At 70.0% G+C, this 54992-nt stretch carries 59 protein-coding genes and 1 tRNA gene (1 of these 60 running past the window's edge); 32 read left to right on the forward strand and 28 right to left on the reverse strand.

Features of this window, described 5'->3' with window-relative positions:
• Positions 1 to 194 precede the first annotated feature (194 nt).
• The 5 genes from FVE89_RS07280 to FVE89_RS07300 all read left to right on the forward strand — a co-directional run bounded on the left by FVE89_RS07280 (position 195) and on the right by FVE89_RS07300 (position 3561).
• Positions 195 to 644, forward strand: coding sequence for a DUF2948 family protein (locus FVE89_RS07280; RefSeq protein ID WP_160533379.1), 450 nt, complete (start codon positions 195 to 197; stop codon positions 642 to 644).
• Between the two features lie 19 nt (positions 645 to 663).
• Positions 664 to 1959 (forward strand): histidinol dehydrogenase, encoded by a 1296-nt coding sequence (hisD, locus tag FVE89_RS07285; protein WP_160533380.1) that lies wholly within the window; start codon positions 664 to 666, stop codon positions 1957 to 1959.
• Positions 1960 to 1969: 10 nt separating this feature from the next.
• Positions 1970 to 2452 carry a UPF0262 family protein gene (locus FVE89_RS07290; protein WP_160533381.1) on the forward strand — a complete coding sequence of 161 codons (483 nt, stop codon included), beginning with the start codon at positions 1970 to 1972 and terminating at the stop codon, positions 2450 to 2452.
• A gap of 23 nt (positions 2453 to 2475) precedes the next feature.
• Complete coding sequence (locus FVE89_RS07295; RefSeq protein WP_160533382.1) at positions 2476 to 2970, forward strand: low molecular weight phosphatase family protein; 495 nt, start codon at positions 2476 to 2478, stop codon at positions 2968 to 2970.
• A gap of 246 nt (positions 2971 to 3216) precedes the next feature.
• Positions 3217 to 3561 carry a hypothetical protein gene (locus FVE89_RS07300; RefSeq protein ID WP_160533383.1) on the forward strand — a complete coding sequence of 115 codons (345 nt, stop codon included), beginning with the start codon at positions 3217 to 3219 and terminating at the stop codon, positions 3559 to 3561.
• Between the two features lie 166 nt (positions 3562 to 3727).
• Here FVE89_RS07300 and FVE89_RS07305 read toward each other — a convergent pair whose 3' ends face one another.
• The 10 genes from FVE89_RS07305 to FVE89_RS07350 all read right to left on the reverse strand — a co-directional run bounded on the left by FVE89_RS07305 (position 3728) and on the right by FVE89_RS07350 (position 13444).
• Positions 3728 to 4054, reverse strand: coding sequence for a hypothetical protein (locus tag FVE89_RS07305; protein ID WP_160533384.1), 327 nt, complete (start codon positions 4052 to 4054; stop codon positions 3728 to 3730).
• Positions 4055 to 4196: 142 nt separating this feature from the next.
• Positions 4197 to 4829 (reverse strand): transglutaminase-like cysteine peptidase, encoded by a 633-nt coding sequence (locus tag FVE89_RS07310; protein ID WP_160533385.1) that lies wholly within the window; start codon positions 4827 to 4829, stop codon positions 4197 to 4199.
• Positions 4830 to 5016: 187 nt separating this feature from the next.
• Positions 5017 to 5253: a hypothetical protein gene (locus FVE89_RS07315; protein WP_160533386.1), complete on the reverse strand. Its 237-nt coding sequence runs from the start codon at positions 5251 to 5253 to the stop codon at positions 5017 to 5019.
• Positions 5254 to 5326: 73 nt separating this feature from the next.
• Entirely contained in the window at positions 5327 to 7060 is a 1734-nt protein-coding gene (locus tag FVE89_RS07320) for an AMP-binding protein (RefSeq protein ID WP_160533387.1), read from the reverse strand.
• 44 nt (positions 7061 to 7104) lie between these two features.
• Positions 7105 to 7542, reverse strand: coding sequence for a hypothetical protein (locus FVE89_RS07325; RefSeq protein WP_160533388.1), 438 nt, complete (start codon positions 7540 to 7542; stop codon positions 7105 to 7107).
• A 14-nt stretch (positions 7543 to 7556) separates the two neighbouring features.
• Positions 7557 to 8336, reverse strand: a complete 780-nt coding sequence (locus FVE89_RS07330) for an enoyl-CoA hydratase (protein ID WP_160533389.1) — start codon at positions 8334 to 8336, stop codon at positions 7557 to 7559.
• Positions 8333 to 9226 (reverse strand): 3-hydroxyisobutyrate dehydrogenase, encoded by an 894-nt coding sequence (gene mmsB / locus FVE89_RS07335; protein WP_160533390.1) that lies wholly within the window; start codon positions 9224 to 9226, stop codon positions 8333 to 8335. The genes FVE89_RS07330 and mmsB overlap by 4 nt, the downstream gene beginning before the upstream one ends.
• 302 nt (positions 9227 to 9528) lie before the next feature.
• Positions 9529 to 10590: an enoyl-CoA hydratase/isomerase family protein gene (locus FVE89_RS07340; RefSeq protein WP_160533391.1), complete on the reverse strand. Its 1062-nt coding sequence runs from the start codon at positions 10588 to 10590 to the stop codon at positions 9529 to 9531.
• A complete protein-coding gene (locus FVE89_RS07345; RefSeq protein ID WP_160533392.1) occupies positions 10587 to 11732 on the reverse strand; it encodes an isobutyryl-CoA dehydrogenase in 1146 nt (381 codons plus the stop codon). The genes FVE89_RS07340 and FVE89_RS07345 overlap by 4 nt, the downstream gene beginning before the upstream one ends.
• A 215-nt stretch (positions 11733 to 11947) precedes the next feature.
• On the reverse strand, positions 11948 to 13444 hold the full coding sequence (locus FVE89_RS07350; RefSeq protein ID WP_160533393.1) for a CoA-acylating methylmalonate-semialdehyde dehydrogenase: 1497 nt from the start codon (positions 13442 to 13444) through the stop codon (positions 11948 to 11950).
• A gap of 111 nt (positions 13445 to 13555) precedes the next feature.
• Between FVE89_RS07350 and FVE89_RS07355 the strand changes: the two genes are divergently transcribed.
• Positions 13556 to 14500, forward strand: a complete 945-nt coding sequence (locus FVE89_RS07355; protein WP_246730533.1) for a LysR family transcriptional regulator — start codon at positions 13556 to 13558, stop codon at positions 14498 to 14500.
• 52 nt (positions 14501 to 14552) lie between these two features.
• On the forward strand, positions 14553 to 15716 hold the full coding sequence (locus tag FVE89_RS07360) for an iron-containing alcohol dehydrogenase (RefSeq protein ID WP_160533395.1): 1164 nt from the start codon (positions 14553 to 14555) through the stop codon (positions 15714 to 15716).
• A 116-nt stretch (positions 15717 to 15832) separates the two neighbouring features.
• On the opposite strand, the gene FVE89_RS07365 is transcribed toward FVE89_RS07360, so the two are convergent.
• Positions 15833 to 17017, reverse strand: coding sequence for an ABC transporter substrate-binding protein (locus tag FVE89_RS07365; RefSeq protein WP_246730536.1), 1185 nt, complete (start codon positions 17015 to 17017; stop codon positions 15833 to 15835).
• A gap of 316 nt (positions 17018 to 17333) precedes the next feature.
• Between FVE89_RS07365 and cpaB the strand changes: the two genes are divergently transcribed.
• From cpaB to FVE89_RS07400, 7 genes are all read left to right on the forward strand, one after another.
• Positions 17334 to 18143 (forward strand): Flp pilus assembly protein CpaB, encoded by an 810-nt coding sequence (gene cpaB, locus FVE89_RS07370; RefSeq protein WP_160533397.1) that lies wholly within the window; start codon positions 17334 to 17336, stop codon positions 18141 to 18143.
• A gap of 35 nt (positions 18144 to 18178) precedes the next feature.
• Positions 18179 to 19693, forward strand: coding sequence for a type II and III secretion system protein family protein (locus FVE89_RS07375; protein WP_246730537.1), 1515 nt, complete (start codon positions 18179 to 18181; stop codon positions 19691 to 19693).
• A 43-nt stretch (positions 19694 to 19736) separates the two neighbouring features.
• Positions 19737 to 20669, forward strand: a complete 933-nt coding sequence (locus tag FVE89_RS07380) for a CpaD family pilus assembly protein (RefSeq protein WP_160533398.1) — start codon at positions 19737 to 19739, stop codon at positions 20667 to 20669.
• 67 nt (positions 20670 to 20736) lie between these two features.
• Positions 20737 to 22029 carry an AAA family ATPase gene (locus FVE89_RS07385; protein WP_160533399.1) on the forward strand — a complete coding sequence of 431 codons (1293 nt, stop codon included), beginning with the start codon at positions 20737 to 20739 and terminating at the stop codon, positions 22027 to 22029.
• Between the two features lie 30 nt (positions 22030 to 22059).
• A complete protein-coding gene (locus FVE89_RS07390) occupies positions 22060 to 23502 on the forward strand; it encodes a CpaF family protein (RefSeq protein WP_160533400.1) in 1443 nt (480 codons plus the stop codon).
• A gap of 3 nt (positions 23503 to 23505) precedes the next feature.
• On the forward strand, positions 23506 to 24498 hold the full coding sequence (locus tag FVE89_RS07395) for a type II secretion system F family protein (RefSeq protein WP_160533401.1): 993 nt from the start codon (positions 23506 to 23508) through the stop codon (positions 24496 to 24498).
• A 46-nt stretch (positions 24499 to 24544) separates the two neighbouring features.
• Positions 24545 to 25522, forward strand: a complete 978-nt coding sequence (locus FVE89_RS07400; RefSeq protein ID WP_160533402.1) for a type II secretion system F family protein — start codon at positions 24545 to 24547, stop codon at positions 25520 to 25522.
• A gap of 21 nt (positions 25523 to 25543) precedes the next feature.
• On the opposite strand, the gene FVE89_RS07405 is transcribed toward FVE89_RS07400, so the two are convergent.
• A complete protein-coding gene (locus tag FVE89_RS07405) occupies positions 25544 to 25777 on the reverse strand; it encodes a GcrA family cell cycle regulator (protein WP_160533403.1) in 234 nt (77 codons plus the stop codon).
• A 397-nt stretch (positions 25778 to 26174) separates the two neighbouring features.
• Between FVE89_RS07405 and sseA the strand changes: the two genes are divergently transcribed.
• Positions 26175 to 27023 (forward strand): 3-mercaptopyruvate sulfurtransferase, encoded by an 849-nt coding sequence (gene sseA, locus FVE89_RS07410; protein WP_160533404.1) that lies wholly within the window; start codon positions 26175 to 26177, stop codon positions 27021 to 27023.
• 64 nt (positions 27024 to 27087) lie between these two features.
• On the forward strand, positions 27088 to 27564 hold the full coding sequence (locus FVE89_RS07415; protein ID WP_160533405.1) for a hypothetical protein: 477 nt from the start codon (positions 27088 to 27090) through the stop codon (positions 27562 to 27564).
• A gap of 97 nt (positions 27565 to 27661) precedes the next feature.
• On the opposite strand, the gene FVE89_RS07420 is transcribed toward FVE89_RS07415, so the two are convergent.
• Genes FVE89_RS07420 through FVE89_RS07435 form a run of 4 tightly spaced genes read right to left on the reverse strand, consistent with a single transcriptional unit; the run spans position 27662 to position 30887 of the window.
• The gene (locus FVE89_RS07420; protein WP_160533406.1) at positions 27662 to 28486 is read right to left on the reverse strand and encodes an FTR1 family protein; all 825 of its coding nucleotides are present in this window, start codon (positions 28484 to 28486) and stop codon (positions 27662 to 27664) included.
• 49 nt (positions 28487 to 28535) lie between these two features.
• Positions 28536 to 29969, reverse strand: a complete 1434-nt coding sequence (locus FVE89_RS07425) for a 4Fe-4S binding protein (RefSeq protein ID WP_160533407.1) — start codon at positions 29967 to 29969, stop codon at positions 28536 to 28538.
• Positions 29966 to 30307, reverse strand: a complete 342-nt coding sequence (locus FVE89_RS07430) for a cupredoxin domain-containing protein (RefSeq protein WP_160533408.1) — start codon at positions 30305 to 30307, stop codon at positions 29966 to 29968. The genes FVE89_RS07425 and FVE89_RS07430 overlap by 4 nt, the downstream gene beginning before the upstream one ends.
• 16 nt (positions 30308 to 30323) lie before the next feature.
• Positions 30324 to 30887: an iron transporter gene (locus FVE89_RS07435; RefSeq protein WP_246730534.1), complete on the reverse strand. Its 564-nt coding sequence runs from the start codon at positions 30885 to 30887 to the stop codon at positions 30324 to 30326.
• A 442-nt stretch (positions 30888 to 31329) separates the two neighbouring features.
• Here FVE89_RS07435 and FVE89_RS07440 point away from each other — a divergent pair, with 442 nt between their 5' ends.
• Complete coding sequence (locus tag FVE89_RS07440; protein WP_202130663.1) at positions 31330 to 33408, forward strand: carbohydrate porin; 2079 nt, start codon at positions 31330 to 31332, stop codon at positions 33406 to 33408.
• 80 nt (positions 33409 to 33488) lie between these two features.
• On the opposite strand, the gene FVE89_RS07445 is transcribed toward FVE89_RS07440, so the two are convergent.
• Genes FVE89_RS07445 through lipB form a run of 3 tightly spaced genes read right to left on the reverse strand, consistent with a single transcriptional unit; the run spans position 33489 to position 35076 of the window.
• Entirely contained in the window at positions 33489 to 33827 is a 339-nt protein-coding gene (locus tag FVE89_RS07445; protein ID WP_160533411.1) for a DUF6883 domain-containing protein, read from the reverse strand.
• Complete coding sequence (locus FVE89_RS07450; RefSeq protein ID WP_160533412.1) at positions 33824 to 34279, reverse strand: hypothetical protein; 456 nt, start codon at positions 34277 to 34279, stop codon at positions 33824 to 33826. The genes FVE89_RS07445 and FVE89_RS07450 overlap by 4 nt, the downstream gene beginning before the upstream one ends.
• A gap of 53 nt (positions 34280 to 34332) precedes the next feature.
• Positions 34333 to 35076, reverse strand: a complete 744-nt coding sequence (gene lipB / locus FVE89_RS07455; RefSeq protein ID WP_160533413.1) for a lipoyl(octanoyl) transferase LipB — start codon at positions 35074 to 35076, stop codon at positions 34333 to 34335.
• 89 nt (positions 35077 to 35165) lie between these two features.
• Here lipB and FVE89_RS07460 point away from each other — a divergent pair, with 89 nt between their 5' ends.
• Complete coding sequence (locus FVE89_RS07460) at positions 35166 to 35471, forward strand: FliM/FliN family flagellar motor switch protein (RefSeq protein WP_160533414.1); 306 nt, start codon at positions 35166 to 35168, stop codon at positions 35469 to 35471.
• A 19-nt stretch (positions 35472 to 35490) separates the two neighbouring features.
• Here the strand turns inward: FVE89_RS07460 and FVE89_RS07465 are convergent, their stop codons facing one another.
• A complete protein-coding gene (locus FVE89_RS07465) occupies positions 35491 to 36207 on the reverse strand; it encodes a GDSL-type esterase/lipase family protein (RefSeq protein WP_160533415.1) in 717 nt (238 codons plus the stop codon).
• Here FVE89_RS07465 and FVE89_RS07470 point away from each other — a divergent pair.
• Both FVE89_RS07470 and FVE89_RS07475 read left to right on the forward strand, forming a co-directional pair.
• Positions 36206 to 36982: a TetR/AcrR family transcriptional regulator gene (locus FVE89_RS07470; protein ID WP_160533416.1), complete on the forward strand. Its 777-nt coding sequence runs from the start codon at positions 36206 to 36208 to the stop codon at positions 36980 to 36982. The two genes, FVE89_RS07465 and FVE89_RS07470, sit on opposite strands and share 2 nt — an antisense overlap.
• Before the next feature lie 123 nt (positions 36983 to 37105).
• Positions 37106 to 37190: transfer RNA gene (locus tag FVE89_RS07475), tRNA-Leu, on the forward strand.
• A gap of 212 nt (positions 37191 to 37402) precedes the next feature.
• Here the strand turns inward: FVE89_RS07475 and FVE89_RS07480 are convergent.
• Both FVE89_RS07480 and FVE89_RS07485 read right to left on the reverse strand, forming a co-directional pair.
• Positions 37403 to 37675 (reverse strand): hypothetical protein, encoded by a 273-nt coding sequence (locus tag FVE89_RS07480; protein ID WP_160533417.1) that lies wholly within the window; start codon positions 37673 to 37675, stop codon positions 37403 to 37405.
• A 98-nt stretch (positions 37676 to 37773) separates the two neighbouring features.
• The gene (locus tag FVE89_RS07485; protein ID WP_246730535.1) at positions 37774 to 38391 is read right to left on the reverse strand and encodes a helix-hairpin-helix domain-containing protein; all 618 of its coding nucleotides are present in this window, start codon (positions 38389 to 38391) and stop codon (positions 37774 to 37776) included.
• Between the two features lie 448 nt (positions 38392 to 38839).
• Between FVE89_RS07485 and FVE89_RS07490 the strand changes: the two genes are divergently transcribed.
• From FVE89_RS07490 to FVE89_RS07510, 6 genes are all read left to right on the forward strand, one after another.
• On the forward strand, positions 38840 to 40366 hold the full coding sequence (locus FVE89_RS07490) for a DEAD/DEAH box helicase (protein WP_160533418.1): 1527 nt from the start codon (positions 38840 to 38842) through the stop codon (positions 40364 to 40366).
• A gap of 176 nt (positions 40367 to 40542) precedes the next feature.
• Positions 40543 to 41016 carry an SRPBCC family protein gene (locus tag FVE89_RS07495; protein ID WP_160533419.1) on the forward strand — a complete coding sequence of 158 codons (474 nt, stop codon included), beginning with the start codon at positions 40543 to 40545 and terminating at the stop codon, positions 41014 to 41016.
• Positions 41017 to 41149: 133 nt separating this feature from the next.
• Positions 41150 to 41335, forward strand: coding sequence for a DUF1508 domain-containing protein (locus tag FVE89_RS07500; RefSeq protein WP_160533420.1), 186 nt, complete (start codon positions 41150 to 41152; stop codon positions 41333 to 41335).
• 165 nt (positions 41336 to 41500) lie between these two features.
• Positions 41501 to 41770, forward strand: a complete 270-nt coding sequence (locus FVE89_RS07505; RefSeq protein ID WP_160533421.1) for a hypothetical protein — start codon at positions 41501 to 41503, stop codon at positions 41768 to 41770.
• Positions 41771 to 41916: 146 nt separating this feature from the next.
• Complete coding sequence (locus FVE89_RS30465; RefSeq protein WP_202130655.1) at positions 41917 to 42054, forward strand: hypothetical protein; 138 nt, start codon at positions 41917 to 41919, stop codon at positions 42052 to 42054.
• Between the two features lie 27 nt (positions 42055 to 42081).
• A complete protein-coding gene (locus FVE89_RS07510) occupies positions 42082 to 42534 on the forward strand; it encodes an acyl-CoA thioesterase (protein ID WP_202130656.1) in 453 nt (150 codons plus the stop codon).
• Here the strand turns inward: FVE89_RS07510 and FVE89_RS07515 are convergent.
• Positions 42527 to 43066 (reverse strand): superoxide dismutase family protein, encoded by a 540-nt coding sequence (locus FVE89_RS07515; RefSeq protein WP_160533422.1) that lies wholly within the window; start codon positions 43064 to 43066, stop codon positions 42527 to 42529. The two genes, FVE89_RS07510 and FVE89_RS07515, sit on opposite strands and share 8 nt — an antisense overlap.
• Before the next feature lie 109 nt (positions 43067 to 43175).
• On the opposite strand from FVE89_RS07515, the gene FVE89_RS07520 reads away from it, so the two are divergent.
• The 5 genes from FVE89_RS07520 to FVE89_RS07540 all read left to right on the forward strand — a co-directional run bounded on the left by FVE89_RS07520 (position 43176) and on the right by FVE89_RS07540 (position 48556).
• Positions 43176 to 43940 (forward strand): TlyA family RNA methyltransferase, encoded by a 765-nt coding sequence (locus FVE89_RS07520; RefSeq protein WP_160533423.1) that lies wholly within the window; start codon positions 43176 to 43178, stop codon positions 43938 to 43940.
• A complete protein-coding gene (locus FVE89_RS07525) occupies positions 43937 to 45184 on the forward strand; it encodes a methyltransferase (RefSeq protein ID WP_160533424.1) in 1248 nt (415 codons plus the stop codon). The genes FVE89_RS07520 and FVE89_RS07525 overlap by 4 nt, the downstream gene beginning before the upstream one ends.
• 53 nt (positions 45185 to 45237) lie before the next feature.
• A complete protein-coding gene (locus tag FVE89_RS07530) occupies positions 45238 to 45510 on the forward strand; it encodes a hypothetical protein (RefSeq protein ID WP_160533425.1) in 273 nt (90 codons plus the stop codon).
• Between the two features lie 261 nt (positions 45511 to 45771).
• The gene (locus FVE89_RS07535; protein ID WP_160533426.1) at positions 45772 to 46776 is read left to right on the forward strand and encodes a magnesium transporter CorA family protein; all 1005 of its coding nucleotides are present in this window, start codon (positions 45772 to 45774) and stop codon (positions 46774 to 46776) included.
• Positions 46777 to 46870: 94 nt separating this feature from the next.
• Complete coding sequence (locus tag FVE89_RS07540; RefSeq protein ID WP_160533427.1) at positions 46871 to 48556, forward strand: methyl-accepting chemotaxis protein; 1686 nt, start codon at positions 46871 to 46873, stop codon at positions 48554 to 48556.
• 3 nt (positions 48557 to 48559) lie between these two features.
• Here FVE89_RS07540 and FVE89_RS07545 read toward each other — a convergent pair whose 3' ends face one another.
• From FVE89_RS07545 to FVE89_RS07565, 5 genes are all read right to left on the reverse strand, one after another.
• Positions 48560 to 48880: a multidrug efflux SMR transporter gene (locus FVE89_RS07545; protein WP_160533428.1), complete on the reverse strand. Its 321-nt coding sequence runs from the start codon at positions 48878 to 48880 to the stop codon at positions 48560 to 48562.
• Positions 48881 to 49067: 187 nt separating this feature from the next.
• Entirely contained in the window at positions 49068 to 50756 is a 1689-nt protein-coding gene (locus tag FVE89_RS07550) for a B12-binding domain-containing radical SAM protein (protein ID WP_160533429.1), read from the reverse strand.
• Between the two features lie 242 nt (positions 50757 to 50998).
• Entirely contained in the window at positions 50999 to 51841 is an 843-nt protein-coding gene (locus FVE89_RS07555; protein ID WP_342389683.1) for an SDR family NAD(P)-dependent oxidoreductase, read from the reverse strand.
• A complete protein-coding gene (locus tag FVE89_RS07560; RefSeq protein WP_160533430.1) occupies positions 51838 to 52602 on the reverse strand; it encodes an enoyl-CoA hydratase-related protein in 765 nt (254 codons plus the stop codon). The genes FVE89_RS07555 and FVE89_RS07560 overlap by 4 nt, the downstream gene beginning before the upstream one ends.
• A gap of 10 nt (positions 52603 to 52612) precedes the next feature.
• Positions 52613 to 54352, reverse strand: coding sequence for an acyl-CoA dehydrogenase (locus FVE89_RS07565; RefSeq protein ID WP_160533431.1), 1740 nt, complete (start codon positions 54350 to 54352; stop codon positions 52613 to 52615).
• Positions 54353 to 54486: 134 nt separating this feature from the next.
• On the opposite strand from FVE89_RS07565, the gene FVE89_RS07570 reads away from it, so the two are divergent.
• Positions 54487 to 54992, forward strand: partial view of an L-threonylcarbamoyladenylate synthase gene (locus FVE89_RS07570; protein ID WP_160533432.1) — the 5' portion only. Its footprint extends 493 nt past the window's final position; only the first 506 of its 999 coding nucleotides appear in the window; the start codon lies at positions 54487 to 54489; the stop codon falls past the right edge of the window.

Here is a 54992-nt window from a genome sequence, read left to right on the forward strand (position 1 = left end):
GAGGCAAGCCGCCGCCTGAATCACAAAACGCCCCGACCGCGAACCTAAACCTCCTCACGCTGAAGCGATTGCCCTGGTGATCGGGCCGGCGGCCGTTGCCCGGAAGGGGCGGTGCCGCTACCTACCCCTGCCGCGCGCCCCGTCGTGCACATCTCCGCCGCCCGCGCACCCCGTGTTTCCCGAGGACCCCGTACATGGAGCTGCTCAGGCTCGCCGCCCTCGACGCCGAGGACCTGACCGTGATCTCCGCGCATCTCCAGGACGCGATCCTGCGGCCGGAGGACCTGACCTATCTCGCGGACGAGCAGCGGTTCCTGATGGTGGCGCGGCGCTTCGACTGGACGCCCGACGCCCCGCCCCGGCGGCGGCTGGCCGGGCTGCACATCGAGCGCGTGCTCGCGGTGAAGACGCGGGGGCTCCGGCGCGACGACGGGGTGCCCATGAGCCTGCTCGCCCTGACCTTCACGCCGACGGACGCGCCCTCGGGCCTCATCGATCTCGTCTTCTCCGGGGGCGCGGGCGTGCGCCTCGAGGTCGAGTGCATCGAGGTCCGGATGAAGGATCTCGGCCCGGTCTGGGAGGCGGCCACGCGGCCCGGCCACGACATCGACCGGCCGGACGCGGCCCCCGGCACGGCGGCCTGAGAGGGAACGGAGACGCACAATGGTCCGGCTCGACAGCAGCGATCCGACTTTCGCCGCCGATTTCGCGCGGCTGCTCACGGTCAAGCGCGAGATCGCCGAGGACGTGGATGAGGCCGTGCGCGGCATCATCGGTGACGTCGTCGCCCGGGGCGACGACGCCGTGGTGGACTATACGCGCCGCTTCGACCGGCTCGGCGCGGACTTCTCCGCCGGAAGCCTTCAAATCACCGAGGCGGAGATCGCCGCGGCGGTCGCGGCCTGCCCGCCCGAGGCGCTGGAGGCCCTGCGCCTCGCCGCCCAGCGGATCGAGGATTTCCACCGCGCCCAGCGGCCGACGGATCACCGGGCCACCGACGCGCTCGGCGTCACCGCCGGCTGGCGCTGGACGGCGCTGGAATCGGTCGGCCTCTACGTCCCGGGCGGGACGGCGAGCTACCCCTCCTCGGTGCTGATGAACGCGCTGCCGGCCCGGGTCGCCGGGGTGCCGCGCGTCGTCATGGTGGTGCCCACGCCGGACGGTCAGATGAACCCGCTGGTGCTCGCCGCCGCGCAGCTCTCCGGCGTCCACGAGGTCTACCGGGTCGGCGGCGCCCAGGCGGTGGCGGCGCTCGCCTACGGCACCGCCACCATCGCGCCGGTCGCCAAGATCGTCGGCCCCGGCAATGCCTGGGTGGCGGCGGCCAAGCGCCGGGTGTTCGGACAGGTCGGCATCGACATGATCGCCGGCCCCTCCGAGGTGCTGATCCTGGCCGACGGCCACGCCAACCCGGACTGGATCGCCGCCGACCTCCTGGCCCAGGCCGAGCACGACGTCGCCGCCCAGGCGATCCTGATCACCGACAGCGCCGAACTCGCCGGAGCGGTCGAGAAGGCCGTCGAGCGCGCGCTGACCACCCTGCCCCGCCAGGAGATCGCCCGGGCCAGCTGGCGCGATTACGGCGCCATCATCCGGGTGCGCGATTTCGAAGACGCGGTCCCCCTCGTCGACCGGCTCGCCCCCGAGCATCTGGAGATCGAGACGGAAGGCGCAGAAGCACTGGCCGCCAAGGTCCGCAATGCGGGGGCGATCTTCCTCGGCTCGCACACGCCCGAGGCGATCGGCGATTACGTCGGCGGCCCCAACCATGTTCTGCCCACTGCCCGCTCGGCCCGGTTCTCCTCCGGGCTCGGGGTGCTGGATTTCATGAAGCGGACCACGATTCTCGCCTGCACCCCGGAGAGCTTGCGGGCGCTCGGCCCGGCGGCGATAAACCTCGGCCGGTCGGAGGGCCTGGAGGGGCATGCCCGCTCCGTCGCGATCCGGCTGAACCTGTGAGGGAGTGGGGATGGCGGAGAAGCAGCGCGGGCCGAACCGCCTCGCGAAGGTGAGTCTCGACGAGGCCTCCATCGCCCGCGGCAATCCGGATCAGGAGCATGAGCGGGCGATCGCGCTGTTCGATATCCTGGAGGACAATTCCTTCACCATCCCCGGCCGCGAGGGCCCCTACGCGCTGACGCTCGGCCTCGTGGAGAACAAGCTCTCGTTCGCGATCAGCACCGTGGACGGCGAGCCGGTGATGACGCACCTCCTGTCGCTGACGCCGTTCCGGCGGGTGATCCGCGACTACGAGATGATCTGCGAGAGCTACTACAACGCGATCCGCACCGCCTCGCCCTCGCAGATCGAGGCGATCGACATGGGCCGGCGCGGCCTGCACAACGAGGCGTCGGAGACCTTGAAGCAGCGCCTCGAGGGCAAGGTCGATCTCGACCACGACACGGCGCGCCGCCTCTTCACCCTGATCTTCGCCCTGCACTGGAAGGGCTAGGGCGCCTTCCGCGCCGACCGGCGATGACGGAGCCCCTCCCCGAGACCAATCCCGCGAGCCCTCCCGAGACCTCTCCGAAGAAGCGGCGGGTGCAGTCCGTCCTGTTCATGTGCAACTACAACGCCGTGCGCTCGGCGGCCGCGGAGGCGATCGCGCGCGCCTATTTCGGCAAATCCACCTATGTGCAGTCGGCCGGGGTGCGCTCGGGCGAGCCCACCGATCCCTTCATGATCGCGGCGCTCGACGAGATCGGGATCGACGCGAGTCGGCACCGCCCGCGCACCATCGAGGAATTGGAGGATTGGGAGGGGCTGAACTTCGACCTGATCATCACCCTGTCGCCGGAGGCCCATCACCGGGCCCTCGATCTGACCCACACCCTCGCGGCGGATGTCGAGTACTGGCCGACCCCCGACCCGACGCTGGTGCAGGAAGCCTCCCGCGAGCAGCGCCTCGATGCCTATCGGGATGTCCGCGACGGGCTCACGCAGCGGATCAAGGCCCGGCTGAAGAGCTAAAGCTGCGTGGGCCGCCGTTCCACGGCTGCGATCGTACCGGTGCCCCGGCGCCGCGCATGCGCCGGGCGGCGCCAGTATCTCTTGTCAAGAAAGTACGATTGCGCATTATCGCCGCACATCAGCGCGAGTCGAGGCCACGTATCCGTCATGATGATTCTGCGTTGTCTCACCGCAGCGTGCATCACGTACGCAGCCCTCAGCGGACCATCCCTTGCGCAGTGGAGCCCCTTCGGAGAGGTCCTCGACGTGACAGTGACGAACAACTGTTCGATGACCGTGGGAGAAATTGCCCTGGTCGTATCGGATGGCATATTTTATTGTCCATCACGCGCCAAGCTTGCGGACGATCAAATTTCTGATGCGAGTCATTTCTACCTTGTTCAGGCCTACGGGCAATTGGCGATCCATAAGCGATCCATGAAGCTGGCCGATTGCTGGGCGGCCCACCAACTGGCCGCGACGCCGAATGGCCGACACTACGTGCGGCAGTGGATCCGGCACTGGCAGGCGTACGGCACTTGGAAGGCGGGTTACGGTTCGCCCGAGCAGCGGATTGCCAACGTTCGGAGCTGTTGCGCCTGCGGGGTGTGAGCGCGCGGTGCGTTTTCCGCCTGCCTGAGAGCGCCCTGCAGGACCCGCGCGCTCCCAGCCGGATGACCTACCGATTCGGCTGGGAGCGCGCGTCAAAAGTCGGGCTTGGAGCCGCCTCCGGCCGCAACACGATCGGAAGTGGCCCTGCGCGGAATTTCCCGTCGTCTCAACCGGGATTGCTGATCAGCCAAGCGCGGATGCGGCCGGCCAGCAGCGGCTTGGCACGGGCGATGTCTTCGCCGTCGAGGAGCGGAGAGGCCATCAGTGCGGCGAGATAGGCCTCCTCGGGAGCGCGGCAGGCCTGAAAGGCGGCGTCCGCGGCCAGATCCCGCGCCGTCAGCGCGGCCTGGACCTTGAAGTTGCGGGTGAGGCAATCGCGCCAGATCGCGTGACGCGTCGCGGCCCCGGCATCCGCCCGCGCCGGGCAGGCGATCGCGATGAGCACCACGGCCGTCAGGAGCGGCACCGGCGATACGAAGCGGGCTTGCGGCATCGATCAGGCACTCCGTCCCGGGACAGAGTGGCGGCGACGAGGTTAGCGCACCGTTAACGCCATCCTTGTCTCACAGCAGAACTTTCGAAGGCCTGTCGTCGGCATTGGTGCGCCGCCGCTTGCTCCCCGACAGCCTCCGCGGTCAGCGGTTCGCGGTGGTGACGGGGGATGTGACGCCGCCGAGGGAGACCCAGGCGACCGCGTCCTGGCTCTCGCGCTTGATGAACACGTAGCCGGTCTTGTGCCAGGGCAGGATTGCGTTGGTCTTGTTGTCGAGCACGAGGTCGCCCCGGTCGGTGATCAGGCTCAGCACGGCGTGGCCCTCGCCCTTCTCGTCGATCACGACCGTCATGCGCATGGCCCGGCGCGGCAGGCCGGCCTCGGCCAGCAGGTGGCGCTTGAGCAGCTGGAAATCCTCGCAATCGCCGATGCCATCCTCGGCCAGATCCCAGCGGTCGGCCACGTGCAGGTGCTCCTGATCGGTCATCGGCTCGATCGCCTTGTTGACCCGGCGGTTGACCGACACGATCGTGGCCCAGGTGGCGGGCGTGAGGCTGATGCGGGCCGGCTCGGTGCGATCGACCGCGCACTCGGCCGCGTAGCTCTGGCAGAACGTCACCCACGCCGCGATCGGCTTCGCATCGCCGAGGGTCGTGGCGCCGGCCTCCGTGGGCAGGCTGGCGAGCGTCTGCGCCTCGGCCGTGGCGGCGAGACCGAGCAGCGCCGCCGCTCCCGCCAGCGCCCCCCGAACCGTCCTGAGAAACCCCGCGCCCATCGAACCCGTCCCCGTTGTCGAGGCCAGGATTGCGCCGCAGAGCCTCCGCGGCGCTGAAGGCGATGCGCGCAATTTTATCGATTCGCCGCCGAGCCCCCGGTCAAGCGCGACAGCGTCGACGGGTGGCTTGGGAAGCTCGGCAAATCCGCAGCTTCGCCTTCGGAAACCGGCAACCTTAAGGGTTCGTTCAAGGGCCCAGGAGCTTCACGAAGGCGGCACCGGCTCCAAAGAACGCCGCGCCCGCCGCCATGCCGGCCAGGGCGACCTGCCATAGGGCCAGGGCGCGGTCCCGTTCCAGCTTCGCCGCCTCGGCCATGAGCTTCTTCTGCTCGGCCACGAACTTCTGCGACTCTTCCATCGCGCGCAGGACCCGTGTGACCTGCTCCGCAAAATCGAGCGACTTGTGAGCGGCCGCCTCCGCCATCGACCGTGATCCCCAAAGGATTCGACCGCCGTAATGTCAGCGCTCGGCAGCATGACGGCAAGGGCAGAGTTCCTCACCCCGCCGTCTGATCGAGCTTGCGTTCCACCTCGCCCTTCAGCTCCGGGAAGTCGGCCTGCGTGTAGGCCCGGCCCCGGTGCGGATCCTCGGTGACGCCCTCGTGCTCCAGGCGGCGCAGCTGCACCCGGCGGATCTTGCCCGAGATCGTTTTGGGAAGCTCGGTGACGAATTCGAGCCCGCGCAGGCGCTTGAAGGTCGCGAGCCGGGCGTTGGTGAAGCGGAAGATGTCGAGGGCGGTCTCGGGTCCGGCGGAGGCGCCGGCCACCAGCGACACGTAGGCCTTCGGGATCGTGTGGCGCATCGGGTCCGGCACCGGCACCACAGCGGCTTCCGCCACCGCCGGGTGCTCGATCAGCACGCTTTCCAGCTCGAACGGGCTGATCCGGTAGCCGGAGGATTTGAACACGTCGTCGGCCCGGCCCACGAAGGTGTAGCAGCCCTGATCGTCCACGAACGCCACGTCGCCGGTGTGGTAGAGGTCACCCTCCGCCCCCGACAGGCGGCCCTGGCCGTCATCATAGCCCTGCATCAGGCCGGCGGGGCGATGCGCGCCGAGTTCCAGGCAGACCTCGCCCTCGGAGGCCGGCTGGCCGTCGGCGTCGAGCACGCGCACCCGGTAGCCCGGCATGGGCCGGCCGAGTGCCCCGGGGACGACCGGCTGGCCGGGCGTGTTGGCCATGAGCGCCGTGGTCTCGGTCTGGCCGTAGCCGTCGCGGATCGTGAGGCCCCAGGCGCTCTTCACCCGCTCAATCACCTCCGGATTTAGGGGCTCGCCCGCCGCGCAGACCTCGCGCAGGGCGAGGTTCCGGCCGGTCAGATCCTCCTGGATGATCATGCGCCAGACGGTCGGCGGCGCGCAGAGCGTGGTGGCGCCGGTGCGCTCCAGCTGCGTCAGCAGGGCGGCGGCGTTGAACGGCGCCTGGTTGATCACCAGGATGGTCGCCCCGGCATTCCAGGGCGCGAAGAACGACGACCATGCGTGCTTCGCCCAGCCCGGAGACGAGACGTTGCAGTGGATGTCCCCCGGCTGGAGCCCGAGCCAGTACATGGTCGAGAGCGCGCCCACCGGATACGAGCGGTGGCTGTGGCGTACGAGCTTCGGCTTCGCGGTGGTGCCGGAGGTGAAGTACAGGAGCAGCGGGTCGTCGGCGCCGGTGGGTGCGTCGGGCGCGAAGGTCTCGGACGCCCCGAACGCGTCGTCGTAGGCCGCCCATTCCCCCGTCGCAGCCCCGGTGACGAGGCGGATGGCGCCGCCCGTGTCGAGGCCGGCGAAGCGTGCGATCTGCTCCGGCCCGGCCACGATCGCCCGGGGGCGCCCGCGGGCGAGGCGGTCGGCGAGTTCATCGGCGGTGAGCAGCGTGGTCGCCGGGATGACCACGGCGCCGAGCTTCATCGCCGCCAGCATGGTCTCCCACAGGGCCGGGACGTTGCCGAGGAGCAGGAGCAGGTGGTCACCGCGCTTCAGACCAAGCTGCCGCAGATGGTTGGCGACCTGATTGGAGCGCCGGGCGAGGTCGCCGAAGGACAAGCTCTGCTCGGCGCCGCTGGCGGCCTCGACGATCCGCAAAGCCGCGCGGCCGCGGCTCTCCGGGCCGGCCAGCACGGCGTCGAACCAGTCGAGCGCCCAGTTGAACGGCACCGGCTCGGGCCACGCGAAGGCCGAGACGGCGGCGGCGTAATCGGTGCGATGGGCCAGCAGCAGATCGCGGGCCTCCCGGAAGCTCGGCATGGTCGTTCCCCCTGGTTGTCGTTACCCCTCCTGTCCCGGCTTCTTCAGGCCGGGATCAGGTCTTCGCCGGCCTCGCCGCGCCCGAGGCGCTGGACCATGGCGGCGTGGAAGTCACGGATCTCCCCGGCAATGGCCCCGACGCTGCGGCCGCTGCGGGCGAAATCATCGGCGTTCAGCGCGATCAGGCCGGCCGTGTAGCCGGCTTCATTGTGTTCGAACGGGTCGGCATAGAGCCACGTCCACCAGTCCCGCGCCGGGATCAGGCTCGCGCCCGGCTTGACCCGCAAGGCTGCCAGGAAGCGGAACTGACGCGCCAGCTCCTTCCGCCAGACCGCCCGCGTCTCCGGTGCCACGTCGAAGGCCAGCAGCTTCACGAGGTGCTCGTTGATGGTCTCCTCGCGGCCCCGCGCCTTCTGGGCGACGATCGCGCGGGGGAAGGCCATCTCGAACCGGTGTTCCGAATCGTGGTCCAGGACATCCATGGCCTTCTGCCCGTTCAGGTGTTCTCGAACCGGGGCGGCCGCTTCTCCACGAAGGCGGCCATGCCCTCCTTCTGATCCTTGGTGGCGAACATGGCATGGAAAACCCGCCGCTCGAAGCGGATGCCCTCGGCGAGCGTGGTCTCGTAGGAGCGGTTGACCGCCTCCTTGGTCATCATGGCGATCGGCAGCGACATCGACGCGATGGTCTCGGCCGCCTTCATGGCCTCGTCGAGGAGCTGGTCGGCGGCGATCACGCGGGACACGAGGCCGGAGCGCTCGGCCTCGGGGGCGTCCATCATCCGGCCGGTCAGGCACATCTCCATCGCCTTAGCCTTGCCGACGAAGCGGGTCAGCCGCTGGCTGCCGCCGATCCCCGGCATCACGCCGAGCTTGATCTCGGGCTGGCCGAACTGCGCCGTGTCGGCCGCCAGGATGATGTCGCACATCATGGCGAGCTCGCAGCCGCCACCCAGCGCGTAGCCTGCCACCGCCGCGATGATCGGCTTGCGCACCGCCGTGAACCGCTCCCAGTCGCCGAACCTGTCGCCCGCATACATCTCGGCGTAGGTGGCGTGCTGCATCTCCTTGATGTCGGCGCCGGCCGCGAAGGCCTTGGCCGAGCCGGTGAGGACGATGCAGCCGATCTCCGGATCGGCATCCGCCTCGGTCGCTGCCCGGATCACCTCCAGGGTGAGCTGGAGGTTGATGGCGTTGAGCGCCTTCGGCCGGTTGAGCGTGATCAGCCGGACGCGGCCGCGCGTCTCGGTCAGGATCGTCTCGTAGGTCTCGCTCACGACTCGCCTCCCTGCCCACGGAGCATACGGATGATCGCGGAAAAGTCCTCCCCCCCGTGGCCGGCGCCCGCGAACAGGCCGTAGATCTGCGCGGCCTCGGCGCCCAGCGGCGTCGCGGCGCCGGAGGCGAGCGCGGCGGCCTGGGCGAGCCGGAGATCCTTGAGCATCAGCGCGGCGGCGAAGCCCGGTTTGTAGCCGTTATTGGCCGGCGAGGTCGGCACCGGCCCCGGCACCGGGCAGTAGGTGGTCAGCGACCAGCACTGGCCCGAGGAGACCGAGGCGACGTCGTAGAGCGCCTGATGCGACAGGCCGAGCTTCTCGCCCAGCGCGAAGGCCTCGCAGACGCCGATCATCGAGATGCCGAGGATCATATTGTTGCAGATCTTGGCCGCCTGACCGGCCCCGGCATCGCCGCAATGGAACACGTTCTTGCCCATGGCCTTCAGCAGGGGCTCGGCCTTGGCGAAGGCAGCCTCTGCGCCTCCGGCCATGAAGGTCAGCGTCCCGGCCTTGGCGCCGCCGGTCCCGCCCGAGACCGGCGCGTCCACCGACAGGCAGCCCCGGCCCTCCGCCAGGGCGTGAGCCTTGCGGGCGCTCTCGACGTCCACCGTGGAGGAATCGATCAGCAGGGTGCCGGCGGGCAGCGCGTCGGCGAGTTGCGTCCAGACCTCGATCACGTGCCGCCCGGCGGGCAGCATGGTGATGACGACATCCGCGCCCTCGGCGGCCTCCAGAGCCGAGCCCGCAACCGCGATGCCCTCGGCGCGGGCACTCTCCAACGAGGCCGGCACGAGATCGAACCCACGCACGGTGTGGCCCGCCTTCACGAGGTTGGCCGCCATGGGGCCGCCCATGTTGCCGAGACCGATGAACCCGATGGTCTGCGTCATCCAACCCTCCCTTGATTGTTGTTGCTCGCGCCTCCCACCCGCGCCCTCATCCTGAGGGCAGACCAGCTCCCCCATGCGCTCTCCCTTCCCCCTCTGCGGGGGAGGGTGGCCCCTGCGTCAGCAGGGGTCGGGAGAGGGGAACCCGGGTTCAGAAATGGGCGCAGCAGATTTGAAGGCCGCAGCCTTCTTTTGCACCGTCGCTCCCCCCTTGCGGGACTTCGTCCCGACCCGACCCCCTTCGGGGGCCACCCTCCCCCGCGGAGGGGGGAGGGAACGCGCGGATGGGAGAAGGCGATGCGTCATCACACCGGCCCTGTGCGTGCGCCCGAAAAAACCGGATCCGCGCGCCACTCGAGCCAGCGGGCGATCCGCGCCGGATCGACAGCGTCCAGACTCGCGGGATTCCAGCGCGGGTTCTTGTCCTTGTCGATCACCGCGGCGCGGATCCCCTCGCGCAGGTCGCCTTCGGCGAGGATGGCCAGGGAGGCGTGGAACTCGCGCTCCAGGCAGGATTCCAGGTTCGGCGCGCCCCGGCCGAGGCGCAGCAGGCAGAGGGTCAGGACGAGACTGGTCGGCGCCTTGGTCAGCAGGGTTTTGCGCGTCTTCGCCGCGAACGCCGAGCCGCCGGCGGCGAGGGCCGACAGGATCTCGTCCACCATGTCGAAGGCGAAGCACCGGTCGATCACCTCCCGATGCGCGGCCAACGGCGCCGGGCCGGGATCCTGCGCGAGTCGCGCGATCACGTCCCGCACGCCCGCATCCCCGGCCTCCGGCGGGAGCGCAGCGAGGGCGTCGATCAGGTCGGGCAGCGCCGCGGAGGGCACAAGCGCGTCGGCAAAGTTGCAAAAGATCGCGTCTGCGGCGCCCATCGGCTCGCCGGTGAGGCCGAGATAGGTGCCGATTTCGCCCGGCGCCCGCGGCAGCAGCCACGTGCCGCCGACATCCGGAAAGTAGCCGATCCCGGTCTCCGGCATGGCGATGCGGGAGCGCTCGGTGGCGATCCGGTGGGCCGCGTGGCCGGCGAGCCCGACGCCGCCGCCCATGGTGATGCCGTCCATCACCGCCACGAACGGCTTCTCGTACTGGGCGATGCGCGCATCCAGCCGGTACTCGTCCCGCCAGAATTTTTTCGCCGCCACCAGATCGGTGCTGTCGTACAGGGTGCGCAGGTCGCCGCCGGCGCAGAGGCCGCGCTCGCCCTCGCCGGTGAGCAGCACCGCGGCGATGCCGGGATCGGCGGAGAACTGGTCCAGGGCCCGATCGATCAGCCCGACCATGCCGTGGGTCAGGGCGTTCAGCGCCTTCGGCCGGTTGAGCCGCAGGCGCCCGAGGGCGCCGACCCGCTCGACGATCACATCGGTCACCGGCGCCCCCCGGTCAGCCCGCGGGCGATGATCACCCGCATGATCTCGTTCGTACCTTCGAGGATCTGATGCACGCGCAGGTCCCGCACGATTTTTTCCACGCCGTACTCGGCGAGGTAGCCGTAGCCGCCGTGGAGCTGGAGCGCTTGGTTCGCCACCTCGAAGGCCGCGTCGGTGACGTGGCGCTTGGCCATGGCGCAGAGCTGCGTGGCGGCCGGGTCCTTGGCGTCGAGGGCCGAGGCCGCGTGGCGCAGGAAGGTGCGCGACACCTCCAGGCTGGTCGCCATGTCGGCGAGGCGGAACTGGAGTGCCTGGAAGTCGGTGAGCTTCGCCCCGAAGGCGCGCCGGTCGGCCATATAGGCCAGCGCCTTGTCGTGGGCCGCCTGGGCGCCGCCGAGCGCGCAGGCCGCGATGTTGAGCCGGCCGCCGTCGAGCCCGCTCATGGCGATCTTGAAGCCCTGGCCCTCCGCGCCGAGGCGGTTGCCCACCGGCACCCGGCAGCCGTCGAAGCGCACCGCGCGGGTCGGCTGGGCGTTCCAGCCCATCTTGCGCTCATCGGCGCCGAAGGAGAGGCCGGGCGTGCCCTTCTCGACCACGAGTGCGGAAATACCCGCCGGGCCGGCCCCGCCGGTGCGGACCATGCAGACGTAGAGGTCGCTGGCGCCGGCGCCCGAGATGAACTGCTTCTCGCCGGTGAGCACGTAATGGTCGCCGTCCCGCTCGGCGCGGGTCCGGAGCGCCGCAGCGTCGGAGCCCGAGCCCGGCTCGGTGAGGCAGTAGCTGGCGATCCGCTCCATGCCCATGAGCGACGGAAGCCAGCGCTGGCGCTGGTCGGCGTCGCCGTAGGCGTCGATCATCCAGGCGCACATGTTGTGGATCGAGAGGAACGCCGCCACGGTCGGGCAGCCGGTGCTCAAAGCCTCGAAGATCAGGGTGGCGTCGAGGCGCGACAGGCCTGAGCCGCCGACATCCTCGCGGACATAGATCCCCGCCATCCCGAGGGCGGCCGCCGCCCGCAGGGTCTCCACGGGAAACGTCTTGTCGCGGTCCCAGTCGAGGGCGTGCGGGGCGATGTGCTCGGCCGCGAAGCCGAGGGCCATCTCGCGGATCGCGGTGCGGTCCTCATCGAGCCCGAAACGCATGGGCGTGGCTCCAGTAGATCAGACGGGCAGTGCTCCCTCCCCCCTCGGCGGGGGAGGGTGGCCCCTGCGTCAGCAGGGGTCGGGAGAGGGGACGCGGGTTCAGAAAAGGGCGGAGCAGGTTTGAAGGCCAGCGACCCATCCGGCACCGTCGCTCCCCTCTCCCGACCCCCTGCGGGGGCCACCCTCCCCCGCAAAGGGGGGAGGGAGATGCGGTGTCAGCGCATCGTCGGGATGGAGAACTCCGCCCCGCTCTTGATGCCGCTCGGCCAGCGCTGCGTCACGGTCTTGGTCTTGGTGTAGAAGCGGATCGAGTCCGGCCCGTGCTGGTTCAGGTCGCCGAAGCCCGAGCGCTTCCAGCCGCCGAAGGTGTGGTAGGCGATCGGGACCGGGATCGGCACGTTCACGCCGACCATGCCGACATTGACCCGGGCCGTGAAGTCGCGTGCCGCGTCGCCGTCCTGGGTGAAGATCGCGACGCCGTTGCCGTACTGGTGGGTCGAGGGCAGCGCCAAAGCCTCCTCGTAATCCTTGGCCCGCACCACCGAGAGCACGGGGCCGAAGATTTCCTCCTTGTAGATCGTCATGTCGGGGGTCACGCGGTCGAACAGCGAGCCGCCCATGTAGAAGCCGTTCTCGTAGCCCTGGAGCTTGAAGCCGCGTCCGTCGACGGCGAGCTCGGCACCCTCGGCCACGCCCTTGTCGATGTAGCTTTTTACGCGCTCCACCGCCTCGGCGGTGACCAGCGGCCCGTAATCGGCCGAGCCGTCATGCGATGGGCCGATCTTGAGCGATTCCACCCGCGGGACCAGCCGCTCCATCAGCCGGTCGGCGGTCTTCTCGCCGACCGGGACCGCCACCGAGATCGCCATGCAGCGCTCGCCGGCCGAGCCGTAGCCGGCGCCGATCAGCGCATCGACCGCCTGGCCCATATCGGCGTCCGGCATGATGATCATGTGGTTCTTGGCGCCGCCGAAGCACTGGGCGCGCTTCCCCGTCTCGGCGGCGCGCACGTAGATGTACTCGGCGATGTGCGAGGAGCCGACGAAGCCCACCGCCTTGATGTCCGCGTCGTCGAGGATGGCGTCCACGGCTTCCTTGTCGCCGTTGACGACGTTCAGGATCCCGGGCGGGAGGCCAGCTTCCAAAAAGATCTCGGCGATGCGGATCGGCACGCTCGGGTCGCGCTCGGACGGCTTCAGGATGAAGGCGTTGCCGCAGGCGATCGCCGGGGCGCATTTCCACAGCGGGATCATCGCCGGGAAGTTGAACGGCGTGATGCCGGCGACGACGCCCAGCGGCTGGCGCAGGGAATAGACGTCGATCCCCGGGCCGGCGCCCTCCGTGTACTCGCCCTTGAGCAGGTGCGGGATGCCGCAGGCGAACTCCACCACCTCGACGCCGCGCTGGATGTCGCCCTTGGCGTCCGGCACGGTCTTGCCGTGCTCGGAGGCCAGCAGCTCGGCCAGCGAATCGTTCTCGGCGCGGATGAGTTCGAGGAAGCGCATCATCACGCGGGCGCGCTTCTGCGGGTTGGTGGCCGCCCAGGCCGGCTGAGCCGCCTTGGCGTTCTTGACGGCGGCGCGCAGTTCCGCCTTGCTGGCGAGCGCCACCTTGGCCTGGACCTCGCCGGTCGAGGGGTGGAACACGTCGGCGAACCGCCCGCTCTCCCCGCCGACGTTCCGGCCGCCGATATAGTGCCCGATCGTGCGCATGTGCGCCTCCCTATGCGGTTTGATTTTGGCGCAGACTAACAGGATCGCTTGAACGATAAAGCCGGATGCGCTTACAGCCGCTGTGCATCGATGCACAGCGGGAGTGCGGCCATGGCCAGGATGGGGCCCGACTGGGACGATCTCCGCTTCTTCCTCGCGGTGGCGCGCACCGGCACCCTGAGCGCCGCTGCGACGCGCACCGGCACCGAGCACACGACGGTCGGCCGGCGGATCCGAACCCTGGAGGAAGGCCTCGGCGCCCGCCTGTTCCACCGCAGCAACCTCGGCTACGCCCTCACCGAGGCCGGGGCGAACCTGCTCGGCGTCGCCGAGGCGATGGAGAGCGCCTTCCTCTCGGCAAGCGCCGCCACGGGGGCCACCCAGACGGTCTCCGGCACGGTGCGGATCGGCGCGCCGGACGGGTTCGGCAGCGTCTTCCTGGCGCCCCGGATGCACCGGCTCACCGCCCGCCATCCGGGACTGGAGGTCGAGATCATGGCGACCGCCCGGATCTTCAGCCTGTCGAAGCGCGAGGCCGACATCGTCATCAGCCTGTCCGGCCCGCAGCAGGCCCGTGTGGTGGCGCGCCGGCTCACCGATTACCGGCTGTTCGTCTACGCGGCCGAGTCCTACTGCGCCGCCGCGGCGCCGATCGCCGACGCTGCGGACCTCTCCGCCCATCCGTTCGTCGGCTATATCGAGGACATGCTGTTCACGCGCGAGCTGAACTACCTGGGGGCTCTGGGACCTCCGCTCAGCGCCCGCCTGCGCTCGACCAATCTTTTGGCGCAGGTCCACGCGACGCGCGCCGGGGCGGGCCTGTGCGTCCTGCCGGCCTTCATCGCGGCGGCCCATCCCGGGCTGGTTCCGGTGCTGCCCGACCGGGTCTCGCTGACGCGCGCGTTCCACATGCACATCCACGAAGACCACCGGAAGGCGGCCCATATCCGCGCCGTGGCGAGCTTCATCGCCGCGGAGGTCGAGGCGGCCGGCGCGCTGTTCGCCGGGCCGGCACTGTCAGCGCCGACGGTTTCGCAGAATGGGGCGGTACCGTAAGATCGTGTGAACCCGGCCGATCGGAACAGGCGCCGGGTGGGAGGATCAAACCATGGTCGCCTCGATCGCCCTGCCCCGGCTGATGCGCGTCGGCGCCGGCGCCTCGCGGCTCCTGCCGGAGGTGCTCGGCCAGCTCGGCCTGTCGCGCCCCTTCGTGGTGACCGACCCCTATCTCGCCGGCAGCGGCCGGGTGGAGGCGCTCACCGAACGGCTCTCCGGCGCGGGCACGCGCGCGACCGTGTTCGCCGACACGGTGCCCGACCCGACCGTGGCCTCGGTGGAGGCGGCGCTCGCCGCGCTCAAGGCGGGCGATTTCGACTGCGTGGTCGGCTTCGGCGGCGGCAGCCCGATGGACACCGCCAAGGCGGTGGCGGTTCTGGCCCGCCATGGCGGCCACATGCGCGACTACAAGGCGCCCCGCCAGCAGGACGCGCCCGGCCTGCCGATCGTGGCGATCCCCACCACCGCGGGCACGGGCTCGGAGGCGACGCGCTTCACCATCGTCACCGACGAGGCCTCCGACGAGAAGATGCTCTGCATCGGGCTGGCCTACCTGCCGGTGGCGGCTCTGGTCGATTACGAGCTGACGCTCACCAAGCCCAAGCGGCTCACCGCCGATACCGGCATCGACGCGCTGACCCACGCCATCGAGGCCTACGTGTCGCGCAAGTCGAACCTGTTCTCGGACGGGCTGGCGCTCCAGGCGATGGGGCTGATCGCCCCGAACCTGCGCCGGGTCTGGACCGACCCCGGCGACCGGGCGGCCCGCGAGGCGATGATGCTCGGCGCGACCCAGGCCGGCATCGCGTTCTCGAACTCGTCGGTGGCGCTCGTCCACGGCATGAGCCGGCCGATCGGCGCCCACTTCCACGTGGCGCACGGGCTGTCGAACGCGATGCTGCTGCCGGCGGTCACGTCCTTCTCGGCGCCCGCCGCCATCGACCGCTACGCCGCCTGCGCCCGGGCCATCGGGGTCGCCAAGCCGGAGGCCGACGACCGGTCCGCCACCGCCGCCCTGGTGGCGGAGCTGGAAGCGCTCAACGACGACCTCGATGTGCCCGGCCCTAAGGAATACGGGATCGACCCGGCCCGCTGGGAGGCGCTCCTCCCCACCATGGCAGCGCAGGCGCTCGCCTCCGGGTCGCCGGCCAACAACCCGGTCGAGCCCAGCGCCGAGGAGATCGTGGCGCTGTATCGGCGCGTCTGGGCCGGGTGAGCATGTCGGAGTGGAGTCGCGCGGCTTCCCCTCCCCCCTCTGCGGGGGAGGGAGACTGCGGGGTGGCTCGGACCCAAATCGGGCCCAGGTCAAGCGCCGTCCAGTTCGATACCCCCCTACTTCGCCGCCGCGGTCAGCGGGCATCCGCTCTCGGCCGGCGCGGCGTAGGCCTCCTTGCCCGGGATGGTCGAGATCAGCCGGTAGAGATCCCACTCGCCCTTCGACTCGGCGGGCTTCTTCACCTCGAACAGGTACATGTCGTGCACCATGCGGCCGTTCGGCTGCACGACCCCGCCATGGGCGAACACGTCGTCCACCGGCAGCGCCTTCAGCTTGGCGTTGACCGCGTCGGTCTCGTCGGTGCCGGCCGCCTTCACGGCCTTCAGGTAGGTCAAGACCGCCGAGTAGGTGCCGGCCTGGATCATGTTGGGCATCCGGCCGGTGCGCTTCATGTAGCGCTGGCCGAAGGCGCGGGTCTCGTCGTTGGCGTCCCAGTACCAGCCCTCGGTGAGCGTCAGGCCCTGCGCCACCTTGAGGCCGAGCCCGTGCACCTCCGAGAGGGTGAAGAGCAGCGCCGCGAGCTTCTGGCCACCCTCGACGATGCCGTACTCGGCCGCCTGCTTGATCGTGTTCGAGGTGTCGAGCCCGGCATTGGCGAGCCCGATCACCTTGGCCTTCGAGCCCTGCGCCTGGAGCAGGAACGAGGAGAAATCCTGGTTCGACAGCGGGTGCCGGACGCTGCCCAGCACCTTGCCGCCGTTGGCGATCACCACCTTGCCGGTGTCGGCTTCCAGGGCCGAGCCGAAGGCGTAGTCGGCCGTCAGGAAGAACCACGTGTTGCCGCCCGCCCGGGTCAGCGCGCCGCCGGTGCCCACCGCCAGCGCCCGCGTGTCGTAGGCCCAGTGGTAGCCGTAGGGCGTGCAGGCCTTGCCGGTGAGGTCGCTCGACGCCGCACCGGTGGTGATGGTGATCTTCTTCTTCTCCTTGGACAGGCCCTGGACCGCCAGCGCCACCGAGGAGGTGGTCAGCTCCATGATCGCGTCGACGCCGTCGCGGTCGTACCATTGCCGGGCGATCGCGGAGGCGATGTCGGGCTTGTTCTGGTGGTCGGCGGTGAGGATCTCGATCGGAACAGCGCCGATCTTGCCGCCCATATCCTCCACCGCCATGCGGGCGGCTTCGACCGAGCCCTGGCCGCCGAACTCGGCGTAGAGGCCGGACTGGTCGTTGAGGATGCCGATGCGCACCGCGTTGCCGGAGAACGCCTGCGCACCGCCCTGGGCCGCGGCCACGCCGGTCATCGCCCCGAGGGCCGTCCCCGCCAGCGCCGCCAGCACCGCACCGCCGAACGTCCTGATCATGTCTCCTCCCGATGCACCCGGGCGCCCGCTTCTGAGGCGGTTCCGGATGCAAGATAGATCACGCAGCCGTGACAGGCCACGGCCGAGCTGAATCGGAAGCTGAAGGATCGCGCCGATTGTGACGGGCTGCCGGGAATGTCCGTTTCCGGACGCACGAGATGCGGGGGTTATTAAACCTTAACCATAATTACACGAATCCCCGCGCAGGTTCCGGTCATGGACGGCAATTCGGCCGTTTCCGGCGCGTGGCCATGCGATGAAACCAGCCCGTCTCGCCGTCCTCGGCATCGCCCTCGCGGCGGGCAGCGGGGCGGCCTTCCTGATGAGCGGCGGCGATCCGGCCCCGCCGCCGACGCCGATGAAGGCCGAGGCGCCGCCGGTGCCGATGACCGACGTGCTGGTGGCCGCCACCGACATGCCCATGGGTCAGGTGCTGCGCCCCGCGGATCTGCGCTGGCAGCCCTGGCCCGACAACGCCCTCAATTCCGGCTTCCTGACCCGAAAGGCGAACCCCAAGGCTCTGGAGGAGACCGCGGGCGCCTCGGCCCGCTCGGGCTTCCTGGCGGGCGAGCCGATCCGCGCGCAGAAGCTCGTGCGCCCGGAGAGCGGCTTCATGGCGGCGATCCTGCCGCCGGGCCAGCGCGCGGTCGCGATCACGACCGACAGCCGCGGCACCAATTCGGCCGGCGGCTTCATCCTGCCGAACGACCACGTCGACGTGATCCGCACCTTCCACAAGATCAGCCGGACGAACGGCGAGAACCGCGATGTCCAGATCTCGCAGACGATCCTGACCGACATCCGCGTCCTGGCGATCGGCCAGCTGATCCAGGAAAAGAACGGCACCAACGTCGTCACCGGCGAGACCGCGACGCTGGCGGTCACGCCCGCCCAGGCCGAAACCCTGACCCTGGCCGGGAAGGACGGCGCGCTGTCGCTGTCGCTGCGCAGCCTCGCCGATGCCGGCCAGCCCACCGAAATCACCTCCTCCGACACGCTCCAGGCGCAGACCGATCCCGCACTGACCGTCGTGCGCTTCGGAGTCGCGCGGCAGCAGACGCCGTGACCGCCATGACCGCTCAGCTGCCCCTCGCCCGCCCGATGCGCCGCCCGGCCTGCCTGCTCGCCCTCCTGGCGGTGCTGGCCAGCCCGGCCGCCGCGCAGGAGCGCTCGATCCACGGCCCGGCGCCGGTCCTGACGGTCGGCGCCGCCGAGGCCGCCTCGACGCGCCGCGTCGAGCTGACCGCCGGACGGTCCGTGATCGTGGACCTGCCGCGGGACGCCAAGGAGGTGTTCGTCGCCAACCCGGCGGTGGCCAATGCCGTGGTCCGCTCGACCCGCAAGGTCTTCGTGATCGGCATGGCCGACGGCGCGACCTCGATCTTCATCATGGACGCCGAGGGCCGCCAGATCGCCGCCCTCGACGTGACGGTGGCCCGCGACCTCAACCTCGGCACCTTACGCGAGCTGCTGAACCAGAGCATTCCGGGCGGCCGGTTCGACGTGCGCTCCTCCGGGGCCTCGGTGCTGCTGTCGGGCTCGGTCAATTCCTCGGCCGACGCCCAGCAGGCGATCGACATCGCCAACGCCTTCGTGGGGCTGGGGGGCGGGGGCGGCGCCTCCGGCGCGCCGAGCGGCGGCGTCGTGGCCGGCGCCCGGGGGGCGGTGATCAACAACCTCTCCATCCGCAACAAGGATCAGGTGATGCTGCGCGTCACCGTGGTGGAGGTGTCGCGCAACGTCCTGAAGCAGTTCGGCATCAACCTGAACGGCAACTGGTCGGCGCTGAACCCCCTCGGCAACGCGACGACCTCCCCCGCGCTGGTCAACAACCTGCCCTTCCCGATCACCGGCGGAACGACGCCCACCGGCAACCAGCTGCAGGCCTCCGTGCGGGCCGGCGGCTTCTCGCTTCAGGCAACCCTGAAGGCCTTCGAGCAGGCCGGGGTCTCGCGCGTCCTCGCGGAGCCGACGCTGACGGCGATCTCCGGCGAGGCCGCCAAGTTCCTGGCCGGCGGCGAGTTCCCGGTGCCGGCAGCCGCGTCGAACTGCGTCGGCAACCTCTGCTCTCCGCCCGGGATCACCTTCAAGCCCTACGGCGTCGCCCTGAGCTTCACGCCGGTGGTGCTGGCCGACAACCGCATCTCGATCCGCGTCGCGACCGACGTGACCGAGATCGATCCGACGACCAGCTTCAGCTACACGAACAGCGGCGTCACGACCGCCATCCCGGGCACGCGGGTCCGCCGCTCGGAGACCACGGTCGAATTGCCCTCCGGCGGCGTGATGATGACCGCCGGCCTGATCCAGCAGGTGAACAAGCAGGCGATCTCCGGCCTGCCCGGCCTGATCAACCTGCCGATCCTCGGCGCCCTGTTCCGCTCCCGGGACTACCAGCGCATGGAGACCGAGCTGATGATCATGTGCACCCCCTACATCGCCCGGGTGATGGAGCCGAAGCAGGTCAGCCGGCCCGACGACAACTTCGTCGATTCCACCGACGGCCAGGCGGTGCTGCTCGGCCAGATCAACCGCCTGTACGGCAAGGTCGCCCCCACCGCCGCGGCCCCGCTCGGGCAGACCTATCGCGGCCGCGTCGGCTTCATCGTCGAGTGAAAGCGATGACGCCGATCCAAGGTCGTAGCGCAGGATCGCAACCATGACCCATGGTCCACGACACAGCGATGCCGTGTTCGCCGGAGGAGGCGCGGGTCCCCGCTCCCGTGCGGGCGACGACCTTCGTACCTCCGGGTTCGCGCGCATCGTCGGTCACAAGACGATTCGGATCGATAGGGGCCGCACCATCCCTCCCCCCGCAGAGGGGAGAGGGAAAGATGCGGAGCCGGCCATACAGGCGCGGGGGCGCGTCGCGCCCGGAAGAATCGCCTCCCTGCTCGCCGCCTGTGCGCTCGGCGCCCTCGCGGCCGGCTGCAACAGCCAGCCGGTCGCCACGACCGGGGCGATCGAGGTCGCGGATTACCGGGTCCGGCACCCGATCGTCCTGACAGACGGCACCCGCAGCCTCGACGTGTTCCCGACGGGTGTCGGCCAACTCGATCCCCGCCAGACCGCCGATGTCGATGCCTTCATGCTGGAATTCCGCCGCTACGGGCGCGGGCTCCTGCTGATGGAGGTGCCCCGAGGCGGGCCGCCGGCCCAGGCCGCTTCCGCCGAACGGACCGCGACGGTCCTGACCCGACTGGCCGCACAGGACCGGATCAGCGCCCGCGAGGTCGCCGTCACCGCCTACGCCGTGGCGGCCCCGAGCCTGGCCGCCCCGATCCGGCTGAGCTTCCAGCGCATGCAGGCCAAGGTGTCCGATGCCTGCGGGCTCTGGCCCCAGGATACGGGCGCCAGCGGCTTCGCGTTCGATTACAGCAACCGGCCGATGTGGAATCTCGGCTGCGCCACGCAATCGACCGTGGCCGCGCAGGTCGCCGACCCCCTCGACCTCGTGCGCGGACGGCCCGAGGGCCGGATCGACACGGTCAAGCGGGTCCGGGACATCGGCCAGTTGCGCGAAGGCAAGGATCCATCAACCACATGGCATCAAGATGGGCAGACCGACGTGAAATCGCAGGTCGGCCAATAGGCTGGCCGGCACGCCCGCCTCATCTAACCCGACGCCGCATCCCGAACGCGAACCTGAAAGTGCCGTCATGGCAGACCTGTCCGAGACAGCCGAGCGCACGATCGCCCCGGTGCCCCGGATCACCATCCAGGCGTTCTGCGAGACCAGCGAGACCGCCGCGATGATCGAGGGCGCGGCCCTCGACCGGCGCATGCAGAAGGCGCAGGTCAAGGTCCGCATGGGCGGCGGCGCCGCCGCCATCGAGGCCTACCGGCACGCGCCGACCCCCAACGTCATCCTGATCGAGACGCAGGGGCCGCGCTCGAAGCCGCTCGAATGCCTCGACGCCCTGGCCGAGGTCTGCGACGAGGGCACCCGCGTCCTCGTGATCGGCCATCTCAACGACGTGATCCTCTACCGTCAGCTGATCCAGCGCGGGGTGTCCGACTACCTGATGGCGCCGGTGGATCCGCTGACCCTGATCGCGGCGATCTCCGACCTGTTCACGGCTCCCGGCGTCAAGCCGGTGGGCCGCACGGTGGCGGTCTACGGCGTGAAGGGCGGGATCGGCGCCTCCACGGTGGCGCACAATTTCGCGTGGTCGGTAGCCCGCAGCCAGGGCGTGCAGACGGTGATCGCCGATCTCGACATCGCCTTCGGCACCGCCTCGCTCAACTTCAACCAGGACCCGCCCCAGGGCATCGCCGAGGCGGTGTTCGCCCCCGAACGGCTGGATTCCGCCCTGGTCGAGCGGCTGCTGTCGAAATGCAGCGACACGCTGAGCCTGCTCTCGGCCCCCGCGAGCCTCGACCGCACGATCGACCTGTCCGAGCCCGCCTTCGACGCCCTGATCGAGTATCTGCGGGCCAGCGTGCCCTGCGTGGTCCTCGACGTGCCGCACCAGTGGAACGCGTGGACGAAGCGCGTCCTCACGGCGGCGGACGAGATCCTGATCGTCGCGGGTCCCGATCTCGCCAGCCTGCGCAACGCCAAGAACATCCTCGGCGCCCTCAAGCACGGGCGCCCGAACGATGCGCCGCCGCGGATCCTGCTCAACAGCGTCGGCGTGCCGAAGCGCCCCGAGATCGGCACGCCCGAATTCGCCAAGACCCTGGAGGCCCCGGTCGCGCTGACGATCCCATTCGAGCCGGCCCTGTTCGGTACGGCCGCCAATAACGGCCAGATGATCGCCGAGATCCAGGCCAGTTCCAAGGTGGCGGAGCTCTTCAACGACCTCGCCGCCCTGATGCTGGGCCGCGCGGAGACCCGGCGCAGCGGGCGCATCGGCCTGCTTGAGCCGCTGCTCGCCAAGTTCGCCGGCAACAAGTTCGCCGGCAGCAAGTTCGGCGGTGCCAAGCTCGTCGGTGGGAAGGCCTCGTGATGCGGTCCGACCGCGCCCCGGGAACGCTCCATGTTCGGTAGACGCTCGACCGGCGGCGCAGCCTCTGCCCCCTCGCCCGCTCCCCGATCGCCGGCCGCCCCGCCGGCGATCGCGCCGCAGCGCGAGACCGCGCCCGCGCCCCGGCGGCAGGAGCCGGCCGCCCCCGTGGTGGTCGAGACCGCGCGGTCCGAGGATTACTACCGCACCAAGAGCCTGATCTTCGGGGCGCTGATCGAGGCGATCGACCTCACGCAGCTCTCGCGCCTCGATGCCGAGACCGCCCGCGAGGAGATCCGCGACATCGTCACGGAGATCATCGGGCTCAAGAACATCGTCCTGTCGATCGCCGAGCAGGAGGAGTTGCTCGACGACATCTGCAACGACGTGCTCGGCTACGGCCCGCTGGAGCCGCTGCTCGCCCGCGACGACATCGCCGACATCATGGTCAACGGCGCCAACCGGACCTTCATCGAGGTCGGGGGCAAGATCCAGCTGACCAGCGTCCGGTTCCGCGACAACCAGCAGCTGATGAACATCTGCCAGCGGATCGTCAGCCAGGTGGGGCGGCGCGTCGACGACGCCTCGCCGATCTGCGACGCCCGCCTGCCGGACGGGTCCCGCGTCAACGTGATCGCGCCGCCGCTCGCCATCGACGGCCCGGCGCTCACCATCCGCAAGTTCAAGAAGGACAAGCTCACCCTGGAGCAGCTGGTGCGCTTCGGGGCGATCTCGCCCGAGGGCGCCGAGGTCCTGAAGATCATCGGTCAGTCGCGCTGCAACGTGGTGATCTCGGGCGGCACGGGCTCGGGCAAGACCACATTGCTCAACTGCCTCACCGCCTTCATCGAGCACGACGAGCGGGTCATCACCTGCGAGGACGCGGCGGAACTCCAGCTCCAGCAGCCGCACGTGGTCCGCCTGGAGACGCGGCCGCCCAACATGGAGGGCCAGGGTCAGGTCACCATGCGCGACCTCGTGAAGAACTGCCTGCGCATGCGGCCCGAGCGGATCATCGTCGGCGAGGTGCGCGGACCCGAGGCCTTCGACCTGCTCCAGGCGATGAATACCGGCCACGACGGCTCGATGGGCACCCTCCACGCCAACAGCCCGCGCGAATGCCTGTCGCGTATCGAATCGATGATCTCGATGGGCGGCTTCACCCTGCCCTCGAAGACGCTGCGCGAGATGATCTGCGGCTCGATCGACGTGGTGATCCAGGCGATGCGCCTGCGCGACGGCTCGCGGCGGATCACCCACATCACCGAGGTGCTCGGCATGGAGGGCGACGTCATCACCACCCAGGACATCTTCCTCTACGACATCGTCGGGGAGGACGCGAACGGCAAGCTGGTCGGGCGCCATCGCTCGACCGGCATCGGCCGGCCGAAATTCTGGGAGCGCGCCCGCTACTACGGCCTGGAGCGCCGGCTCGGCGAGGCGCTCGACGCCGCCGAGGTCGTCGATCGGAGCTGAGGCATGCCGAATCTCGCCGCCATCGGCACCTCGAACCTGCCGATCGTCGCGGGCCTCATCGGCATCGCGGTGGCGGCAATCGCCTACGTGGCTGTCCTGCCCCTGCTCGACGGGGAGCGGCGGGCGAACAAGCGCCTGAAGGCGATCGGCGTCTCCCCCACGGGGGCGGCGCTCCGGGGCGTGGCGGTCAACCGCCGCGAGCAGGTCGCCAAGACGCTGAGCGAGATCGAGGCGAAGGCCAAGGGCGCGGCCAAGGCCTCCGTGGAGCTGAAGCTCGCCCGCGCCGGCCTCGATTGGACCAAGCGGACCTTCTACATGATGTCGGCGGTCAGCGCTGGCCTCTTCGGGCTGCTGATCTTCGTGGTCACAGACAGCCCGATCGCCGGGATCGGCGCCGCCTTCGCGGGGGGCTTCGGTCTGCCGGCCTGGCTGCTGCGGCGCCTGCGGCTCAAGCGGATCGCCAAGTTCAACGCGGAGCTGCCCAACGCCGTCGACGTGGTGGTGCGCGGCATCCGCACCGGCATCCCGGTCGGGGATTGCTTCCGCATGGTCTCGCGCGAGGCCGAGGAGCCGGTCCGCAGCGAGTTCAGGATCGTCGTGGAGACCCAGGCGCTCGGCCTGTCGCTGGGCGACGCGGTCACGCGCCTGTTCGACCGGGTGCCGACGCCCGAGGTCAACTTCTTCGTGATCGTGATCAACATCCAGCAGCAATCGGGCGGCAACCTGTCGGAGGCGCTGAACAACCTCTCCACGGTGCTGCGCGACCGGGCCAAGATGCGCGGCAAGATCCAGGCGATGAGCATGGAGGCCAAGGCCTCGGCCTCGATCATCGCCTGCCTGCCCTTCGGGGTCGCGGGCATCACCTCCCTGACGAGCCCCGACTACATCTCGCTGCTCTGGACGACCGATATCGGCAAGATCGCGCTGGTGGGCGCGGCGATCTGGATGTCGATCGGGATTTTCACCATCAAGAAGATGATCGCCTTCGATTTCTGACGGCGGACCGTCAGGCCCGCCGCCCGCCCGCCCCGGATCCGGTCCCATGATCGACGACATCGCCGCGAAGCTGTTCGACCCCCGGTTCATGGGGACGGCGCTGACCGCCATCGCGGCGGCGGCGACCGCCTTCGCGGTGGCGCAGCCGTTCTTCGAGACCGACAAGCTCGAGAAGCGGATGAAGCTCGTGGGCGACGAGCGCGAGCAGATCCGGCGGCGCGAGCGCGCGAAGGGCAACCAGACCGTCACCCGGGGCACGCTGCGCGTCGAGCCCAAGGCCTACATGAAGTCGATCGTCGAGCGGTATCAGCTCCAGCGCTGGCTCTCCACCGACACGGCCAAGCGCAAGCTGATGCAGGCGGGCTATCGCGGCCAGGGCGCGGAGACCGCGTTCCTGTTCTTCCGCCTCGTCGTGCCGGTCGCCGCGGTGATCGCCGCGCTGTTCTACCTGTTCGTGCTGGAGGCGCTCGACGTCTCCTACCTCATGCGGTTCGGTCTGGTGATCGGCGCCGCCTATGCCGGCATCAAGGCGCCTGAACTGTTCCTGGTCAACGCCGCCAAGAAGCGTCAGGCCGAGATCCGCAGGGCTTGGCCGGACGCCCTCGATCTGACCCTGATCTGCGTCGAGTCCGGCATGGCGATCGAGCACGCCTTCCGGAAGGTCAGCACCGAGATCGCCACCTCCTCGGTGGTGCTGGCCGAGGAGCTCGCGCTGATGACCGCCGAGATGTCGTTCCTGCCGGACCGGCGCCAGGCCTACGAGAATCTGGTGCTGCGCACCGGCCTCGACCCCGTCAAGGCGGTGGCGACCGCCCTGATCCAGGCCGAGCGCTATGGCACCCCGGTCGGCCAGGCGCTCCGGGTCCTCGCCCAGGAGAGCCGCGACCAGCGCATGACCGAAGCCGAGAAGAAGGCGGCGGGTCTCCCGCCCAAGCTCACGGTGCCGATGATCCTGTTCTTCCTGCCGGTGCTGTTCGTCGTCATCATCACGCCGGCCGTCATCCAGATCATGCGGACCCAGTGACGACCGGGGATGATGCCCCGGTCAGCGGATGCGGCCGGGACGGGTCGGCTCGAACACGATCCGGCGGTGATAGGCGCACCAGCTCTTGCCGTCGGCCACCGGCGCGCCGCAACAGACCGCCCGGTCATTCGGCTCGCCGATGATGTACTTGCACACGAAGGCGCCGGACTGCGCGAAGGGCACGCGCAGGTCGGCCGACGGCTCCTTGATGGTCTCGGCCTCGCCGATCTGGGACATGCGAACGAGTTGATTCATGGTGTCGATCGGCTCAATAATCATCCTGCTCGATGGGACCGTGAGCCCCGGCAGATGGAAGGGTCGGACGCCTCTCCCTCAGACAGTGACCCAGGGCAGCGTCCCGCGGGACGGCCTCCGAATCGACTCGCCTGACGCCGGCCCGGTCGGCCGGCACGATCAGCGTCATCTTGTTGTCGTAACTGGGGTTACGACAATTTAAAACAAGACCAACGTGCATGCGTTGCATCGGAGCACGGTGCGGGATGCGTAGCTGGCCGCCACGATTCCGGTTCGATTGGCATTCGCCGGGCTGACGAAACCGCGTGAACGCCCCGAATCGGTTCCTGCCCGGGCGTGCAAGCCGGATCGACCTGTGGTTTGGTGCCGGCTCCCGCGACCAGAGCCGGACTTGCCCATGGCCCACGCGCCCCTCGTGTCCCCCGATTGGCTGCACGACCGTCTGACCGCCCCCGACCTCGTGACCCTCGACGCCTCCTGGTATCTCCCGGCCGCCGGCCGGGATCCCGAGGCCGAGTTCCGCGCGGCCCATATCCCCGGCGCCCTGCGCTTCGACCTCGACGCCATGAGCGATACCGAGTCGAGCCTGCCGCACATGCTGCCCCGCCCGGAGGTCTTCGCCGCGCGGATGCGGGCGCTCGGCGTCGGCGACGGCCAGCAGATCGTGGTCTATGACGGGATGGGCCTGTTCTCGGCGCCGCGGGTCTGGTGGATGCTGAAGGCCTTCGGGGTGCGCGACGCCCTGGTGCTCGACGGCGGTCTTCCGGCCTGGGTGGCCGCGGGCTACCCCACCGAGGAGGGCGAGCCGCATCCGCGCGAGCGCCGGCACTTCACCGCCCGGCTCGACCACGGGGCGGTGGCGGATGCGGACGACGTCGCCCGCGCCCTGGCGAGCGGCTCGGCTCAGGTGGTGGATGCCCGCTCGGCCACGCGGTTCCGCGGCGAGGAGCCGGAGCCGCGCCCCGGCGTCCGCCCCGGCCACATGCCGGGCGCCTGCAACCTGCACTACGCGGCGCTGCAGCGCGACGGCCGGATGAAGAGCCCGGAGGAACTGGCCACAATCTTCGCGGAGAACGGCGTCGATCCGGACCGGCCGATCGTGACCACCTGCGGCTCTGGGGTGACCGCGGCCATCATCGCGCTCGCCCTGGAGACGATGGGCCGGCCCGCCCGCGGCCTCTATGACGGCTCCTGGTCGGAATGGGGCGCCGACCCGAACCGGACGGTGGTGACCGGAACTCCTTGAAGGCCGGCCGATCAAATCCGATATATCGAAAGCGCCTGCGGTTGGGCGCTCTCCGGAGAAGATCATGCCGCATCACGACACCATCGCCCTGTCGGGCACCGTTCAGCACGTCTTCGCGCACCGCTTCACCCTTGAGGCGGACGGGACGACACATCTCGCCGATCTCGGCCCCAAGGGCGCGGAGGCGTTCCCGCTCGCGGCAGGCCAGCATGTCAGCCTGGAGGGCGAGCGCCGTCCCTCGGAGATCAAGGTCACGCGGATCGCCGCCGCGGGCCGCGAGCCGGTGCTGATCCAGCACAGGAAGCCGCACCACCCGCCGGGCCCGGCGCGGCCGGACGTTCCGGCCGATCCCGCCCAGGCGCTCGCGGCGGCGGCTGCCAGCGGCTGGACGGTGACGGACATGCCGCGTCGGAAGCCCAAGCATTTCGAGCTTCTGGCCCACCGGGGCGATGACGTCGCCACGGAACTGCACGTCGATTTCGCCGGCTCGATCTACAAGCAGAAGCCGGCCGATCCCGCGAAATGGGCCGCGCTGGCCTGACGCTCACGACGGTGAGCCGGATCGACCCGTTCAAGAGCGGGGCGATCCGCGAATGCGCGGGATCCGGGCGCGGGGCGGCCTCCGGGCCACCCCGATCTCAGGCGGCCCGCACGGTGCGCCGCTTGTCGGCGGCGCCCCACTGCATCAGCCCGACCATCACGGCGATGGTGGCGACGTAGACAAGCCCCTGCAGGGCGGTCGGCCGGTCGGTATAGCCCACGAGGGCGTGCAGGATCCGGCCCGGCCAGGAATTCTCGGCGATCACGCCGGAGCTGTTCCAGAGGGTGTGGCCGAGGATGTCGACCACGCCGGCATTGGCCAGGAACTGGGCAGCCTGTGAGGCGAGGCCCGCGGCCAGGAAGGTGATCAGCACGCTCGTCACCGCGAACACGTAGCGGCTCGGGATCGAGGCCAGCCCGAAATACGTCACCGCCGAGAGCAGCGCGCCCGCTCCGATGCCGGCCACGGCGCCGAACTGGATATCCGCCCCCGAGGTGCCCGAGGCCACGAGGCCGTAGAGGAACAGCACCAGCTCGGCGCCCTCGCGCAGGATCGCGGCGCCGATCACGATGGAGAGGGCGGCGGCCTCGCGCTCGCCCGAGCGCACCGCCGCGCCGGCCGCGTGCAGCTCGCCCGCCAGCTCCTTGCCGTGCTTGCTCATCCAGGTGTTGTGCCAGACCAGCAGCAGCACCGCGACGATCAGCACGGCGGCGTTCAGAATGTCCTGCCCGCTGCCCTCGAAGGCGTCGGAGATTTTTTCTGCGAAGAGGGCCACGAGGGCGGCCCCACCCAATCCGCCCGCGATGCCCAGGAGCACCCAGCGCATCCGGCCGGGAATGCCGCGGGTCGCCGCCAGCACGATCGAGATGATGAGGCCTGCCTCGATGACTTCGCGGAAGGCGATGACGAAGGCGCCGATCATGGCGGTCTCCAGAAGTTGCGAGATGTCGCGAGATGTCGCGCGGACCGCGCTACCAGACCCAGAACATGAGGACCCAGTTGACGACCGACAGGGCGGCCGCACCGGCGATGCAGGTTGTGGCCGCGGCCCGCCGGATACCGGCCGCGCTGAGGCCCGCCACCCGCCACGCGAGCCAGACGCTCCACAGGCTCGCCCCGGCGAGCAGGGCGGCGCGCATCTCGGCCACGTGGGGAATCACGATGCCGTCGCCGCGCAGGAATGTGACGGTAAGCGCCGAGAGACCCAGGAAGACGCCGCAGCCCGCCACCGGGATCAGCGTCTGCGTCAGGTGGTGGAAGCGCCGCAGCGACCAGCCCCCGAGGGACAGGGTCGCCAGCGCCACGATCCCCGAAAGGGTGAGGCCGAGGATCACCGTCGCCGCGCCGATATAGGCCAGGAGCAGCCCGCCATCGAGCAGGGTCATGACGTCGTTGCGGTCGGGGTAGTTCGTCAGCACGAACCAGGGCGCGGACATCTCCAGCGGCCACGTGATCCCGCGGTCGATGAGCCAGGTGGCGGCCCATTGCTTGGCCTCGACGTACCAGGGGCTCGCCGACCATTGGAAGGCGCCCACCGCCAGGGCCAGCATGCCGAACAGGATCAGCACGGTCTGGTCGAGGTCCGGCTCGGTGCCGGCCACGTGCACGATCTCGTGGTTGGGCGAGCGCAGGGCGAGGCGCACCGCCCCGCGATGGCCGCTGCACCGCCCGCACATGTGGCAGGCCCCGGAGCCGCGCATCGTCCTCACCGGCACGAGCGGCGCGCAGTTGAACGCCTCGGTCCCCCGGGCGGGCTTGGGCGAGGCCGCCCAGGCGGCGTGGTCGACCTGGAAGCTCACGGGTGCGAGCTTCGACAGCACCGCGAAGACGCCGTTGACCGGACAGAGGTAGCGGCACCAGACCCGCTTGTTGCGCCCATAGAGCAGGCCCACCACGATCGCCGCGCAGGTCGAGCCGCCGAGGACCGCGAGGACCGGCTTCGGATAGCCGTACACGCTGGTCAACTGGCCGTAGACCGTGGTGCCGGCAAACGCCAGGAACGGCCAGCCCTGCCACGTGATCCAGCGCGGCACCGCATAGCCGCGGCTCCAGCGGCTGGCGACCTCGCTCAGCGCGCCCTCGGGGCAGAGCACGCCGCACCACGCCCGGCCGACCAGCACCATGCTGAGCAGCACGAACGGCCACCAGATCCCCCAGAAGGCGAACTGCGCGGCGAGCGTCAGGTTGGTCCAGATATGGGCGGCGTTATCGGGCAGCGGCAGCAGGGCGGGCACGATCACCAGCACCGCGTAGATGGCGATGATCAGCCACTGCACGGATCGGATCACCCAGCCATAGCGCCGCATCCCATCGCCGAACGCGGCAAGACGCGCGTCGATCCAGGCGCCGCGCGCGGGACGAGAGGCGGCCGGCAGGACTACAGGCGCTGTCGTCGACGCGCTCATTTGGCCACCAGGGTCGCCTTGGCGTCGGGGTGGAAATCGTCGAACACCTGATAGGTGCCGGCATCGAGGGTCCGGAACACGATCGCCGAGGTCGAACCCGCCGCCAGCGCCTTCTCGCGCTTCAGCTCCGTGCTCTCGAACTCGACGGGCGACTGCCCGGTATTCGAGATCTCCAGCTTGAACCGGGTGTTGGCCGGCACCTCGATCACCGCCGGCAGGATCACGCCGTCGCGCATCTCCACCTTGATCACCGGCATGTCGTCCGCCCGCACGGACCCGGCCGCAGAAGCGGCGAGGAGCAGGGCAGCGAGTGCGGCGATGCGCGGCGGGCGGGTCACGAAAATCTCCGGAAGCTCAGTAGGCGCCCTTCTTGCCGACGCCGGCGAAGGTGAAGTCCTGCACGACGTCGAACGGCTCGAACCACGGGCCGACCCCAGTCTCCTTGTCGACGTGACGGCCGAAATGGCTGTCCTTGCCGGGGGGCGCGACCGTGACCGTCAGGCGATAGCGGCCGGGGCCGAACAGCTTGACGTTGTCGCCGTAATGCGGCCCGTCATTGGCGACCATCGGCATCAGCATCCCGGCGACCTTCTGGTCGGTCGGCTTGTCGCCGTCGAGCTTCACCGCCTCGAAATGCACGTCGAGGGCCGGCACCCAATCGCCCTCGGCGAAGCCGTTGCGGTTGTCCTTGGCGGCGCGGATATCCGTCTCGAGGTGGATGTCCGACTGCGCGGCGTCGCGCATCATGCCGGCGGGCTCCATCTCGATCGGCTGGAGGTAGACCGCCGCGACCTCCAGGCCGTTGCGGGTCACGTGCGGGCCGATCGGCACCTCCTTGGCCGCTGCCGATCCCGCGGTCGCGAGAGCGGCGGCCACGACAAGGCCGCGGAGGAGCGATGGGGCGGTTGAGGCACGCATGTCGCAGCACATAAACGCTCACGGCAGAACTTCAAACAGGAATCGCACCACCATCAAATAATAACAATTCTAATCTGAAGGCCTTAGCGGGACCGCATTGCGTATTTGCCAGTCTCAGTCTTGCTCACCGGACATCGTAATCTGTTGCCAACAAGAATTTTCACAGGTCTGTGGCCAACCGGATCTTGACCAGTGCGTAAATCTCGGGATCGTCACGCAACTGCCACGCTGATGGCCGAGAACGTGCCTGAGGATCGGAAGCGGAGAGGCCGCTCATGCGACATTGCGCGCCGCACCGGTGTGCCATGGCTTGCGCGGGAGCAAAGCGGGTTTTAGCAGAAGCTATATTGTTGCTGTGAGTCGTATGAGAACCCGTTCCGCGCGCCCGGCTCCGACGAAACACGCTGCCCGGCCCGTGGTTCTGACCCAAGTGGCAGCGCTCATGCTGGCGCCTGCCGTCATCGCGCCCGCCGGCGCAGCCGACCTCGCGGTGCCGCGTCCGGCGGCGGAGGCGTCCGCCTACACCGACTGGTCGGGGGGCTATATCGGTCTCGAAGGCAGCGCGGGCGGTTCCTACGGGGCCTACAGCTTCGGTCCGACGACGATCGGCGGGCGGCCGGTGCCCGCGTTCAAGAGCGGTGACTCGACGGGCCGCAGCGACCAGGGGCGGAACGCCACCACGGCTGTGGGCGGGCTGTTCGGCGGCTGGAATTGGCAGACGGGCCCCTGGGTCTACGGCGTCGAGGCCAGCGTCGACGCGGCGAACCTGAAGCGGCCCGTTCCCTCGACCATCGCGGGCTTCGGCTACGCGGACATGGACCCGGCCTTCAACATCGTGCGCGCGAAGACCGATCTCTACGGCACCTTGCGCGCGCGGCTGGGCTACAGCTTCGACCGGTATCTGATCTACGGCGCCTTCGGCCTCGCCGGCGCCGACGCGCGCTTCCTCGCGACCTATCCGGATCTCGATGCGGGCGGCCAAGCCACGGCGCAGCGGGAACTCGGCTATCTCGGCTTCACCCTGGGCGCGGGGGTGCAATACGCCGTCAGCGACCACCTCGCCCTCGGAATCGACTATCGCTACATCGATCTCGGCGGCAGCCGGCGCTTTCCGCTGGGCCTCGTGCCCGGCGATGCGGGTGGCCCGGTCTCGACCCGGGCGAGCTTCACCTCGAACCAGATGTTCCTGCGGCTGATGTGGTTTCCCGACGGGCTGAAGGTGCCGCCCGACCCGGACGAGACCGCCCCGCACGATCCCGACAACGGCGATACCGGCCGCTTCTCGCTGCACGGACAGACCACACTGATCGCGCAGGGGGTCCCAGGCTTCCGCTCGCCCTACGAGGGCGCGCAGAGCCAGATCCCGCATCAGGCCCGGCAGACCACCACGGCCACGATCTTCCTCGGGCTCAAGCTCACCGACACCACGGAAGTCTACTACAACCCCGAATTCAGCCAGGGCTTCGGCCTGTCGCGCACGCTCGGCGTGGCCGGCTTCGTCAACGGCGAGGCGCAGAAGGCCGGCGCCCCGTTCCCGAAGCTGCGCTCGAACCGCTACTACGTGAAGCAGACGATCAACCTCGGCGGCGAGACCGTGGAGGTGCCGGACGGGCCGAACCAAGTCGCCACCCGCTACGATGCCGAGCGGATCACGCTGATCGCCGGCAAGTTCGCCCTGGGCGATTTCTTCGACGGCAACATCTACGCGCACGATCCGCGGGTCGACTTCTTCAACTGGTCGCTCTGGGGCTCCTCGGCCTGGGACTTTCCGGCCAACCTGCCGGGCTTCACGCAGGGCGTCTACGCCGAATACAACCGGCCCGAATTCGCGATCCGCGCCGCCTATACGCAGGTGCCCAAGGAACCGTCGAGCGACGTGCTCGACCCCCGGGTGTTCCGCCGCGCCGGGCTGAACGCGGAGTTCGAACAGCGCTACGTCCTGCCGGGGCTGGACCAGCCGGGCAAGCTGCGGTTCGGGCTGTTTTCCAATGTCGGCGTCTCGGCCAACAACCGGGAGGTTGTGACGCTGACGCAGCTCGGCGCCTTCGACGACATCAACGACGCGGTGGCGGCGACCCGGCGCCCCCGCCGCAAGACCGGCGGCTACATCAATCTGGAACAGGCCCTGACGCCCGAACTCGGCCTGTTCGCCCGGGCCAGCCTGAACGACGGCCGCACGGAGAACATCTCCTTCACCGATATCGACCAGAGTTTTTCGGGCGGCCTGTCCCTGAAGGGCAAGGCCTGGGACCGGCCGGACGACACGATCGGGATCGGCGCCGCGATGAACGGGCTCTCGCCCTCGCACCGGGCGGCCTTCGCGGCGGGCTTCTACGGGCTGCTGATCGGCGACGGGCGGCTCAATTACGGCACCGAGCGGGCGCTGGAGACCTACTACGCCCTGAACCTGACCAAGTTCGTGACCCTGACCTTCGACTACCAGTTCATCGACAACCCCGGCTACAACCGCGACCGCGGCCCGGCGCACTTCTTCGCCTCGCGGCTGCACGCGGATTTTTGACGCGGACGCCGGCTTGGATCGATCGCTCGGCCGAGCCATCGGTCGGCCACGCGATGCAGAGGCAAAGTCGTGCGACCAGATCAGCGAAGCTCATCCGGATAGGCTGTCACGAGGCGGACATCGGTCTCGTTCGGAGGCACGATCCAGACTGTCAGGATACAGGGATCGCGGCCGTCCGGCGTTCGAATGCGGCAGCGGACGACGCATCTTGTACCCCAGCGGTCACGCTCAATCTCGGCCACAGGATTATGGTCCGGGTGGGCGATCAAGGCGGCCGTGATGACGTCCAGGTGGCTGTCCGAGAAGCCGAGGGCCTGGAAGAACGCAGCTTTGGAACCGCCGACGGGATGATCGAGACGCAGCAGATAATCGGTAAGCTTGGCCGGCGGCACGATGCGCGGCGGAACCCGATCCCTCATAAAGCCGAAGCCCCGGATAGGTCGGACGCCAAAACCGTCGTGACCGCATGGAACGGCGCGATGAACTCCACCTCGTAGGCCTCACCGCCGCTGTGGATGAACACGATCGCGCCGCGGGCGCCCTCCGACAGTGTTCGCCCATCCTTCAGGGTCAGACTGCCTGAAAGCGTGACCATGCTGTGTTCGGGGATCACCATCGGCATCCCGGTGCCGAGCATCCGCCGAAGATTTCCAACAAAGCCGTCAGAGAAGACACCTTCCGCGATAGCCTTTCTCAAAAGGCGAAGAAGTTCGTCCTCAGGGAGGTCCAGGGGCCGCGGCTGGAAGCGACCATCCGTCCACCACAAGAAGCGTATCTCGTCGACTCCGGTGGACTTGATCCTGAGCCGCTCGATTCGCGCACCACCTTCATCTGCACGGGCGATCTCATCCGCATCCTTCGTCGAGCGCATCGGTGGCCCCTCCGCGGCGACACATTACAGGAAGGCAGCGACACGCAAGGCGCCTACAGCTCGCTCCCGGTCCCGAGTTCCATCGCCGTCGCCCCAAAGATCTCCTCGAAGGTGGCCCGGAGCTGCATGTCCACCTCGGCCAGGGTCACCGGCAGGCCGAGATCGACGAGGCTCGTCACGCCGTGCTGGCGCACGCCGCAGGGCACGATCCCGTCGAAATGCGAGAGGTCCGGCTCGACGTTCAGGCTGATGCCGTGAAAACTCACCCAGCGGCGCACCCGGATGCCGATCGCCGCGATCTTGTCCTCGACGTCCGGCCCCTTCTCCGGGCGGCGCACCCAGACGCCGACCCGGTCCTCCCGGCGCTCGCCGCGGACGTTGAAGGCCGCGAGCGTCGCGATCAGCCACGCCTCCAGGCTCGCCACATAGGCGCGCAGGTCGCGGCTGCGGCGGTCGAGGTCGAGCATCACGTAGGCGACCCGCTGGCCGGGCCCGTGATAGGTGTACTGCCCGCCCCGCCCGGTCGCGTGGACCGGGAACCGGTCCGGCGCCACGAGATCCTCCGGCCGGGCCGAGGTCCCGGCCGTGTAGAGCGGCGGGTGCTCAAGCAGCCAGACGCATTCGGGCGCCGCGCCGCGGGCGATCGCCTCGGCCCGCGCCTCCATCCAGGCGATGGCGGCGTCGTACGCGACGGGCGCATCGCTGACCCGCCACGCCACCGGCCCCGCGACCGGATCGGAGCCGGGCCGCTTCGGGAAGGCGTGCGGGCCGACCATGAGGCGCGTCGCGTTTACCAAGGCTTCACCATCCTGCGTCGATGGTCGAAGCCTTCAACATCCGCGGCCGGCGGTTGCAAGGGTGTGGCCGCGAAACGGGATGGCGGGTTGTGGCGGTCTTCGAGACGCTGAAGGTCGATCTGACGGTGGTGCTGGGCCGCACGCGCATGCCGCTGCACATGCTGCTGCGCATGGGCCGCGGCGCCGTGATCGAGCTGGAGGCCAGCGACAGCGACATGGTCGAGATCCTGGCCAATGACCACCCGATCGCCCGCGGGCAGATCGTGGTGACGGGCGACCGCATCTCCGTCGAAGTCACGGAGCTGATTCGCAAGGCGGCCTCGATCGTGGAGCCCGGCGCCAGCATCGGCGACGGGGCGGCCTCGCTTCTGGAAAGCGGCTACGAGTCGGCGTGAGGAGGCCGGCGCCCCGACCCTAGCGCGGCCCTTCCGTACCGAGAACCGTCCGGATGGCCGGCGCCAGGGCACTCGCCAGCCTGCGATGGTCTTCCGGCGACAGGTGCAGCCCGTCCTCTCCATGGGCGGCCCCACCGATGGCCGAAGCGGCGTCGATCCACGGCAGCCCTGCCTCAGTCGCCGCGTGCCGGAAGGCGGCTGCGAACTGCACCGACTTCTCGCGGCCGCCCGCGTATTGCCGGTCCCAGTCCTCAATCGGCATTGAGGCAATCTGCACGGGCGAGACCAATAGGACCTTAGGAGCCGGATAGGCGGTCCCGATCCCGCCCGACGCGGCCTGAACCTGCCGGGCCAGCCTGACGGCAGCCGCCGCGACCGCGTCCGGTTGTCGTTGATAGCGGGCCTGAAGGTCGTTGGTGCCGAGCATGATGACGACCAGATCGAGCGGCATATTGGCCGCTAGAGCGGCCGGCAGATGCTTGAGGCCGTTGAATGTGTCCGGGCGGATGATGCTGGTGGGCCAATCCTCTCCATCGAGATCGGTGGTGCGCAGGTTGAGGCCGTCCTCCACGATCTCGTAGCCGCTTCCGAGCTCCCGTTGGAGGAGACCAGTCCAGCGCTGCTCCCGCGGATAGCGATGCGTCAGCTGACCATCGGAGCGCGCCACGTAGCCCCACGTGTTGCTGTCGCCGTAGGCGAGGATCCGGCGCGGCTCCGCGCGGGCCGGATTCGTCATGCCGAACAGAGCGCTGATCGCCAGCGTCCCAATCGTCGTCACGATATGCCGCCTCATCCCGCACCCCAAATTTTTGCATCGATCACTTCGAAAATACGGCGCCTTGCCGACGCGGTGTCAAGCCCCTATTGCAGTGATCGCTATGGAAATGAGCGTGCCCGAGGGCCGACGGCGCCGAGGCCGTCCGCGGCAGTTCGACCGCGACGAGGCCGTCGCGACGGCGCTGAGGCTGTTTCAGGAGCGCGGATACGAAGGCACATCGATCGCCGACCTGACCGACGCCATCGGGATCTCGGCGACCAGCCTCTACGGCGTGTTCGCGAGCAAGGAATCGCTCTTCGAGGAAGCGGTCGATCTCTATCGGAAGCGGGACGGCGCCTTTGCCGAAGCCGCGCTGGATCGACCCGGGCCTGCGATCGCGGTCATCCACGACCTCCTGATGGAAGCGGCGCAGCACTACGCCAGTGGGAGCGGGCGCGGCTGCTTCATAGCGCTGGGCGTCCTGAGCTGCGCCGTGGAGCATCGCGCCGTCGCGGACCGCATGGCGGCCCGGCGCCTGGCGGCCCGAGACAGGATCAAGTCCCGGCTGGATCGCGCCAAGCTGGAGGGTGAGCTGTCGGCCTCTGCAGACACGCAGGCTCTGGCGGCGTTCTACGCCGCGACGCTCCAGGGCCTGTCGGTACAGGCCCGGGACGGCGCAACCGAGCGGGAGCTTCGTCAGATCGCGGATCTGGCGCTCGCCCCCCTCCGCGCCGTCCTCGCGCCGACGCGATGAGCGAAGCGCTTGTCGGCGGCGGAACGATCTGTTATCCGCTGCGCCGCCGACACCGTATCGGCCTCCGGGATCTCCCGCGGGCCGTCTGTGTCGAGCGAGCGGACACGGATCATCGCGTCCGATGCGGCCATGGCGGAATTGGTAGACGCGCTAGCTTGAGGTGCTAGTCCCGCGAGGGGTGGAGGTTCGAGTCCTCTTGGCCGCACCAATCTTTTCTCGAATGATGAGAAGAGATTCGGTGCTGAACGTGACGCGGGCGATCGTCCCTCACACAGATATCCGACACAGCGTTACGCGAACGGCCATTCCCGAAGGTGGAGTGGGCCGTCGATTGATGGACGGCCCTCGTCCTGACGCACAATCACCGCGCCGGCCGCACCGGTGTCAGGACTTTGAGCTGACACGCGACCCCGCCTCGGTTCAGCGGCCCGCTGGCGTGCCGGAATTGCCGTGCTGGTATCCTGAGGCGTTCGGCGGGCCCTTCATCTTGCCGTTCTGACTGGCTGTGTTGTCCGGAGTGGTCGCTCCGGCAGTCCCGGTGGTCTCGGCCTTGCCGAAGCCGGCGGCGTTGGGCGAGCCCTGCATCCGGGGCGTCCTACCGGACGTACCGGCGGCGCCCGTGTTTTCGGCGGCCAAGCCGGCGGTTCCCATCGACATCAGGGCCACGGCCGCGATGAGTGCGGTCTTGCGCATGGCAGACTCCTTGAGCGTTCCATGATCGCGTCTCACGCGCGATCGAACGACAACGCCCATGATGGACCCGCGTTCACGTCGCCGCGGCCTCCGCGGGGCTATCGGACGGTGATCGCATTCTTGATGGTGTCGTAATCGCTCCGCTTCAGGACGCGCCGCGACAGGAGTTCATCGGGCGCGGCGTAGGGGCGGAACTCGACGATTCTCCGGCCGATCATGCCGGCCCCGAGCGCGTTCAACTGCTCGACCGACGCCGTGTTGAGATCGACGCTGCCGCCCGGCATCGAAGATGGTTCATCGGCGCCGCCGGGAGCCGTCTCCGTCCTCAGGCCCGTCGTGGACGCGCCGTCCGGTTGCCGGGCGGGAGAACTCAGATCAGCCGGTGGGCCGGAGGTCACCGAAGGCGTGGCCGGAGCGGTGGCGGGCGGCGACGAAACCGGAGGCGCCGCCGCCATCCCCGGCCCGGAGGGCGATCCCGGCGCGATGGCCCGGATCGCCTGTCCCTTGGCATCCACGGGCGTTCGCGCCTGTTGCGACAGGGGAATCGCCGCGGAGGCCCGCTTGTCCGGGCCGCCTTGCGGACGAGGGCCGTAGCCGATCCATAGCGCCGCGAAGATGACCGCGATCACCGCCAGGCCGGCGCTCACCGACAGAACAGAACGGATCATTCTCCCCCCTCTTGAGCGGGCCGGATGCCTGTCGAGCCGCGCCATCATCCGCGCTTCCTCAAGGATTGCGCAGGGCAATTCAAGATTCGTTCGAGCTTCGCGGGGCCGTGTCGGGGCGGGTGATTGCCCGTCCTCGGGATCGGGCTGCGCCGCTGGACCAACGGCCCCGTGCAGCGAGTCGGGCGCCACAATGTCCATCGAGCTGTGCGCCCGAGGGGGCGGTGCCATGCGCCGGGGCCAGTCGGATCGCGTTGACTTCGCAGCCGCACACCCGCATATCGGCGATGCAGCGTCAGCGGCCGTCATGGCCCGCTTGAGGGGGCTGCGTGACGGATCGGGCGCCTTCCGGCGTGATCCGGCCCCCCTCTTCATAACGTGCATGCACCCGGGCCGCCCCATCACGCGGGCTGCCCCCTGCCAACGGACCGGCCTGAACACAGCACTGCTCGCGCGTCATGCGCAGCGCCCGGCCGATCCTGCTGCATCGGATACATCCTTGACCCAATTCACCGATTTCGGCCTCGCCCAGCCCGTGCTGCGGGCGCTCAGCGAGGCCGGCTACGTCGCGCCGACCCCGATCCAGGCCCAGGCGATCCCGCCCGCCATGGAGGGCCGCGACCTCTGCGGCATCGCCCAGACCGGCACCGGCAAGACCGCGGCCTTCGCGCTGCCGATCCTGCACCGCCTCTCGCTCTCGGACCGCCGCGCCCCGCGCCGCGGCTGCCGGGTGCTGGTGCTCTCGCCGACCCGCGAGCTCGCCAACCAGATCGCCGAATCGTTCTCCGATTACGGCCGCCACCTGCACTACACCACCACGGTCGTGTTCGGCGGCGTCACCATCAGCCGCCAGGAGCGGGCGCTGGCGCCGGGCGTCGACATCCTCGTCGCCACGCCGGGCCGGCTGATCGACCTCGTCGATCGGCGCTCCCTGACCCTGGAGGGCGTCGAGATCCTCGTCCTCGACGAGGCCGACCAGATGCTCGATCTCGGCTTCATCCACGCCCTCAAGCGCATCGTGAAGATGCTGCCCGAGAAGCGCCAGAGCCTGTTCTTCTCGGCCACCATGCCGAAGAACATCGCCGGCCTCGCGAGCCAGTACCTGAAGGATCCCGTGCAGGTCGCGGTGACGCCGGTCGCCACCACGGCCGAGCGGGTCGAGCAGCAGGTGATCTTCGTCCATACCGGCGCCAAGCAGGCGCTGCTGGGCCACATCCTGCGCGATCCGGCGATCGACCGGGTGCTGGTCTTCACCCGCACCAAGCACGGCGCCGACCGCGTCGTCCGCGGCCTCGACAAGGTCGGCATCGCGGCCGCCGCGATCCACGGCAACAAGAGCCAGCCCCAGCGTGAGCGGGCGCTCGCCGCCTTCAAGGACGGCTCCTGCCGGGTTCTGGTCGCCACCGACATCGCCGCCCGCGGCATCGACGTCGAGGGCGTGAGCCACGTGGTCAATTTCGACCTGCCGAACGTGCCGGAGAGCTACGTCCACCGGATCGGCCGCACCGCGCGCGCCGGGGCCGACGGGCTCGCCATCTCGTTCTGCAACGACGAGGAGAAGGCCTACCTGCGCGACATCGAGCGGATCACCCGCCAGAAGGTGCCGGTGGCGGGCTTCCCCGAGGGCTTCACCCCGCCGTCCCGCCAGGAGGCGGCCGAGATCGCCCGCGAGGAGGAGCGCCGGCCCGAGCGGCAGCAGCAGCGCCCCGGCGGCGGCCGTCCGGGCCAGCGGCCCCGGCAGCAGCAGGGTCGTCCCCAGCAGGGTCGTCCCGAGGGCGGCCGCGGCTTCGGCGGCCAGGGCGCGCCCCGGCAGGGTCGGCCGCAGGACGGTCGGGCCGACAACCGCGGTCCCGCTCCGCAGGGTCGTGAGGCTCGCGCGGACCGGCCGGCCCGGCCTCAGGGCGAGCGCCCGAACCAGGGCCGCCCGAACCGTGACGGCCGGCCCCAGCGGGCGGATGCCCGCCCGCGCAGCGGCGGCGGCGAGGGTCGCAACATCGGCTGGCTGGAGCGGGCTCCCCGCTCCTGACCCCACCACGACATCTCTGACGAAAGAACCGCCCGGGACGACACCGTCCCGGGCGGTTCTTTTTGGGCTCACAGATCCGTGAGGAGCCTTAGGTTGCTCTCGTAGCAGCTCGATCACGCATTAGTTGATCGCGCCGGCCGCAAGGCCCTCAGACCAATCATCGGAGAAAACGCCTCATGCCCAGGATTCTCGTCCCGGCCGCCGCACTCATGGCGGCGTCGCTGTCCCCGGCTCTGGCTCTCGAAGTCACGAAATCCGTCGACGTAGCCGCATCGCCGGAGACGGTCTGGAAGACCATCGGCGGCTTCTGCGGCATCGGCGATTGGCACCCGGTGATCGAGAAATGCGCCCTGTCCAAGAAGGGCGGCAAGGACGTCCGCACGCTCAGCCTGAAGGGCGGCGGCACGATCGTCGAGGAGGAAGAGTCCCGCAGCGACAAGAAGATGGACTACACCTACACGATCCTGGAAGGCCCGCTGCCCGTCACCGACTACCGCTCCACCCTCATAGTGGCGAAGGCCGGCAACGGCGCCAAGGTGACGTGGACGGGCACGTTCAAGGCCAGGGGCGCCCCGGACGACAAGGCCAAGGAGGCGATCGCGGGCGTCTATGATGCCGGCCTCAAGGGCATCGCCGAGAAGGCGAAGTAAGCGGGATTGATCCGCGTGCGGGGAAGCGTCGCCGCTGTCCCGCATCCGGCCTCGGCGTCCCGCACCGCTATGGCGCCTTCCCTTCCCGGCCTCGCAACCCATCTCATCGAGCGGATCGTCAGGAATCGGCATCATGCGGTTCGAACTCTACCGGGACGCCAAGGGCGAATGGCGCTGGCGCCTGCGGGCGCGCAACGGCGAGGTGATCGCCGAGTCGGGTGAGGGCTATGTCCGCCGCGAGGATTGCGAGCACGGCATCGCCCTCGTGCGGCAATGCGCCGAGGCGCGCATCGAGGACATGACCACGAAGATCGCCTGACGCTGCGTCTTTCAACGCGTGGTCAACCCTGTCCGAAACTCCGCAGCGGTTACGCTGCAACGCTTCGCCTCGCCCATGCGTTGCAGCGTTTCGGACCGGGCGGTGGGTTCTCGCTTCCCGTGCGGTTCGTCGTCCGAGACGCAATCACATAAGGGAGTCGAGACCGTGCTGAGGAAATTCCTGCTCGCGGCCCTGCTGGTGCTGGGCTTCGCGGCCGCGGCGCCGGAGGGCGCGTCCGCTGCGCCGATCGGCCCGGGGCTCGCCCTGCCGGCCAGTGCCGCCCCGGCGGCAGCGACCGAGAAGGCCCAGTACTACTACCGCCGCCGGTTCTACGGCCCGCGGCCCTATTGGCGCCGTCCCTACTACCGCCGCCGGTTCTACGGCCCGCGTCCCTACTGGCGCCGTCCCTATTACCGCCGCCGGTTCTACTACTAAGCCGATCCCGGCCTGATCGCCCCGGCGGCTCCCCGAGCCGCCGGGTTTTTCGTGCCCCGATTCGGGATGCGCATGGAGGGCCCATGCGGTATGATGCAGGCGACGGGACCGGCGGCGACAGATCGGCCGGCCCGGGAGGACGCCCGATGAACGATCTTGCCCAGAGCGCCGAATCCGCCTCGGCGACGCCGGACCTCTGGCAATCGATCCCGCTCGAATGCATCCTGAGCGCGGCCGCCATCCTGCTGGCGGCGGGGCTCAAGCTCGCCGGCCTTCTGGTCTGACGGCGCGCGACGGACGGGGTGGGCGGCATGCAGCACGTCGGAATCGCATCGGCCGCGGGCGTGGCGCCGCCCCCGGAGATCGACGTGCCCAAAGGCGACCTGACGGTGCGCACCATCGCGATGCCGGCCGACACCAACGCCAACGGCGACATCTTCGGCGGCTGGGTTCTGTCGCAGATGGATCAGGCCGGCGGCATCGCGGGGGTCGACCGCGCCCAGGGCCGGGTCGTCACCGTGGCGCTCGACGCCATGACGTTCATCCGGCCGGTCCGGGTCGGCGACGTGCTGTGCGTCTACACCCGGGTCTCGCATGTCGGCCGCACCTCGATGAAGATCGAGGTCGAGGCCTGGGCGCGGCGCTTCTGCACCCAGGTCCGCGAGCGGGTGACGCAGGCCACCCTCACCTTCGTGGCGATCGACGAGGCCGGCCGCCCGCGGCCGATCCCGCCGGCGGTCCCCTCGCCGCCTGCCGTTACTTGATCACCGCGCAGGCGACCCGGTCGCCGGCGCCGCCGATCGGCTGGCTGGTGTGGTCGTCCTCGTTGGCGTGGATGATCAGCGCCGAGCCGTCGCCGTCCTTCAGGCCGCCCTCCCCGTTGAGCGGCGTCTCGCTCCAGACCTCGGCGTTGGCCGAGCCGTCCTGCGCCACGTAGAGGTTCGGCAGGTCGCCCTCGTCGGGTCCGTCCGGGTTGAGCAGGCCGTGCTTGCTCTGATCGTGGTTCACATGCGCCTTGGAGTTCAGAAACTTCGGATCGGAGCAATCGCCGACGGCGTGGAAATGCATGCCGTGCCAGCCGGGCGACAGGGCACCGGCCTGGAGGGCGACGCGCAGCACGAGGGCGTTGGCGCCGTCGCGGATCGCCAGCGAGCCGATCGTATCGCCCTTGGCGTTCTTGATCGGGGCCGAGAAGGTTTCGGCGGCCTTCGCGGCCTCCTTCGGGGGCTCCTGGGCTTGGGCGCCGCCCGCGGCGGCGGTGGCGAGCACTGCGAGCAGCGGCAGGGTACGGATCATGCGGTGGCTCTCCTGTCAGGCCCGGTCTAGTTAGGGAGTGCGCGGCCCTCCGGAAGGGCCTTGCGCGGGAACCTATGCCGCAGATCTGCCGGGACCGCACGAAGCCCTGATGACCTCTGACCGGACGATACCGGACCACGCCGCGGCCGCACGGCGCGCCGACCTGTTCCTGGTGGAGCACGGCCATTTCGAGAGCCGGGCCCGGGCGCAGGCGGCGATCCGCGCCGGAAAGGTGCGCGTCGACGGCCGGCCGCTCGCGCGCGCCTCGGAGACGATCGAACCGGGCGCCCGGATCGAGGCCGCCCCGGAACACCCCTATGCCTCGCGCGGCGGCCTCAAGCTGGAAGCGGCCCTGGACGCGTTCGGCCTCGATCCGGCGGGCCGCGTCGCCCTTGATGTCGGCGCCTCCACCGGCGGCTTCACCGACGTGCTGCTCGCCCGCGGGGCGCGCCACGTCCACGCGGTCGATGTCGGGCGGGGACAGCTCCATCCGCGGCTCGCGGCCGATCCCCGCGTCACGAACCGGGAGGGCACCGATATCCGCAGCCTCGATCCCGCTCAGCTGACGCCGCGCCCGGACCTTGCGAGCGTCGATGTCAGCTTCATCGGCCTGCGCCTCGTGCTGCCGGTGCTGCCGGCGCTCCTGACACCGGGCGCGAACCTCGTCGCGCTGATCAAGCCGCAATTCGAGGCCGGCCGTGATCGGATCGGCCGGGGCGGCCTCGTGCGCGATCCGGCCGTCCATGCCGAGGTCTGCGCCGCCGCGCGCGGCGAGCTGGAGCGGCTCGGCGCCACGATCCTGGGCCTGATCGCCTCCCCCGTCACCGGCGGCGACGGCAATGCCGAATTCCTGGTCGGCGCGAGGTTTTCGTGAGCGAGCCCCTGAGCGAGACGGTCACGATCCGGGATCTCGGCGCCCGCGGCGACGGCATCGCGGAGGATGGGACCCTGGTCCCGTACGCGCTGCCCGGCGAACGCGTCGCGATCCGGCGCGAGGGGCGCCGCGCCGAACTGCTCGGCATCGAACAGGCCTCCGCCGACCGCGTCGCGCCGTTCTGCCCCTACATCATGCGCTGCGGCGGCTGCCGCACGCAGCACCTCGCCCGACCGGCCGAGCTCGCCTGGAAGCGCGGCCTCGTCGCGCAGGCCCTGTCGCAGGCCGGGCTCGACGTCGAGCCCGAACCGGCCCTCGACGCCCACGGTGCCGGGCGGCGGCGGCTCACGCTGCATGTCCGCGCCGTCGAGGGCCGGGCCGAGGCCGGCCTGATGGCGGCGCGCAGCCACAAGCTGGTGCCGATCGACCATTGCCCGATCACCGTGCCGGCGCTGCATCCGGCGCCCGAGGTGGCGCGCCGCCTCGCCGCCCCCCTCGGGCACGGCCGCAAGCCCCTCGACGTGGCCGTCACCGCCACCGACCAGGGTCTCGACGTCGACCTGCGCGGCCACGGCCCGGTGAGCGCGGGCGTCGGCGCCGCCCTGGTGCGGATCGCGGGCGAACTCGGGCTCGCCCGGCTGTCGCTCCACGGCGAGCGCCTGATGGAGGCCGAGCCGGTCTCGGTGACCCGCGGCGACACGCGCCTGTACCCGCCGCCCGGCGGGTTCCTTCAGGCCACGGCCGCCGGACAGGCGGTCCTCGCCGAGCTGACCCTCGCAGCCCTCGGATCCCGCCTGCGCCGGGTCGCCGACCTGTTCGCGGGCTGCGGGCCGCTCAGCCTCGCCATGGCCAAGCGCGCCGCGATCCATGCCGTGGAATCCGATGCGGCGGCGCTGGCCGGTCTCGACCGGGCCGCCCGCGCGGCGACGGGCCTCCGGCAGATCACCACCGAGCGCCGCGACCTGTTCCGCCGGCCGCTTCTGCCCCTTGAGCTCGACGCCTTCGACGCGGTGGTGTTCGATCCGCCCCGGGCCGGCGCGGAGGCCCAGGCCCGTCAGCTCGCCGCGTCCCGGGTGCCGCTGGTGATCGGCATCGCCTGCGACGCCGGCACCTTCGCCCGCGACGCCGCCACCCTCGCGGCCGGTGGCTACCGGCTGGAATCGGTCACGCCGGTCGACCAGTTCCGCCACGCGGGGCATGTCGAGATGGTCGGCGTGTTCCGGCGCGCCGCACGGCATCGATGAGACACGCAACCTGCGGGGGAGTCTCACGTTCTCTCGGCGACTGGAGGTGTTCCATGCCCCGCAGAGTCCCGCGCCCGCTGGCGCTCGCCGCCCTGAGTCTCGCTCTGCCGGGCTCGCTGGCGGCGCAAACCGTCGCCCCCGACCAGACCGGCACCGGCGGAGGCCCGGCCTCGACGGTCACGGCGCCGTACACCAACCGGTACGGCGTCACCAAGCCGCCGGGCACCTCCATGGGCGCCGGCGAGGTCCCGTCCCGCCAGGAGCAGCGGCACGAACGGGCATTGACCGACAAGATCGACAACAGCGTCTGCGACGGCTGCAACTAGAGCGCTCTGCGCCGAAGTGGAATCCGGTTCGGCGCAAGAGAGCGCGTTGCGACAAAGGCAGGCTCGGCCGCAGCGGATCCCGGTTCGGCCCCGGCGCACGCGATGCCGAGCGATCGGGGCGGCCCGGAAGGGGCTGCGATGTCACGGAAGCGTCAGAAAACACCGCCACACCCGCGGCGCAGCTTGCGCCGGGAGTCGCTGTGCCGGATGCGGATAAATCCCTGCGCTGTCCCGTGACCGTCCTGCCCCCGAGACCTGTTCGTGATCTTCATCCACCAGCCTGCCCTTGGCGCCGGATCCACGCTGCTTGAACGCCGCGTCATCGATCTCCAGGATCCGATCCCCGAAGATACCGTCTGGCTCGATCTGATCCGCCCGAGCCGCGAGGAAGAGATGAAGGTCGAGGCCTTCGCGGGCATCGAGGTGCCGACCCGCGAGGAGATGAAGGACATCGAACCCTCCGAGTTGCTCTACGTCGAGGAGGGTGCCCGCTACATGACCGGGCGGGTGCTCTCGAAGGTGAGCGATTCCGAGGACCCGGGGCTCACGGGCATCACCTTCATCCTGCGCGGCAACCGCCTCGTGACCGTGCGTCACGAGGAGCCGCAGGCGTTCCGGATGTACACCCAGCGCGCCGGCCGCTCGATGGGCAATGGCGGCGCCTCCGCCCCCTCCGGCGAGACCATCCTGGCGGGCCTGATCGAGGCGGTGATCGACCGGGCCGCGGACGTACTCCAGCTCCAGGGCGAGCGGATCGACCGCCTCTCCGGTAAGATCTTCGAGGTGCAGGACGACCCCTCAGCCCGCAACACCGCCCTGCAGGACACCCTGCGGGCGCTGGGCCGGCATGGCGACCTCATCTCGAAGCAGCGCGAGAGCCTCGTCTCGATGGAGCGAATCCTGCTTTCCCTGTCGGCGACATACCGGACCAACAAGGCTCCGCGCGACCTGCGGGAGGATGTCCGCTCGACCCTGCGGGATCTTCAGTCACTGGAAGAGCACGCGACCTTCCTGAGCACCAAAATCCAGTTCCTGCTCGACGCGACCCTCGGCCTCGTCAACCTCGAGCAGAACAACATCATCAAGCTGTTCTCGGTCATGGCCGTCGTGTTCATGCCGCCGACGCTGATCGCCTCGATCTACGGCATGAATTTCAAGTCTATTCCGGAACTCGATCTTCCGTACGGCTATCCCATGGCCCTGGTCATGATGGTGGTTGCTGCCGTATTTCCGTACTTTTTCTTCCGATGGAAGAAGTGGCTATAAACATAATTCCGGTATCGGGCGGAAAATAATTAAGATTCCTATCGCAGAATACGCTGTCGGAAGGCGCGGCACGACCGCGAAGACGGAAGCGTCCATGCGTATCTCCCTCAAGACGATTCTCTCCGGCGCGATCGGCCTGCTGGCGCTCGCCGCCGTCGGCCAGGGCGTCGCCAGCGTCGTCGTCCTGTCCGAGATCGAGCAGAACGCGACCGCGGTCTCGCAGCAGGCCCTGCCGACGCAGAACCAGGCCGAGGCGATCGGGACGGCCGTCCGGGAGGCGCGGCTGAACCTCTACAGGCTCGCGGTGGCGTCCCCCGACGCGGCCGCCCTGGACAAGAACCAGGCGGCGCTCACCGACACGCTCGGGGCCCTCTCCGGCCTGCGCCAGGCCTTTCAGGACCGCCTGACCGCCCCCCGGGACCGGGCGATCTACGAGCGCTTCACCACGGCCTGGAACGCCTATCAGAACGTCCAGCTGCAGGTGGTCGAGCTGATGATCGCGGGTGACCAGCCCGGAGCCCTCGCGCTGGTGCTGGACCCCGCCACGGGCGCGCAGAACGACGCCGCCGTCGCGAGCCTCACGGAGGCGATCGCCTCGGCCCGTGCGCAGACGGAGGCCAACGTCGCCGAGACCGTGCGGGAAGCCGCCCGCGCCAAGCTCGTCGCGCTCGCCGCCACCGTGGTCGGCCTCGCGGTCGCCGCCGCCGCGATGCTGTTCGCCGTCTTCGGGATCGCCCGGCCGATCGCGCGCATGACCGGCACGATGGGCCGGCTCGCCGAAGGCGACGAGACTGTGGCGGTTCCCCATACGGGCCGGCGCGACGAGATCGGCGCGATGGCGGCCGCCGTGCAGGTGTTCAAGGACAACCTCATCCGCAGCCGGGCGCTGGAGCGGGACACCGCCCTCGCGCGCCAGGATGCCGAGACCCAGCGCCGCCACGCCGTCCACGCCATGGCCGAATCCTTCGAAGCCGCGGTGGGCGGCGTGCTGGCGCGGGTCTCGGACGCGGCAAGCGGCCTGCGCGCCGACGCCGAGGCGATGTCGCGCACGGCCACCCATACGGCCGAGCGCTCGGCGACGGTGGCCGGTGCCGCCCAGGAAGCGGCGCAGCATGTCGGCACCGTGGCGGCGGCCGCGGAGGAGCTCGGCGCCTCGGTCCAGGAGATCAGCCGCCAGGTGGATGGCTCGGCCGATCTCGCCCGGGGCGCGGTGGTCCAGGCCGGGGAGACGGCCAACCTCGTGCATGAGCTGAGCTCCGCGGCGGGCCGGATCGGCGACGTGGTCCGGCTCATCACCGACATCGCCGGCCAGACCAACCTGCTGGCGCTCAACGCCACCATCGAAGCGGCCCGGGCCGGCGCGGCCGGGAAGGGGTTTGCCGTGGTGGCCGCTGAGGTGAAGCAGCTCGCCGATCAGACCGCCAGGGCAACCGGTGAGATCGCCGGACAGGTCGGCCGCATCCAGGGGGCGACCGGGCAGACCGTGGGGGCGATCGACGGCATCGCGGCGCGCATCCGCGAGATCGACGGCGTGGCGACCTCGATCGCGGCCGCGGTGGAGCAGCAGGGCGCGGCGACCCGGGAGATCGCCCGCAACGTCGCGGAGGCCGCCGCCGGGACCGGCGCGGTCACGGGCACGATCGACGCGGTGGCGCAGGCCGCCGACGAGACCGGCACGGCCGCCACCCGCATGCTCGCTTCGGCCGCGAGCCTGTCGGAGCAATCCGCCGAGCTGCGCCGGGAGATCGACACGTTCCTGGCGACCGTACGGGCCGCCTGACGCTCAAGCCGGGCTCGACAGCTTCATCAGCACGAGCCCGGAGCCGATCAGGCCGGCCGCGAGGATCCGTGTGGCGCCCGCCGCCTCGCCGAGCACCGTGATGCCGACCAGGAAGGCGCCGACCGCGCCGATGCCGGTCCAGATCGTGTAGGCGGTGCCTAAGGGAAGCGTGCGCATGGCGAGCGCCAGGAAGCCGACGCTGCCGGCCATCGCGGCGGCCATGATCGCGGTCGGCCAGAGGCGCGTGAAGCCGTCCGACTGCTTCATCGCGAAGGCCCAGACGACCTCCAGCACGCCCGCGGTCACGAGATAGATCCAGGCCATGGCGGCCCTCCTGACAGGGCCGGGCCGTCCCGGACTTGTGCCCCGCGCGCGGGGGGAGGACGTGGCCTCGCGGAGGGTCAGCTAAGAGGCACGCCCGGCAGCGGCAAGGGCGATGCCGGCGCGCCGCCCCCTCGCCGCAACGGCAGCGAGGGACATCGCGCCTTTGCCGGAACCGGACGCGCTGCGCTTACGCCACCGCGGCGAGGTGCTTCACCTCGGCCTTCGCCACCACCTTGCCCACCGGCGCCGCCTTGCCGCAGCCCTCGGCTTCCGGAGCAAGGACCGGCGGCTGCACCCAGCGGCCCGCGTCGAGCTCCGTGATCCGCCCGTTGATCTCGCGGATGACGTAGCGCGAGAACGGGTAGACGTGCAGGTAGATCACCATGTTGGTGACCACCGCTTCCAGGGCGGCCGGGTTGTGGCGGGCGGTCTCCAGGAACACGCTCCAGAAGTGCCTGGCGAGTTCCGGCCGGCGCACCGTCATCCGCCAGCACACGCGGGCGAGCGACCACAGATCGTGGGCGATGTGGCGCCAGTTGAGTTTTTGCGCCGCGAATTTCGGCCGCTTCACCCGCCGCGCCACGACACGCACCCGGTCGAAGAAATTCACCGGGTCGTAGACCTCCTGCAGGACGTCCCGGTAATCGGCCAGCACGTCGCGCTGCGGGCGCAGGGTCACGAAATTGAGCCCTTGCGTGCACTGATCGCCCTGGTCGGCGGTGGTCGCCGCGTAATTCTCGTAGAGCCGGCCCTCCTTGCGCAGGCGGCGCGAGAGCTGCGTGTTCGGCAGCGCGAAGAGCAGGCCCACCATGGCGATCGGGATGCCGGTCTGGCTGATGCAGAGCGACATCGCCTTGGAGATGCTGTCCCTCTCGGTGTCGAAGCCGACGATGAAGCCGGCGGTCACGAACATCCCGTTCTCGTACAGCTTGTGCACGCTGTCGGCGATCGAGCGCTTGGTGTTCTGCTTCTTCTGCGTCTGGATCAGTGTCGCCTCGTCGGGCGTCTCGATCCCGGTGAACAGGGCGAAGAAGTTCGCGTCCCGCATCATCCCGAGCAGTTCCTCGTCATCCGCGAGGTTCAGCGAGGCCTCGGTGGAGAACTTGAACGGGTAGCCGTGATCCTCCTGCCACTTGATGAGGTGCGGCAGGAACAGCTTGATCGCCTTCTTGTTGCCGATCAGGTTGTCGTCCACGAAATCGACATGGCCGCGATAGCCGAGGCCGTAGAGCCGGTCGAGCTCGGCCAGCATCTGCGGCGTGGTCTTGGTGCGCGGGGCGCGGCCGTAGAGCTCGATGATGTCGCAGAACTCGCAGGTGAACGGGCAGCCGCGCGAGAACTGGACGCCGATATAGAGGTAGTGGCTGAAGGTCAGCAGGTCGAAGCGCGGGATCGGGCTCTTGGTGACGTCGGCCTTGAATTTTTCCGCCGTGAATCGGCCGCGGCGCTCGCCCGCCTCCCAGGCGGCCACGAAGGTGTCGAGGATGCCCTCGGCCTCACCGAGCACGAGGAAGTCCGCCTTGTCGTAGACCTCCGGCGTCGAGGTCGGTGCGGGGCCGCCGACGCAGACCGGGGTGCCGAGCGCCACGCACTTGTCGATGACGACGAGGCAGTCCGGCTCCTGGGGCAGCATGCCGCCGGTCATCACGAGGTCGGCCGCCTGGATCTGCGCGTCCGTCAGCTCTTCGCAATTGCGGTTGACCAGCGTCACCTGCCAGGCCGGCGGCAGCATCGCGGCGAGCGTGATCAGGCCGAGCGGCGGCGCCGGGGCGCGGGCGCCCTGGATCTCCATGGCCTCTTTGAAGTTCCACATGGAGTTTTCGTAGAACTTCGGGAACACCATCAGCACGCGCGGGGCCGTGTTCGCTTCCGACATGCCAGTTTCCCTCGTTCACACGTGCGGCCCGGCTCCGAGGGAGGTCGGAGCCGGCATCGCAGCAAGCCTCACTTGCGGGCGAATTGAGGCCGTTTTTCGCTGCCGCAACAATCCCGACCGCCGAGGTCGACAGGACGCCCATCCGGACGCCGCGAATCAACCCCCTCCGGATGCCGCAGCAGCCAATCCCGGCCCCTTACCCGGGGGTTGCGCCATTTCGGCGACAGCCGCCTCGCGGCTAGTCACGGCCCGACCCGGAAACGCTCCGGCTGCGTGCCGTCCGCGTCGGTGAAGCCGTAGATCCGGGCGAGGTCGCCCGCATGCAGCACCGTGCCCGCCCGGTCCGCAACATCCGGGTCGGCGGCCAAGGCGGCGAGCGCCCGGCCCGCATAGAGCGGGCCTTCGGTGGCATGCGCGTCCTGCCCGAGGTCGCGCGCCCGCTCGGTGGCGACGAAGCCCGGCGAGAGGCCGAGCGCCGTGACGCCGTGCGGGGCGAGCTCCCGGGCGAAGGCGAGCGCCAGCCGGTTGGTGGCGGCCTTAGCCGAGTCATAAAAGATGTCGCCGAGGTAATCCTCGGTCCCGAAGGAGACCAGCGCGATCAGGCCGGTGCGCGCCGCCACCATGGCGGGGGCGACGGCGCGGGCAAGAAGCAGAGCTGGCAAAGGGCCCGCTTCGAGGAAGCCGAGATAGGGCTCGGCGGAGCGGCGCCAGAACGGCGTGCCCCAGCCGGCGCCGTCCGGGTAGCGCTCGCCGTCATAGCCCTCATTGCCGCCCCAGACGCTGCAGGCCGCCACGTCGATCCGCCCGAAGCGGCGGAGCACCCAGTGCATCATCGCGTCGGTGGCGCGCTCGGAGCGGTGATCGCAGAGATAATGGTGGCCGCACCCGCCGGCCTCATCGACCATGCGGGCGGTGTCCTCGATCGATTCCGAGCGCATCTCGGTGCGGGCGCCGGTCTCGCTGGACCGGGCGGTGACGATCACGGTGGCGCCCGCCTCGCCGAGCGCCCGGGCGAGCCCCCGGCCGACGCCCCGCGAGGCGCCGGCGACGAGACAGATCTTGTGCGACAGATCGGGCGTGCTCACGCCGAGGCGGGCTTGGCGCGGTTGAGGAAGGCGGCGAGCCGCTCCTGGGATTCGTGCGAGCGGAGCTGCGCGTCGAAGGCCTTGGCCTCGGCCTCCAGGGCCGCCTCGACCTGGGCCTGATCGCCCCGGATCAGCGCCCGCGAGGCCGCGAGCGCCCCGCCCGGCAGGGCGGCCAGCTTGGTCGCCTGGGCGATCGCCTGCTCCACCAGCATGTCGGCCGGCAGCACCGCATTGACGAGCCCGAGCGCCTGCGCCTCGTCGGCCTCCAACGGCCGGGACAGGAGCAGCAATTCGGTCGCCCGGAGCCGCCCGACCCGCAGGGGCAGCAGGTAGCTCGACGCCGCCTCCGGCACGAGGCCGAGCTCGACGAACGGCATGCGCAGCCGCGCCGCCGGGCTGGCATAGACGAGGTCGCAATGCAGGCAGAGCGTCGCGCCGATCCCCACCGCGATCCCGTCCACCGCCGCCACCATCGGGGTGCGCGTGCGGGCGAGCTGGCGGATGAAGGCCAAAGCCGGCGAGTTACTGAACCCGTCCCCGGCATGGCCCATGAAGTCGGCGAGGTCGTTGCCGGCGCTGAACATGCCGGGCTGCCCGGCGAAGACGACGGCGCCGACCGCGTCCGAGGTGTCGGCCTCGGCCAGCGCCTCGCGCATGGCGTCGTACATGGCTCCGGTGAGCGCGTTCTTCTTCTCCGGGCGGTTCAGGGTGATCAGGCGGACGCCGCCCGGAAGGTCGGTGATCGCGACGGTCTCGGCCATGGTCCGCTCCTCAAACCGCCAGCGCCAACCCGGCCTCGTCCGTGAAGGCGCCGCCCTCGATCACGCTCTGCTCGAGCCCCGCCGCGGCCACCAGCAGATTTTCGGCGTAGAACCGGGCCAGCGCGACGCGGGCGGCGTGGGCCGGATCGGTCTCGCCGGCCTTCTGCGCGGCCGCAGCCGCCAGCGCGCTCCGGGCGAGGCAGGCGCCGCCGAGCACGAGGCCGAACAGGCGCAGATACGGGGCCGCGCCCGCGAGCGCCCATTCGGGATGGTTGGAGGCCAAAGCCGCGAGCTGGTGGCTCGTCGCCCGGTCGAGGCTGCCGATCCCATCCCGCAGCCGCGCCGCCATGTGGCCGAAAGCGGGATCACCCGCCTTGAGCAGCCCCTCCGCCGCCTTCCGCATCCCGGCGATCTGCGCGCGGGCCGTGGCGCCGCCGTTCAGCGGCAGCTTGCGGGCGGTGAGGTCGATGGCCTGGATGCCGTTGGTGCCCTCGTAGATGCCGAGGATACGGGCATCGCGCATGAGTTGAGCCGCCCCGGTCTCCTCCACGAAGCCCATGCCGCCATGGACCTGCACGCCGAGCGAGGTCACCTCGTTGGCGAGATCGGTGGAGAACGCCTTGGCCACCGGAGTCAACAGGGAGGCGCGGTCGAGGGCGGCCTGCCCCTCCGCATCCTTCGACGCATCGAGGGCGGCCGCGGTGAGGTAGCAGATGCCGCGTGCGGCCGCCGTATAGGCCTTCATGGTGAGCAGCATGCGCTGCACGTCGGGATGCGCGACGATGGGGCTCGTCGCCTCGGCCGCGCCGATCGCCCGGCCCTGGCGGCGCTCCTGCGCGTAGGCCAAGGCCCGCTGCGTCGCGGCCTCGGCGATGCCCACGCCCTGGAGGCCGACATTCAGGCGGGCTGCGTTCATCATCGTGAACATGCAGGCCAGGCCCTTGTTCTCCTGGCCGATCAGCCAGCCGGTGGCGCCGCCCTGGTCGCCGAATGCCATCGAGCAGGTCGGCGAGGCGTGGATGCCGAGCTTGTGCTCGATGCCGGAGCAGCGCAGGTCGTTGCGGGTGCCGTCCGGCAGCACCTTCGGCACCAAGAAAAGGGAGATGCCCCGCGTGCCGGCCGGCGCATCGGGCAGCCGGGCCAGGACGAGGTGGACGATGTTGTCGGCGAGATCATGCTCGCCGTAGGTGATGTAGATCTTGTTGCCGGTGATCCTGTAGGTGCCGTCGCCGGCCGGCACGGCCCGGGTCCGCAGCAGGGCGAGGTCGGAGCCGGCCTGCGGTTCGGTCAGGTTCATGGTGGCGGGCCATTCGCCCGAGACCAGTTTTTCGAGGTAGCGCGCCTTCAGGTCATCGGAGCCGTGGGCCGCCAGCGCCTCGATGCTGCCCTGGGTCAGCAGCGGGCAGAGGCCGAAGGCGAGGTTGGCGCCGTTCCACATCTCGGTGCAGGCAGCCTCGATCAGCTTCGGCAGGCCCTGGCCGCCGTGATCCGCCTCAGCCGACAACCCGTTCCAGCCGCCCTCCGTGAAGGTGCGGTAGGCCTCCCGCCAGCCCGGCGGTGTGGTGACACGCCCATCCGCGAACGGCGTGCCGTGCCGGTCGCCGACCCGGTTGAGCGGCGCGATCACCTCACCGGCGATCCGCCCGGCCTCGGTGAGGATCGCCTCCGCATCCTCGGGATCGACCGCATCGAGCCCGGCCACGTACCGGAGGGTGAACAGCATCTCCGGGACTGGCGCGCGGTAGCTCATGACGATCCTCCCATAACGGTGACCCGCTCGTCGGCCGGGTGCGGGTTTGACCGCGCCCGCATCCCGGGTCTACGGCGGCCCGAGCATAGTCGCGCGCGCTTCGCGCGGCCATCATTTCGAAGACGGCTTCCCGCATGAATGATTCCGGGTCAACGGTCCCGGCCGCGACCCGGCGGCTCGACCCCGACGCGGGCGGCCTCGCCGAAGCCGCCGCGCGCCTGCGGGCGGGCGCACTCGTGGCCTTCCCGACCGAGACGGTCTACGGCCTCGGGGCGGACGCCACCGATCCCACAGCCGTGGCGCGGATCTTCGCCGCCAAGGACCGGCCGCGCTTCAACCCGCTGATCGCGCATCTGCCGGATATGGAATCGGCCCTGGCGGAGGGCGTCTTCGACGGTCCAGCGCGCCGTCTGGCAGAAACCTTCTGGCCGGGACCCCTGACCCTGGTGGTGCCGGCCCATCCGGGGACGCGCGTCTGCGACCTCGCCCGCGCCGGCCTGCCGAGCGTCGCCCTGCGGGTGCCGGCCCATCCGCTCGCGCGCGCCCTCCTGTCCGAAGTCGGCCGGCCGGTGGCCGCACCCTCGGCCAATCGCTCGGGCCGCGTGAGTCCGACGCGGGCGTCCCACGTCCTCGATGATCT

It is taken from the genome of Methylobacterium sp. 2A (assembly GCF_009806555.1).
Classification (GTDB): domain Bacteria; phylum Pseudomonadota; class Alphaproteobacteria; order Rhizobiales; family Beijerinckiaceae; genus Methylobacterium.

Coding starts and splice junctions, on each gene's coding strand:
- FVE89_RS07280 (WP_160533379.1), top strand. CDS start 195: ATGGAGCTGCTCAGGCTCGCCGCCCTCGACGCCGAGGACCTGACCGTG.
- hisD (WP_160533380.1), top strand. CDS start 664: ATGGTCCGGCTCGACAGCAGCGATCCGACTTTCGCCGCCGATTTCGCG.
- FVE89_RS07290 (WP_160533381.1), top strand. CDS start 1,970: ATGGCGGAGAAGCAGCGCGGGCCGAACCGCCTCGCGAAGGTGAGTCTC.
- FVE89_RS07295 (WP_160533382.1), top strand. CDS start 2,476: ATGACGGAGCCCCTCCCCGAGACCAATCCCGCGAGCCCTCCCGAGACC.
- FVE89_RS07305 (WP_160533384.1), bottom strand. CDS start 4,054: ATGCCGCAAGCCCGCTTCGTATCGCCGGTGCCGCTCCTGACGGCCGTG.
- FVE89_RS07310 (WP_160533385.1), bottom strand. CDS start 4,829: ATGGGCGCGGGGTTTCTCAGGACGGTTCGGGGGGCGCTGGCGGGAGCG.
- FVE89_RS07315 (WP_160533386.1), bottom strand. CDS start 5,253: ATGGCGGAGGCGGCCGCTCACAAGTCGCTCGATTTTGCGGAGCAGGTC.
- FVE89_RS07320 (WP_160533387.1), bottom strand. CDS start 7,060: ATGCCGAGCTTCCGGGAGGCCCGCGATCTGCTGCTGGCCCATCGCACC.
- FVE89_RS07325 (WP_160533388.1), bottom strand. CDS start 7,542: ATGGATGTCCTGGACCACGATTCGGAACACCGGTTCGAGATGGCCTTC.
- mmsB (WP_160533390.1), bottom strand. CDS start 9,226: ATGACGCAGACCATCGGGTTCATCGGTCTCGGCAACATGGGCGGCCCC.
- FVE89_RS07345 (WP_160533392.1), bottom strand. CDS start 11,732: ATGCGTTTCGGGCTCGATGAGGACCGCACCGCGATCCGCGAGATGGCC.
- FVE89_RS07350 (WP_160533393.1), bottom strand. CDS start 13,444: ATGCGCACGATCGGGCACTATATCGGCGGCCGGAACGTCGGCGGGGAG.
- FVE89_RS07355 (WP_246730533.1), top strand. CDS start 13,556: ATGGCCAGGATGGGGCCCGACTGGGACGATCTCCGCTTCTTCCTCGCG.
- FVE89_RS07360 (WP_160533395.1), top strand. CDS start 14,553: ATGGTCGCCTCGATCGCCCTGCCCCGGCTGATGCGCGTCGGCGCCGGC.
- FVE89_RS07365 (WP_246730536.1), bottom strand. CDS start 17,017: ATGACCGGCGTGGCCGCGGCCCAGGGCGGTGCGCAGGCGTTCTCCGGC.
- cpaB (WP_160533397.1), top strand. CDS start 17,334: ATGAAACCAGCCCGTCTCGCCGTCCTCGGCATCGCCCTCGCGGCGGGC.
- FVE89_RS07375 (WP_246730537.1), top strand. CDS start 18,179: ATGCGCCGCCCGGCCTGCCTGCTCGCCCTCCTGGCGGTGCTGGCCAGC.
- FVE89_RS07380 (WP_160533398.1), top strand. CDS start 19,737: ATGACCCATGGTCCACGACACAGCGATGCCGTGTTCGCCGGAGGAGGC.
- FVE89_RS07385 (WP_160533399.1), top strand. CDS start 20,737: ATGGCAGACCTGTCCGAGACAGCCGAGCGCACGATCGCCCCGGTGCCC.
- FVE89_RS07390 (WP_160533400.1), top strand. CDS start 22,060: ATGTTCGGTAGACGCTCGACCGGCGGCGCAGCCTCTGCCCCCTCGCCC.
- FVE89_RS07395 (WP_160533401.1), top strand. CDS start 23,506: ATGCCGAATCTCGCCGCCATCGGCACCTCGAACCTGCCGATCGTCGCG.
- FVE89_RS07400 (WP_160533402.1), top strand. CDS start 24,545: ATGATCGACGACATCGCCGCGAAGCTGTTCGACCCCCGGTTCATGGGG.
- FVE89_RS07405 (WP_160533403.1), bottom strand. CDS start 25,777: ATGAATCAACTCGTTCGCATGTCCCAGATCGGCGAGGCCGAGACCATC.
- sseA (WP_160533404.1), top strand. CDS start 26,175: ATGGCCCACGCGCCCCTCGTGTCCCCCGATTGGCTGCACGACCGTCTG.
- FVE89_RS07415 (WP_160533405.1), top strand. CDS start 27,088: ATGCCGCATCACGACACCATCGCCCTGTCGGGCACCGTTCAGCACGTC.
- FVE89_RS07420 (WP_160533406.1), bottom strand. CDS start 28,486: ATGATCGGCGCCTTCGTCATCGCCTTCCGCGAAGTCATCGAGGCAGGC.
- FVE89_RS07425 (WP_160533407.1), bottom strand. CDS start 29,969: ATGAGCGCGTCGACGACAGCGCCTGTAGTCCTGCCGGCCGCCTCTCGT.
- FVE89_RS07435 (WP_246730534.1), bottom strand. CDS start 30,887: ATGCGTGCCTCAACCGCCCCATCGCTCCTCCGCGGCCTTGTCGTGGCC.
- FVE89_RS07440 (WP_202130663.1), top strand. CDS start 31,330: ATGCTGGCGCCTGCCGTCATCGCGCCCGCCGGCGCAGCCGACCTCGCG.
- FVE89_RS07445 (WP_160533411.1), bottom strand. CDS start 33,827: ATGAGGGATCGGGTTCCGCCGCGCATCGTGCCGCCGGCCAAGCTTACC.
- FVE89_RS07450 (WP_160533412.1), bottom strand. CDS start 34,279: ATGCGCTCGACGAAGGATGCGGATGAGATCGCCCGTGCAGATGAAGGT.
- FVE89_RS07470 (WP_160533416.1), top strand. CDS start 36,206: ATGCCGAACAGAGCGCTGATCGCCAGCGTCCCAATCGTCGTCACGATA.
- FVE89_RS07465 (WP_160533415.1), bottom strand. CDS start 36,207: ATGACGAATCCGGCCCGCGCGGAGCCGCGCCGGATCCTCGCCTACGGC.
- FVE89_RS07480 (WP_160533417.1), bottom strand. CDS start 37,675: ATGCGCAAGACCGCACTCATCGCGGCCGTGGCCCTGATGTCGATGGGA.
- FVE89_RS07485 (WP_246730535.1), bottom strand. CDS start 38,391: ATGATGGCGCGGCTCGACAGGCATCCGGCCCGCTCAAGAGGGGGGAGA.
- FVE89_RS07495 (WP_160533419.1), top strand. CDS start 40,543: ATGCCCAGGATTCTCGTCCCGGCCGCCGCACTCATGGCGGCGTCGCTG.
- FVE89_RS07500 (WP_160533420.1), top strand. CDS start 41,150: ATGCGGTTCGAACTCTACCGGGACGCCAAGGGCGAATGGCGCTGGCGC.
- FVE89_RS30465 (WP_202130655.1), top strand. CDS start 41,917: ATGAACGATCTTGCCCAGAGCGCCGAATCCGCCTCGGCGACGCCGGAC.
- FVE89_RS07510 (WP_202130656.1), top strand. CDS start 42,082: ATGCAGCACGTCGGAATCGCATCGGCCGCGGGCGTGGCGCCGCCCCCG.
- FVE89_RS07515 (WP_160533422.1), bottom strand. CDS start 43,066: ATGATCCGTACCCTGCCGCTGCTCGCAGTGCTCGCCACCGCCGCCGCG.
- FVE89_RS07520 (WP_160533423.1), top strand. CDS start 43,176: ATGACCTCTGACCGGACGATACCGGACCACGCCGCGGCCGCACGGCGC.
- FVE89_RS07530 (WP_160533425.1), top strand. CDS start 45,238: ATGCCCCGCAGAGTCCCGCGCCCGCTGGCGCTCGCCGCCCTGAGTCTC.
- FVE89_RS07540 (WP_160533427.1), top strand. CDS start 46,871: ATGCGTATCTCCCTCAAGACGATTCTCTCCGGCGCGATCGGCCTGCTG.
- FVE89_RS07545 (WP_160533428.1), bottom strand. CDS start 48,880: ATGGCCTGGATCTATCTCGTGACCGCGGGCGTGCTGGAGGTCGTCTGG.
- FVE89_RS07550 (WP_160533429.1), bottom strand. CDS start 50,756: ATGTCGGAAGCGAACACGGCCCCGCGCGTGCTGATGGTGTTCCCGAAG.
- FVE89_RS07560 (WP_160533430.1), bottom strand. CDS start 52,602: ATGGCCGAGACCGTCGCGATCACCGACCTTCCGGGCGGCGTCCGCCTG.
- FVE89_RS07565 (WP_160533431.1), bottom strand. CDS start 54,352: ATGAGCTACCGCGCGCCAGTCCCGGAGATGCTGTTCACCCTCCGGTAC.